General features: G+C 66.2%; 58 protein-coding genes and 3 pseudogenes (2 of these 61 running past the window's edge). 27 read left to right on the top strand and 34 right to left on the bottom strand.

Features of this window, described 5'->3' with window-relative positions; genetic code table 11:
* The 5 genes from MNOD_RS16445 to MNOD_RS50660 all read left to right on the top strand — a co-directional run.
* A protein-coding gene (locus tag MNOD_RS16445; protein ID WP_015930054.1) for a thiolase family protein crosses the window boundary here: on the top strand, positions 1-15 show its end. It extends 1,137 nt beyond the left edge of the window; only the last 15 of its 1,152 coding nucleotides appear in the window; its start codon lies beyond the left edge, outside the window; it ends in the stop codon at positions 13-15.
* A gap of 3 nt (positions 16-18) precedes the next feature.
* Positions 19-771 (top strand): SDR family oxidoreductase, encoded by a 753-nt coding sequence (locus MNOD_RS16440; protein ID WP_015930053.1) that lies wholly within the window; start codon positions 19-21, stop codon positions 769-771.
* 1 nt (position 772) lies between these two features.
* A complete protein-coding gene (locus MNOD_RS16435) occupies positions 773-1,573 on the top strand; it encodes an enoyl-CoA hydratase/isomerase family protein (protein ID WP_015930052.1) in 801 nt (266 codons plus the stop codon).
* Positions 1,570-2,790 (top strand): CaiB/BaiF CoA transferase family protein, encoded by a 1,221-nt coding sequence (locus tag MNOD_RS16430; protein WP_015930051.1) that lies wholly within the window; start codon positions 1,570-1,572, stop codon positions 2,788-2,790. The genes MNOD_RS16435 and MNOD_RS16430 overlap by 4 nt, the downstream gene beginning before the upstream one ends.
* Before the next feature lie 164 nt (positions 2,791-2,954).
* Positions 2,955-3,221, top strand: coding sequence for a hypothetical protein (locus MNOD_RS50660; protein ID WP_083786461.1), 267 nt, complete (start codon positions 2,955-2,957; stop codon positions 3,219-3,221).
* Here MNOD_RS50660 and MNOD_RS46690 read toward each other — a convergent pair.
* The 4 genes from MNOD_RS46690 to MNOD_RS16415 form a co-directional block, all read right to left on the bottom strand.
* A complete protein-coding gene (locus MNOD_RS46690; RefSeq protein ID WP_157091483.1) occupies positions 3,162-3,410 on the bottom strand; it encodes a hypothetical protein in 249 nt (82 codons plus the stop codon). The two genes, MNOD_RS50660 and MNOD_RS46690, sit on opposite strands and share 60 nt — an antisense overlap.
* 259 nt (positions 3,411-3,669) lie before the next feature.
* Entirely contained in the window at positions 3,670-4,197 is a 528-nt protein-coding gene (locus tag MNOD_RS16425; protein WP_015930049.1) for a DUF2231 domain-containing protein, read from the bottom strand.
* Between the two features lie 508 nt (positions 4,198-4,705).
* Positions 4,706-4,957 (bottom strand): hypothetical protein, encoded by a 252-nt coding sequence (locus tag MNOD_RS16420; protein WP_015930048.1) that lies wholly within the window; start codon positions 4,955-4,957, stop codon positions 4,706-4,708.
* Between the two features lie 54 nt (positions 4,958-5,011).
* Positions 5,012-5,266 (bottom strand): hypothetical protein, encoded by a 255-nt coding sequence (locus MNOD_RS16415; protein ID WP_015930047.1) that lies wholly within the window; start codon positions 5,264-5,266, stop codon positions 5,012-5,014.
* A 98-nt stretch (positions 5,267-5,364) separates the two neighbouring features.
* Here MNOD_RS16415 and MNOD_RS16410 point away from each other — a divergent pair, with 98 nt between their 5' ends.
* On the top strand, positions 5,365-5,631 hold the full coding sequence (locus tag MNOD_RS16410) for a hypothetical protein (RefSeq protein WP_015930046.1): 267 nt from the start codon (positions 5,365-5,367) through the stop codon (positions 5,629-5,631).
* Here MNOD_RS16410 and MNOD_RS16405 read toward each other — a convergent pair.
* The 6 genes from MNOD_RS16405 to MNOD_RS16385 form a co-directional block, all read right to left on the bottom strand.
* Entirely contained in the window at positions 5,622-6,197 is a 576-nt protein-coding gene (locus tag MNOD_RS16405) for a hypothetical protein (RefSeq protein WP_015930045.1), read from the bottom strand. The genes MNOD_RS16410 and MNOD_RS16405 overlap by 10 nt on opposite strands.
* 1 nt (position 6,198) lies before the next feature.
* A complete protein-coding gene (locus MNOD_RS16400; RefSeq protein WP_015930044.1) occupies positions 6,199-6,450 on the bottom strand; it encodes a hypothetical protein in 252 nt (83 codons plus the stop codon).
* Entirely contained in the window at positions 6,447-7,151 is a 705-nt protein-coding gene (locus MNOD_RS16395) for a hypothetical protein (RefSeq protein WP_015930043.1), read from the bottom strand. The genes MNOD_RS16400 and MNOD_RS16395 overlap by 4 nt, the downstream gene beginning before the upstream one ends.
* Entirely contained in the window at positions 7,151-7,384 is a 234-nt protein-coding gene (locus tag MNOD_RS16390) for a hypothetical protein (RefSeq protein WP_015930042.1), read from the bottom strand. The genes MNOD_RS16395 and MNOD_RS16390 overlap by 1 nt, the downstream gene beginning before the upstream one ends.
* 114 nt (positions 7,385-7,498) lie before the next feature.
* A complete protein-coding gene (locus MNOD_RS49985) occupies positions 7,499-7,621 on the bottom strand; it encodes a hypothetical protein (RefSeq protein WP_015930041.1) in 123 nt (40 codons plus the stop codon).
* A 444-nt stretch (positions 7,622-8,065) separates the two neighbouring features.
* Positions 8,066-8,296, bottom strand: coding sequence for a hypothetical protein (locus MNOD_RS16385; RefSeq protein WP_083786459.1), 231 nt, complete (start codon positions 8,294-8,296; stop codon positions 8,066-8,068).
* Positions 8,297-8,928: 632 nt separating this feature from the next.
* On the opposite strand from MNOD_RS16385, the gene MNOD_RS43435 reads away from it, so the two are divergent.
* The gene (locus MNOD_RS43435) at positions 8,929-9,417 is read left to right on the top strand and encodes a helix-turn-helix domain-containing protein (protein WP_015930039.1); all 489 of its coding nucleotides are present in this window, start codon (positions 8,929-8,931) and stop codon (positions 9,415-9,417) included.
* Complete coding sequence (locus MNOD_RS46685) at positions 9,414-9,827, top strand: DUF6941 family protein (protein ID WP_157091482.1); 414 nt, start codon at positions 9,414-9,416, stop codon at positions 9,825-9,827. The genes MNOD_RS43435 and MNOD_RS46685 overlap by 4 nt, the downstream gene beginning before the upstream one ends.
* A 137-nt stretch (positions 9,828-9,964) precedes the next feature.
* Here MNOD_RS46685 and MNOD_RS46680 read toward each other — a convergent pair whose 3' ends face one another.
* Complete coding sequence (locus tag MNOD_RS46680) at positions 9,965-10,882, bottom strand: hypothetical protein (RefSeq protein WP_015930038.1); 918 nt, start codon at positions 10,880-10,882, stop codon at positions 9,965-9,967.
* A gap of 1,364 nt (positions 10,883-12,246) precedes the next feature.
* Between MNOD_RS46680 and MNOD_RS16375 the strand changes: the two genes are divergently transcribed.
* Together MNOD_RS16375 and MNOD_RS16370 are read left to right on the top strand one after the other, a co-directional pair.
* Complete coding sequence (locus MNOD_RS16375) at positions 12,247-13,419, top strand: alpha/beta fold hydrolase (protein WP_015930037.1); 1,173 nt, start codon at positions 12,247-12,249, stop codon at positions 13,417-13,419.
* Between the two features lie 498 nt (positions 13,420-13,917).
* Positions 13,918-16,608: a UPF0182 family membrane protein gene (locus MNOD_RS16370; RefSeq protein ID WP_015930036.1), complete on the top strand. Its 2,691-nt coding sequence runs from the start codon at positions 13,918-13,920 to the stop codon at positions 16,606-16,608.
* A gap of 405 nt (positions 16,609-17,013) precedes the next feature.
* Here MNOD_RS16370 and MNOD_RS16365 read toward each other — a convergent pair whose 3' ends face one another.
* The 3 genes from MNOD_RS16365 to MNOD_RS16360 all read right to left on the bottom strand — a co-directional run bounded on the left by MNOD_RS16365 (position 17,014) and on the right by MNOD_RS16360 (position 18,131).
* The gene (locus MNOD_RS16365) at positions 17,014-17,382 is read right to left on the bottom strand and encodes a PRC-barrel domain-containing protein (protein WP_015930035.1); all 369 of its coding nucleotides are present in this window, start codon (positions 17,380-17,382) and stop codon (positions 17,014-17,016) included.
* A gap of 292 nt (positions 17,383-17,674) precedes the next feature.
* Complete coding sequence (locus MNOD_RS46675) at positions 17,675-17,839, bottom strand: hypothetical protein (RefSeq protein WP_157091481.1); 165 nt, start codon at positions 17,837-17,839, stop codon at positions 17,675-17,677.
* 52 nt (positions 17,840-17,891) lie between these two features.
* Entirely contained in the window at positions 17,892-18,131 is a 240-nt protein-coding gene (locus MNOD_RS16360; RefSeq protein ID WP_015930034.1) for a YegP family protein, read from the bottom strand.
* Positions 18,132-18,485: 354 nt separating this feature from the next.
* Here MNOD_RS16360 and MNOD_RS16355 point away from each other — a divergent pair, with 354 nt between their 5' ends.
* The 3 genes from MNOD_RS16355 (at position 18,486) to MNOD_RS49100 (ending at position 21,472) form a co-directional block, all read left to right on the top strand.
* Positions 18,486-19,865: an adenylate/guanylate cyclase domain-containing protein gene (locus tag MNOD_RS16355; protein ID WP_015930033.1), complete on the top strand. Its 1,380-nt coding sequence runs from the start codon at positions 18,486-18,488 to the stop codon at positions 19,863-19,865.
* A 467-nt stretch (positions 19,866-20,332) separates the two neighbouring features.
* Entirely contained in the window at positions 20,333-20,983 is a 651-nt protein-coding gene (locus MNOD_RS16350; RefSeq protein ID WP_015930032.1) for a ParA family protein, read from the top strand.
* Positions 20,984-20,995: 12 nt separating this feature from the next.
* Complete coding sequence (locus tag MNOD_RS49100) at positions 20,996-21,472, top strand: hypothetical protein (protein WP_015930031.1); 477 nt, start codon at positions 20,996-20,998, stop codon at positions 21,470-21,472.
* A gap of 203 nt (positions 21,473-21,675) precedes the next feature.
* On the opposite strand, the gene MNOD_RS46670 is transcribed toward MNOD_RS49100, so the two are convergent.
* On the bottom strand, positions 21,676-21,900 hold the full coding sequence (locus tag MNOD_RS46670; protein ID WP_015930030.1) for a hypothetical protein: 225 nt from the start codon (positions 21,898-21,900) through the stop codon (positions 21,676-21,678).
* Between the two features lie 497 nt (positions 21,901-22,397).
* A complete protein-coding gene (locus tag MNOD_RS16340) occupies positions 22,398-22,685 on the bottom strand; it encodes a hypothetical protein (protein ID WP_015930029.1) in 288 nt (95 codons plus the stop codon).
* Positions 22,686-23,106: 421 nt separating this feature from the next.
* On the opposite strand from MNOD_RS16340, the gene MNOD_RS43425 reads away from it, so the two are divergent.
* Positions 23,107-24,068 (top strand): IS630-like element ISMno11 family transposase gene (locus tag MNOD_RS43425; protein WP_076611772.1). Its coding sequence is split into 2 segments (ribosomal slippage): positions 23,107-23,446 and positions 23,446-24,068, totalling 963 coding nucleotides; the frame shifts between segments, so codons are not numbered across the junction.
* 12 nt (positions 24,069-24,080) lie between these two features.
* Here the strand turns inward: MNOD_RS43425 and MNOD_RS16325 are convergent.
* Positions 24,081-25,013, bottom strand: coding sequence for a LysR family transcriptional regulator (locus tag MNOD_RS16325; RefSeq protein WP_015930028.1), 933 nt, complete (start codon positions 25,011-25,013; stop codon positions 24,081-24,083).
* Positions 25,014-25,118: 105 nt separating this feature from the next.
* On the opposite strand from MNOD_RS16325, the gene MNOD_RS16320 reads away from it, so the two are divergent.
* Complete coding sequence (locus MNOD_RS16320) at positions 25,119-26,132, top strand: zinc-dependent alcohol dehydrogenase family protein (RefSeq protein ID WP_015930027.1); 1,014 nt, start codon at positions 25,119-25,121, stop codon at positions 26,130-26,132.
* 191 nt (positions 26,133-26,323) lie between these two features.
* Here the strand turns inward: MNOD_RS16320 and MNOD_RS16315 are convergent, their stop codons facing one another.
* Positions 26,324-27,115, bottom strand: a complete 792-nt coding sequence (locus MNOD_RS16315) for a CDP-diacylglycerol diphosphatase (protein WP_015930026.1) — start codon at positions 27,113-27,115, stop codon at positions 26,324-26,326.
* A 191-nt stretch (positions 27,116-27,306) separates the two neighbouring features.
* On the opposite strand from MNOD_RS16315, the gene MNOD_RS16310 reads away from it, so the two are divergent.
* Positions 27,307-27,531, top strand: coding sequence for a hypothetical protein (locus MNOD_RS16310; RefSeq protein ID WP_015930025.1), 225 nt, complete (start codon positions 27,307-27,309; stop codon positions 27,529-27,531).
* Between the two features lie 245 nt (positions 27,532-27,776).
* Positions 27,777-29,735: an adenylate/guanylate cyclase domain-containing protein gene (locus tag MNOD_RS16305; RefSeq protein ID WP_015930024.1), complete on the top strand. Its 1,959-nt coding sequence runs from the start codon at positions 27,777-27,779 to the stop codon at positions 29,733-29,735.
* A 563-nt stretch (positions 29,736-30,298) separates the two neighbouring features.
* On the opposite strand, the gene MNOD_RS49980 is transcribed toward MNOD_RS16305, so the two are convergent.
* Both MNOD_RS49980 and MNOD_RS16300 read right to left on the bottom strand, forming a co-directional pair.
* Positions 30,299-31,060 (bottom strand): collagen-like protein, encoded by a 762-nt coding sequence (locus MNOD_RS49980; RefSeq protein ID WP_083786453.1) that lies wholly within the window; start codon positions 31,058-31,060, stop codon positions 30,299-30,301.
* A gap of 110 nt (positions 31,061-31,170) precedes the next feature.
* Positions 31,171-31,458 (bottom strand): hypothetical protein, encoded by a 288-nt coding sequence (locus MNOD_RS16300; RefSeq protein WP_244424750.1) that lies wholly within the window; start codon positions 31,456-31,458, stop codon positions 31,171-31,173.
* A gap of 235 nt (positions 31,459-31,693) precedes the next feature.
* Here MNOD_RS16300 and MNOD_RS16295 point away from each other — a divergent pair, with 235 nt between their 5' ends.
* Complete coding sequence (locus MNOD_RS16295) at positions 31,694-32,095, top strand: hypothetical protein (protein ID WP_157091477.1); 402 nt, start codon at positions 31,694-31,696, stop codon at positions 32,093-32,095.
* A gap of 79 nt (positions 32,096-32,174) precedes the next feature.
* The gene (locus MNOD_RS16290) at positions 32,175-32,630 is read left to right on the top strand and encodes a cupin domain-containing protein (RefSeq protein ID WP_244424749.1); all 456 of its coding nucleotides are present in this window, start codon (positions 32,175-32,177) and stop codon (positions 32,628-32,630) included.
* Between the two features lie 163 nt (positions 32,631-32,793).
* Here MNOD_RS16290 and MNOD_RS45720 read toward each other — a convergent pair.
* The 4 genes and pseudogenes from MNOD_RS45720 to MNOD_RS16280 all read right to left on the bottom strand — a co-directional run.
* Positions 32,794-33,051 (bottom strand): annotated as a pseudogene (locus MNOD_RS45720) (transposase); the annotation flags it as partial.
* A 140-nt stretch (positions 33,052-33,191) separates the two neighbouring features.
* Positions 33,192-33,635, bottom strand: a complete 444-nt coding sequence (locus MNOD_RS16285; protein ID WP_015930019.1) for a CHRD domain-containing protein — start codon at positions 33,633-33,635, stop codon at positions 33,192-33,194.
* Positions 33,636-33,999: 364 nt separating this feature from the next.
* Positions 34,000-34,281, bottom strand: a complete 282-nt coding sequence (locus MNOD_RS48615; protein ID WP_015930018.1) for a hypothetical protein — start codon at positions 34,279-34,281, stop codon at positions 34,000-34,002.
* A 221-nt stretch (positions 34,282-34,502) separates the two neighbouring features.
* Positions 34,503-35,660, bottom strand: coding sequence for a GNAT family N-acetyltransferase (locus MNOD_RS16280; RefSeq protein ID WP_244424748.1), 1,158 nt, complete (start codon positions 35,658-35,660; stop codon positions 34,503-34,505).
* Between the two features lie 801 nt (positions 35,661-36,461).
* On the opposite strand from MNOD_RS16280, the gene MNOD_RS16275 reads away from it, so the two are divergent.
* Together MNOD_RS16275 and MNOD_RS16270 are read left to right on the top strand one after the other, a co-directional pair.
* A complete protein-coding gene (locus MNOD_RS16275; RefSeq protein ID WP_015930016.1) occupies positions 36,462-38,261 on the top strand; it encodes a Rieske (2Fe-2S) protein in 1,800 nt (599 codons plus the stop codon).
* A gap of 381 nt (positions 38,262-38,642) precedes the next feature.
* On the top strand, positions 38,643-39,533 hold the full coding sequence (locus tag MNOD_RS16270) for a beta-keto acid cleavage family enzyme (RefSeq protein WP_015930015.1): 891 nt from the start codon (positions 38,643-38,645) through the stop codon (positions 39,531-39,533).
* A 10-nt stretch (positions 39,534-39,543) separates the two neighbouring features.
* On the opposite strand, the gene MNOD_RS49090 is transcribed toward MNOD_RS16270, so the two are convergent.
* The 9 genes and pseudogenes from MNOD_RS49090 to MNOD_RS16230 all read right to left on the bottom strand — a co-directional run.
* Positions 39,544-40,032: an alpha/beta fold hydrolase gene (locus tag MNOD_RS49090; RefSeq protein ID WP_244424841.1), complete on the bottom strand. Its 489-nt coding sequence runs from the start codon at positions 40,030-40,032 to the stop codon at positions 39,544-39,546.
* Between the two features lie 68 nt (positions 40,033-40,100).
* Positions 40,101-40,271, bottom strand: a pseudogene (locus MNOD_RS49085) (alpha/beta fold hydrolase); the annotation flags it as partial.
* A 168-nt stretch (positions 40,272-40,439) separates the two neighbouring features.
* Positions 40,440-41,459, bottom strand: a complete 1,020-nt coding sequence (locus MNOD_RS16260; RefSeq protein ID WP_015930014.1) for a TRAP transporter substrate-binding protein — start codon at positions 41,457-41,459, stop codon at positions 40,440-40,442.
* Positions 41,460-41,506: 47 nt separating this feature from the next.
* Positions 41,507-42,295: an SDR family NAD(P)-dependent oxidoreductase gene (locus MNOD_RS16255; protein WP_015930013.1), complete on the bottom strand. Its 789-nt coding sequence runs from the start codon at positions 42,293-42,295 to the stop codon at positions 41,507-41,509.
* A 26-nt stretch (positions 42,296-42,321) separates the two neighbouring features.
* Positions 42,322-43,689 (bottom strand): four-carbon acid sugar kinase family protein, encoded by a 1,368-nt coding sequence (locus MNOD_RS16250; RefSeq protein ID WP_015930012.1) that lies wholly within the window; start codon positions 43,687-43,689, stop codon positions 42,322-42,324.
* Positions 43,686-44,963, bottom strand: coding sequence for a ribulose-bisphosphate carboxylase large subunit family protein (locus tag MNOD_RS16245; protein ID WP_043751344.1), 1,278 nt, complete (start codon positions 44,961-44,963; stop codon positions 43,686-43,688). Before MNOD_RS16245 ends, MNOD_RS16250 begins: the two co-directional genes overlap by 4 nt.
* Positions 44,964-44,968: 5 nt before the next feature.
* Positions 44,969-45,757 carry an SDR family NAD(P)-dependent oxidoreductase gene (locus tag MNOD_RS16240; protein WP_015930010.1) on the bottom strand — a complete coding sequence of 263 codons (789 nt, stop codon included), beginning with the start codon at positions 45,755-45,757 and terminating at the stop codon, positions 44,969-44,971.
* Positions 45,758-45,795: 38 nt separating this feature from the next.
* Positions 45,796-46,803 (bottom strand): TRAP transporter substrate-binding protein, encoded by a 1,008-nt coding sequence (locus tag MNOD_RS16235; protein WP_015930009.1) that lies wholly within the window; start codon positions 46,801-46,803, stop codon positions 45,796-45,798.
* A gap of 43 nt (positions 46,804-46,846) precedes the next feature.
* A pseudogene (locus MNOD_RS16230) lies at positions 46,847-47,056 on the bottom strand (ABC transporter permease); the annotation flags it as partial.
* Between the two features lie 459 nt (positions 47,057-47,515).
* Here MNOD_RS16230 and MNOD_RS16225 point away from each other — a divergent pair.
* A complete protein-coding gene (locus tag MNOD_RS16225; protein WP_015930008.1) occupies positions 47,516-48,400 on the top strand; it encodes a LysR substrate-binding domain-containing protein in 885 nt (294 codons plus the stop codon).
* Positions 48,401-48,485: 85 nt separating this feature from the next.
* Here the strand turns inward: MNOD_RS16225 and MNOD_RS16220 are convergent, their stop codons facing one another.
* Entirely contained in the window at positions 48,486-49,478 is a 993-nt protein-coding gene (locus MNOD_RS16220) for a LysR family transcriptional regulator (protein ID WP_015930007.1), read from the bottom strand.
* Positions 49,479-49,750: 272 nt separating this feature from the next.
* Here MNOD_RS16220 and MNOD_RS16215 point away from each other — a divergent pair, with 272 nt between their 5' ends.
* The 5 genes from MNOD_RS16215 to MNOD_RS16195 all read left to right on the top strand — a co-directional run.
* Complete coding sequence (locus MNOD_RS16215; RefSeq protein ID WP_015930006.1) at positions 49,751-51,385, top strand: flavin-containing monooxygenase; 1,635 nt, start codon at positions 49,751-49,753, stop codon at positions 51,383-51,385.
* A gap of 80 nt (positions 51,386-51,465) precedes the next feature.
* Positions 51,466-52,434 (top strand): alpha/beta hydrolase, encoded by a 969-nt coding sequence (locus MNOD_RS16210; RefSeq protein WP_015930005.1) that lies wholly within the window; start codon positions 51,466-51,468, stop codon positions 52,432-52,434.
* Between the two features lie 136 nt (positions 52,435-52,570).
* Complete coding sequence (locus MNOD_RS16205; RefSeq protein WP_015930004.1) at positions 52,571-53,839, top strand: ABC transporter substrate-binding protein; 1,269 nt, start codon at positions 52,571-52,573, stop codon at positions 53,837-53,839.
* A 69-nt stretch (positions 53,840-53,908) separates the two neighbouring features.
* The gene (locus MNOD_RS16200) at positions 53,909-54,811 is read left to right on the top strand and encodes a branched-chain amino acid ABC transporter permease (RefSeq protein ID WP_015930003.1); all 903 of its coding nucleotides are present in this window, start codon (positions 53,909-53,911) and stop codon (positions 54,809-54,811) included.
* Position 54,812: 1 nt separating this feature from the next.
* Positions 54,813-55,108 carry the 5' end (the start) of a branched-chain amino acid ABC transporter permease gene (locus tag MNOD_RS16195; RefSeq protein WP_015930002.1) on the top strand. It continues 739 nt past the right edge of the window, so the window shows 296 of its 1,035 coding nt (coding positions 1-296); it begins with the start codon at positions 54,813-54,815; its stop codon lies beyond the right edge, outside the window.

The following is a 55,108-nucleotide window of genomic DNA, read 5'->3' as shown; positions in this document are numbered from 1 at the left end:
ATCCTCGGAGTCTGAGCTATGGCAGAGAAGGACGTCGCGCTGATCACCGGCGCGGCCCGCGGCATCGGCTTCGGCATCGCCGAAAGTCTCGCGCGGGCGGGTTACGACATCGCGCTCCTCGACCTCGACCGGGCGGCAGTCGAGGGCGCCGCTCGGCAAATCGGCGACCTCGGCGGTGGACGGGTCGTGGCGACGACCGCTGACGTGACGAACCGGACTGAGGTCGAGGCGGCGGTTGCGGCCGTTCACGCCGCCTTCGGTCGGATCGACGTGCTCGTGAACAACGCCGGGATCGTCCGCGACCGCAGGCTCGTGAAGATGGACGAGAGCGACTGGGACGCGGTCATCGCCGTGAACCTGAAGTCGCAATTCCTCATGTGCAAGGCCGTGGTTCCGGGGATGATCGAGCGGGCCTACGGCCGCATCGTCAACATCTCGTCCCGGGCTTGGCTCGGCGGCTTCGGCCAAGCGAACTACTCGGCCGCGAAGGGCGGTGTCGTCAGCCTGACGCGCAGCCTCGCGATCGAGCTCGCCCGAAACGGCATCACGGTGAACGCCATCGCGCCCGGCATCGTCGAGACGCCGCTCTTCCAGAATTTCGAACCCGAGGTGCAGGAGCGCCTCAAGAAGAGCGTGCCGATGCAGCGGATCGGCACGCCGAAGGACATCGCGCAGGCGGCCGTGTTCTTCGCAGGCCGGGCGAGCAGCTACATCACCGGCCAGCTCATCTACGTCTGCGGCGGCCGCAGCCTGTCGAGCCCGAGTGTCTGACATGGCGATCCGGATCTCACGAGAGGGTGCGGTCGCCACGGTCACGATCGACCGGCCGGAGGCCCTGAATGCCCTCGACGTCGCAGCCCAGGCCGAGCTTCGGGAGGCCCTTCTGGCAGCTCGGGACGACGAGGACGTGCGCGTCATCGTGCTGACCGGCGCCGGCGAGCGGGCCTTCTGTGCCGGTGCGGACCTCAAGCGCACGCCGCCGAGCGCGAACTCCTACGCCCAGGCCTGGACCGCCTCCGATCCCATCGCGACGGAGCGGGGCGCCTACGTGCGCTTCATGAACCTGGAGCGGCTGCGGATTTGGAAGCCGCTCATCGCGGCAGTGAACGGGCATTGCCTCGGCGGGGGCATGGAGCTCGCGCTGCAATGCGACCTCAGGGTGGCCTCCGACACAGCGAGCTTCGCCCTGCCGGAAGTCAAGGTCGGCAGCGTCGCCGGCGTCTGCGGTCCGCTCCTGCTGCGCACGATCCCTGCGGCGCATGCCATGAAGATGCTGCTGACCGGTGCCCGCATCGATGCTGCCGAAGCCCTCCGGATCGGCCTCGTCAGTGACGTCTGGCCGGCGGCAGAACTCGGCCGGCGGGCCGCGGAGCTCGCCGGGACGATCGCCGAGAACGCGCCGCTCTCCCTCATGGCCACGAAGCGGATGACTCGCGAATGCGAAGTCCTGCCGCGCGCCGCTCTGATGGATCTGACCGAGATGGTCTTCGGCATCATGAAGGACACCGAGGACCGTGCGGAGGGCCGCCGCGCCTTTGCAGAGAAACGCAAACCGAGGTTTTCTGGACGATGACTACGACCCCGACTGCTGCCCAGGCCGCGGCTCCTGCCGCCCATCCACTTGAGCGGACGCTCGATGGCCTTCGCGTCATCGATTTCTCGCAGGTCGCCGCCGGGCCCCTATCGACGATGATTCTCGCGGATCTGGGCGCGGATGTCATCAAGATCGAGCCGCCAACCGGCGATATCGGCCGGACGCTCGGGCCGCCCTTCATCGAAGGCGAGAGCACGGTCTTCCTCTCGCTCAACCGGAATAAGCGCAGCGTCACGCTCGATCTGAAGTGCGAGGAGGGGCGGGCGCGCGCCCGCGCCCTGATCGCGACGGCCGACATCCTCGTCGAGAGCTTCCGGCCCGGTGTTGCGGACCGGCTCGGTATCGGCTTCCAGGCGGCGCGGGCCATCAACCCGCGGTTGATCTACTGCTCGATCTCGGCCTACGGCCAGCATGGTTCCTGGTCCCACAAGCCCGGCGTCGATGGCGTCGTCCAGGCCGTATCTGGCCTCATGAGCGTGATCGGCCATGAGGGCGAGCCGCCTTCCAAGGTCCAGGCCCCCATCATCGACATGGTGACGGGCTACCATGCCGCCCTGGCGATCCTCGCCGCCGTCAACCAGCGCGCTGCCGGCTCGGTCCCCGGCCATCTCGATGTCAACATGTTCACGAGCGCGGTGATGCTCCAGCAGGTGACGCTGTCCAGCTATCTAACCACCGGGGAGCTGCCGGTGCGGTGCGGAAGCGGCGCGCCTTACGCCACGCCGAACGAGGCATACCAGACCGCGGACGGCTATGTTCTGGTCGCTGCCTATCAGCCGGAGCGCTGGCGCCGACTCTGCGTCGCCCTCGACCGCCCCGATCTCGCTGATGACCCACGCTTCGGCACGCTGTCCGAGCGCATGGCCAATCGCGACGCGCTGACGGCGGAGCTGACCGGCGCGTTTCGCCACCGACCCACGGGCGAATGGGTCGCGAGGCTCGAAGGAGCCGACATCATCTGCGCCGCCGTCTCGGATTACGACGACGTGGCAAGCCTGCCACTGCTGGCCGAGAGCGGAGTGCTGACGACGGTCCACCACCCCGCGGCAGGCCATATCGTCATGCCAGGCTTCGCGATAGGCGGCCGCTCCATGGCCGCGCGCCGGCCGCCCCCGCGGCTGGGCGAGCACAATTCGCTCCTGAACGAGGGGCCACTGCCAAAACTCCCGGCGCTGGCGGACACCTGCAGGGGGTAGGGTGTGGGCCGGGATCCATCCCAGCCACGCTCACCCGTCGTCGACCGGAGGGCCGGCCCATATCCACCGGCACTGGCCGAGATAGCGAGCAGGAATTCGATATCGGCCGCCGTCACGCCATCCTGAACCCATGAAGAGCCTTCCGACCGCAAGCGTTTTCATCACTGACACATATCCGTGACCCCGGCGTCGAACGGGCGATCCTCGGCCCGGCCCTGGCCGAGAAACCCCATGCCGACGCTCTGGTAGCGCTGGTTTGGCGCCAGCGCGTCGATGACGTTTTCCTCGATCGATATCCGAAGCTCCGCGGCGTGATCTGGTACGGTGCCGGATACGACAACATCGATCTGGACGCCGTTCGGGCGGCATTGTCACATCTTGCAAGTAAAGCGCGTTTTGACGCCGTCCGCGGCGATCTCGGCGTCCGCTAAGTCGTTGAAAGTGCGGAGGGTGCCCTGTCCCGCCAGCCCGCCACTGGTAAGTAAAAAGCGTTCCCGTGACAACGCCAAGTTTCCAAGTACCTCCACAGCCAGTGATGCCTGGGCGAGCAGGCGGCGGGCGCCCGTGCGCAGCTCTCCTCGGGCTGACGCAGGCGGCACGATGTTGGTAGGTGTTGTCACGGCGTATCGCTCTCGCTGAGAGGCTCTGGCAGGCTCGACACCCGCCTCGATACGCCACCTTCACGCCTCCCGCGTCACCCAATCTCCCGCATAGCTCCGCCAGTGCTTGGACCAGCGTATCGCACAGGCCAAGGTGACGGGGCATTTCACTGCCATTCAGGCCCGCGACAAGCTGCGCAGTCTCTACCCATCAGTTGGAGCCTGACAAAGCACTAGAGAGCAAAACAGCCAACCCGGACGGCGTCATGAGACCGCGGTGTTACCCTAAGGTGCTGCGGTCGGCACGATGCGGTTCCGGCGTATGGAACTGCTCGACTTCGGGGCTGTCGTCCGGGATCGCGCCGATTCCGTAGCGGTAGGCGAGTTCGCCGCCAAGCCAGCCATTGAAGAAGAGCAGGGCGGTCGAGAGGAACGATAAAGTGAGGCCCCAGCCCTGGGCGCCTTCGGCTGCATCCGTCCAACGCAGCCAGACGTTAACGATCGCGAGCACCACGACGATGAGGTTACCGATCATGTGGGTCCACGCGATCCAAAGGTCGCGCACTTTGTCGATCGTGAAGAAGTCGAGGAATCCCGGAAGCGCAGCGACGAGCGCGGTGAGGATGCCGGCAATCAATAGCCAATAGGAGGCCTGGGCCCAGAACGGGTTCTTGGTGCCCCAGAAGGCCAGGTCGGTCGCGAACGCCCCGATAAGGAAGGCGATCGGAAAAACCACAAGCATGTGATGAAGAGGATGCCCGGCAATGGCCGCCGTGCTCTCAACCCCGTGCCGGTGGAACCGCCCCATAGAAAGCTCCTGAAGCGAACGTATTGGAAACGCGATTGGCCAAAGCTCTGTTCCGTGTCTCGCCAGCTGATCGAGCCCTGATCGCACTCTAAGAGGATGCTATGAACTTGGCAGCCCACGAGCACTTTGCCGATCGATACTAAAGAGCGTGGTGGAGCTTTTGCGGGACTGGCTGAGGCTGCGTTCAGCGGCCAGGGCTCGCCAGAGCCTATGCCCTGCAACGCGGCCCGAGTCACCGGCCGGATATCATCCAGTACCTCCAAAGTCGATTTAAGGCTGCGGGTCCATAGCAGAATCTAGTTTTCGGGCGTTCTCATCGGGCCATCGCACGTCCCGCCCGACCACCCCTTATAGTGCGCCGGCAGCGGGCTGGCCCGCCCCGTCCGTTCACTCGGCCGGCGGCAGTGCGAGCCGGATCGCCTCCTCACCTGAGAAGCTTCGCGGCGGCGGTCTGCGTGAGGCCGAGCGCCGCGAGCGCCATGTGGTACTCACGGGCGGTCACAGGGACTCACTTCCGGTCCTTAAGTAAGGGCATCCCCAAGTCCGCGGACGAGTGCATCTTCCGAACGAAGTAGTCGGGCTCGCCGGTCACGAAGAGGCCGAGCTCGTCGATGTTCTCGATGAGCACCTTGTAGGCGCCGCGGCTGACCGAGCGGTACGGTAGCTTGTGCATGTTGCTGGTCAGGGCCTCGCGCAACTCCCGGGCGGCCTTGATGGCCTCGACGTGCTCGGGTGGGATGCGGATACCGTTGCGGGACATGGGCGCCTCCGATGTAAGTGTCAGCCAGGTACTCTCGTGGGCAGGGCAGGGCCCTCAACCGCCCGCGACCATCTCGACGAAGTCCTCCGGCACCTCGCCGAAGCGGCCGAGGATCACGACGCTCTCCAACTCGCCGGTCTCGTTGTCGGCCCGGATCTGGAGAGCTGCGGCGCCCGGCTTGCGGGTCGCAATCGCCTCGGCCCGCTTGAGCGCGCCGCTCCCGGTTGGCGCCACATCGCGAGTGCCCGGCACGAGGCGCTTCCGCTTAAGCTCGAAGGTCTGGATCAGGTAGGTGGTCGCCGTCGCCATGGCTCGCCTCCGCGCTGCTCCATCTGGGCAGCTTGCATGTTCTGATTTTGTTCTATCATCGGCGCCCGCGCTAGTCTCGCGTGGATGGAGGGGAGCCGATGGCCAATGCGGATGCCACCCTGCAGACCGTCTGGGCGTGCGACCACAAAGGGGAGGTGCGGACCTGGGCGCTGCCCTACGACGGCCGGTACGAGGTTGCGGGGGACCAGATCGACGTGACCTACGATCCGGTTGGCGGCGCGCAGACCTGGACGGCGGCGGTGATGCGAGGGAGCCGCGTCGTCTACCGCCTCACGGCCGCGGAGGTGCGGGCGCTTGTCGGCTGCTACGAGCTGCGGGACTGTCGGGGCAAGCGCTATCTGTGACGGTCCTGCTGCAGCATCCACCGCAGCCGCCCGACCGTCCCGACCGAGATGCCGAGGTCATCCGCGATATCCGCCCGTGGCCGGTCCGCCAGGATCACCGCCGCCACGTCCGGCGCCCGCCACCAGCCGGCCGGGCGCAGCGATGGACCGAAGAGGGCAGCCCGCGCCTGCGAGGCGCCGCCGACCGAGCAGCCGTGACGCGCCGCGAAGGCCTCGATCGTGAGGTCCGCCAGATCCTCGGCCCGCGCCTCCCACCATGCGGCCTGGTCGGCGATGTAGTGATGCCCGAGCAGCCGCCGGATGCGCTTGATCGTGGAGGCGCCGATCGGCAGGCCCAGCACCGCGCCGCTGCGAGCGCCGCCGGCGGCGCGCCACCACTCCATGTGCCGGGCGAGCTCGGTCGTCACCACGACGCGCGGACCGCCGGCGCCTTGACCGCGCGGCATCCCGTGCGGCCAGCCAAGGCAGACCGGGAAGCCGTGCGGGGTCGGCCGCTCCTCGCGCACGTCCCAGAGGTCGCCCCAGATATCGGCAATGCAGCGCAGAATGGCGGCGACGCGGGCCATGTCAGGGGGGAGGTCCTTCGCTGGTTGCCCGATGTGCTGCGGCTGCCTTCAGCCGCTCGACGAGATACTGAAGGCGCACAATCCTCTCCTCGCACAGCTGCACGAGGTCGTCCGTGACGCTGGGCGGCAGGTCCGCCGACTCTGCCGCCCAGCGACGCATGGTGCGGTCGCTGACCTTCAGATCGTGAGAGAGGTCGGTCTGCCAGCGAGGCCCATACAGCGCCTCTCCCGTGTCTTTGAGCAGGTGGTTCACGTCTGATCCTGTCCGCCAAACCGCTCGCGCCAGCGCTCCAGGCTGATGAACTTGTGGCCGCGCGAGAACGTCCATACCGCCTGATGGCCGTCGGCGGTGGCGTCAGCAATTCCCAAGGGTTCCGGGGTAGCCCAGGCAGGCACGGGAGCGCAGCGGTGCCCGTCCGCGTCGAGAGAGGGATCCTCGGTGCGGGTCTCTCTCCCTGCAATCCAGCCCCGGCCCGGCCGGAACAGGTAGCTCACGAAGCCTTGCGCCGCGGCGGCCTCCACCATCCATCCCGTCGTGCCGTCGTTGATCTCCAGCGGATGATATCCAAACGCATTGGAGAGGCCACCGAAGCCGCCGAACGTGCGTGTCAGGCCCCACTTATCCTCGCGCGGGTCGCTGTTCGGCGGGAGCGGCCGACGCTCGGTGCGGACGAGGTCGGGCGCCCCAAACCGCCACGCCGCCGCGATGACCTCGCGCTCGCCTGGACGCGGGATACCGATGAGGGTGTCGGCGGGCTTGGAATAGCCGCGCATGGTTACACCCGGTGCGGGCGCGCGGTGAGGCTCCAAGCCGCCCCCGCGTAGCTTCCAGCCCAATCCAAGGCAAGCGGTGTCCGATCCGAGCGGGAGGCTGACGTGCACGGCGTCGAGCCAGTGACCGATGACCGCCGCGCTCGCGGCGGCCTCATCGATGCGGGCGACCAGGTCGACCATCACGCCGCCTTCGCGAGCTTGCGCGAGGCGACGACGCGACGAGCGTATTCGGCGCGCAGAGTGCCGTGCCCATTCCAAGAGCGACCGGTCTGGCTGATGCTGTTGCGCGTCAGGCGATAATGGACGACGAAAGTACGCCCGCGAGCGTAGGTGACACGGACCTCGACCTGCTCGCCCTCGGCGAGGGTGGCGGCGATGGCGGTCAGCATGCAGTGGGCGTTCATGGCGGGCATGGCGGGTCTCCTACCCGGTTCCGGCGGGGCCAACCCCCATCCGATGTCCGCAATTTAGGACACGCTTGGCTGCGGGTCAAGCGGGTCAATGCGCGGATCGCGAGAAAATCTCTCCTACGTCACCAGCGCCGCCACCATTAGCGCCGCCGTCCCCCGCCACGGCTCCAGGCGCGCATCGAGGGCGAGCACGCAGGCCGCGCCATGCTCATCGTAGGCGCGGCGCGGGTTGCGGCACATCGCGTGAGCCTCACATTTGAAATCGCCAATGATGTTGTAGTTAGAGATTTTTTCAGCTATCAATCGCGCGGATAACCTACGGGCAAGGCAAGACCATATGAGTGATTTAAATGATTACAGGCCCCCTTGCGCGGAAGAAGCGCTCTCTACATTGAAGCGCATCGGCAGGCTCGTTGCAGATACTAAGCAATCTTGGTTAAAAGTCGCTGTGTTCATAGAGCAAGATGGGCTACTTATAACTAGCCTAGATAAAAGATATCAGGACAAAATAGACAAAATATCGTTTCAAGAGCTGCGATGCATTCCAGATTATATGCTTGTTAAGCGTGTATCTGACTATATTACGAGCCATGGAGCCGATATTTTGCGTTCCACAAACAGATAAGCCTTCCTCTTCTCATGCGGGAGGGGGGATCAAAGTATATCTGCCCTTTGCAGGAATTCTTAGTCCAGTAGGATCGCAGTTCTGACCGCCACGCACCGCTGCGCTTCGGGCGCATTCTCCCGTGCGAGCACGTCGCGGACATACGGGTGGGCCAGCACGACCGCGGCGACGTCGAGGGCGACGCCCTCCGCGATCAGCCGCATGCCGGGCGTGGGGTCGTTCAGGTAGTCGCGGACGGCCGCGTCGAGCTGCTCGTCCGTGATGTGCTTGAGCTTGTACAGCTCGCCGATGGTGGGGGGTGTCGGGCATGGAGGGGTGGGGGCCTAGCGTTTGAGCCGACTGCAAGAGTGTGGTCTTCCACCCCTTACGATCACACGCGATGCGCCACGCCGTGGCGCTCGCAATTCCCGGGGGGGTCCCAGTTGACTTCGAGGTCAACCGAAGCCCATATAGACGGGCTTAGGGAGGAGAAGCGCCTTTACCTATACAACCCGCACCGTCGCCCGCACGAGGCGTACAAGCGTAGGCTTTGGATGACACCAGAGGTCCGCGACTGGGTGCTGTACCGAGAGGATATAGACCAAAGAGACCGAGACTATCGATCGGACGTTAGGATGTTCCTAAAGAGATTTGTGATAGGAGAAGACTTCGACGACGATGTAAAGCTCAAACCTCTCAAGCCGCCCTTTGAGGGACTGTATGCATTCAGAGTCGTCTTTAATCCGCATCACAGGATATTGGGTGGGTTTCTGCGGCCCGGAGAGTTTGTGGCAATCGCACAAAAAGCGCGCAGTCTTCTTGAACAAGAAGGTCGAGGTTGGATGCCTACACGGACGAGGGCTAAATCGGAGTGGGACACCCTCTTCCCCAATCATTCGCGTCTGATCACCGCTCGCTCAAGCCTACTGACGGACTTCGTTCTATGACACAGTTTAAGCCGACCGAAATTAGCAAAGAACATGAGGACGACCTCAGAGCAGAGGCGCGTACGGCGATGTTTTTTGCGCTTCGATCGGCTTTTAAGGCGCGGGCCGAGGAATATAACTTGAAAGCGAAGGACCTTGCCGAAGCTTTGGGCAAGGACAAGGGATACGTTTCGCGAGTCCTGAACGGCACCAGCGGCTCTATTGATTTCGAGACGCTGTTTGTCTTTTTGGAGGCGCTCGGGTATCACCTTCCTCTCGATCCGATATCGTATGAAGAGCTAAAAGGCAGGAAGGTTAATTTTGACGCCAGACCAACAGGTGTTAAATTTAGCCTTGATACCAACCAAGCAGTTTCGACCAGTTCGGCGAAAATGTTGTCGAAAACTGATTGGCATGTAGATTATGATGCGATCAGCGGCACTAATGAGCAATCTATTCAACTGTCTGGCGGCGTCAAATTCAAGTTTCTAGAGGATGCACGATGAGCACCACAGGCCCATTTGTGCGCGCGGCTCTATTGGCCGATGACGTTAGAACCGAAGTTACTGGCAAGCACATCATTATAGGAACTTATGGTTCCGATATAGGTGTGCCTCAGTTTCCGGCCGGGTTGCGTTTTAGGCTGATCCTAGTCATAGAATTTGGCGATCATAAGAAATATGAACTTAAAGTCAGACTGTTAGGGCCATCTGGGGACGAATTTGCAAAATTTGATGCCGAATTGGAAGTGGAAAAGCCTCGAACGACTCAGGTGATACCGACAATTGGATTTGCTATTCCGTTTTCTTCAGAAGGATCCTTTAGGGTCGAGTGCTTTGAAGAGGGCGAATGGAAATCTGTCGGAATTTGGAACGTTGCAAAAGCTGATATTCCAGTGCCACAATTGGGCGCCTGAGGAGCATTTTACGGATAGCCGCTACCGTCACTACTACCGCCCGAACTCCCACACCGGAATCCCCCGATACCGCCCCGGCTTGTGCCGCGGGATCGTCCAGAGTGCTTCTTCAGGCGGTCGGCCTATGTTATCGATGGCTAACACTGCTCGCTTGTTAGATAGCGTCGCGATATGTTTTCATGAGAGTTATTCTTTTTTCTAAAATAATCGTGAAATTTCAATGCATATTCTGGTAAAAATATTTGCTCTGAAGCTCCAGACTCGTTGTCGTACTTTTCTGCTACTATGAAGTCCAAATCACTTCTATCCTCATTTAGCAACGAATCTTTAAAAGATTTTACATGTATATCGAGCAAAGATCTAGCTCCATGAATCATAGGATCTAACAAATGCCTTGCTTTAGAGTGAATATTAGCTATACCTTCGATATATTCTCGGACAAAGGGGTTTATTGGAACATGCTCTCCGAGCTGCTCTAGTTCTTTAAGTACAGAGCGCTTGAATTTTGGATCACGAGCTAGAGCAGGGACAAATATGGTCGGGTTAATATAATGCTTCCATACAGCTGGATTGCGATCTCCGTGCCAATTCATACCAATCGATACGTTATGGATTGGATATCCATGATGTTGGCTATAATTACGAAGCGCTTCAAGCACACGGTATCCGAGCATCGAGTCGTACTGTATTGATTTCTCTTCATTGAATGATCGAGTTTCATCAGAAATTTTACCGAATATTGTATCAAGATGTTGGGGAACTTGATCGATATAAGAGCGTGCGGAAGACATAAAATTCATCAAACGCCTACTGGTTATTCCTGAAAACTTCCAGTAAATAAACTCCTCCCCTTTAAATATCATATTACGTTGCAATATTGTGATTAGCTCATGCTCGTATTCATAGTAATTTTCAATAACTGAGTCATATAATTCTTCGATATCGGTTGCAGCCGAAAACATTTTCGTAGCAGATACTATGCTGTCAAACTCGGTTTTGCCGATTTCGACCTCACTTTCAGTTCCTAATGCTAAATCACGAAGAACATACTTCATTGATCCTATCTACCTTCTCGGTAGCCTTCGCGACGGTTCCGCCAAGCTCTACATATCAGAACCCTCTCGCCCGACGGAGTCGCACTGGATCGGCTTCAAGATCGGATTCCGGCACTGACTGTGTCTGCCCACTCATAATCAGACCGGTTCCCGGTGAGCTTTGATTATAAGCGAGTTGAGCCGCTGAGATGGCCCTGGAGGGCGCAGGGAGGCTCATAGGCGGGCGCGGCGCCGCACGACGGTATTATCATCGGCCGGCGAGCTGGCGCCCCGGGGCTTCATGGGCCCGCTGTGCCCGCACGTTGGCTGCGGAAGGCCTGTCCGTAGTCGACGCCGAACCGGTACATAACCTCCGACAGTTCGCGAGCGTCTCGACCTACTCATCAGGCCGGAAGCCCGGGCATGGCGGCCGGCCCGGCGACAGGCTGGCGAGCCCGCGGCTCCATTCGAGGACGGCGGGGGAGGGGGCATCGAGGGCGGGTGAGTCGGCCATGGCGGGACGCTACCCGCGGGCGAGGCGGCGCACGAGAGCCGCCAAGCCTCACTCTCCTCCGATCCTCACGGCCCGATCCCGGGCGCATGTGTCCATGACGCAACGCGAACCAGTTGGTGGGGCTGATGGTGGGGCGGGGAGGCAATCGCGCCAAAAAGTCATTATTTATCAGTGCAGTTTCAATCCCTCTCTCTCCGCCAGCTGTTTTCAACATTTCCCCTTTGCTTACAGATAGATAGCCGGGACCCTCAACGAAACGCCCGCAGGGCACGATTGCGTCCAACGCAACGTCCAACACGGCCGGGTGTGTCTGAGGGCGTGCGGATCCTCCGCGAGGAGAGCCGCCGCCAGACCGAGATCCTGGACCGGATCGAGCGCGAGCAGGCCGTGCAGGACGCGCCAGCCGAGAGCACTGAGCCCTGTCTCAGGTCTTTGATCGCGTCGTCGCAGACGAACGGGCGGGCGACTTCTCCAGGCTCATGGCAGCGTGGCCTCGCGCCGAGGAGCCCTGTTCTGCGCTCGGCATTCACGGGTCGTTAACTGCTGAGCCGTTCAACTGGTCCGTATAAATCTGGCTCGGCACTCTCGCATTGCAGCCATTGGTGCAATGGTTGTCGGTTCGGCTGCCACGGTCGGAGCGTGAGTTCGTGTTCGCCCTGTAGAGAGGGAGCCGTCCGACCGGGGGAGCTTGCTAGCCGATTTGAACAACCTAGCGTCACGGTGACACCGAAGAAGCTTCGCACGCAGGAGGGCGCGGAGGGTCCTTGAGGGCGCTGGACATGCCCCGCCAGCCATAGGTGCCGTTCAGCTGTTGCGCCTCCGCCGCAACGGTCTGCCCTCAGCAGGGCAGCAGCTCGGAGAATCATCTGTCGTGCTCTCAACTGCCAAGTGGCGCGCCTCCAAGCGGGCTTCCCGCCGCGTCTCCTCCGGCGTTACCGAGGCGGTCGCCAAGCTGTTGAAATCGGGCGCCAAGCTCACCGGGGCCGCAGCCCGCCAGAGCCATAAGGCTGCGCGGCAGGCCGGGCGGGCTATGACGCTCACGAGAGCGCGGGGTGACGAGGCAACAAGGCCTGCAGGGCAATTCGTCGAGGTGGACGGGCTGCAGGTTCACTACATCGCACGCGGCAAGGGCCGTCCTGTGGTCCTGATCCACGGCAACGGCACCATGGCGGAGGATTTCGTCATCTCCGGCCTCGTCGATCGCTTAGCCAAACGCTACCGAGTGATCGCCATCGACCGGCCCGGCTTCGGCCACACCGAGCGGCCGCGCCACCGCATCTGGACGGCATCGGCCCAAGCACGGCTCGTGCATCGCGTGCTGGAGCGCCTCGGCGTCGAGCGCCCCATCATCGTGGGGCATTCCTGGGGCACCCTCGTGTCGCTGGCCCTCGCGGTCCAGGCGCCGGATGCAGTGCGGGGCCTCGTTCTCCTGTCCGGCTATTACTATGCGGTCCGGCGGGCTGACGTTGCGCTGATCACACCCCTGGCCGTCCCGGGCATCGGGGACGCGGCCCGCTCACTGATGCCGCCCGCGCTCGTTCACCTGCTTGCCCCGCAGGTGTTCCAGCGCGTTTTCAGGCCGCAGGCCGTCCCGGCCTGCTTCCAGGCCCGCTTCCCCGTCGGCCTTTCGATTCACCCGACCCAGGCCCGCGCGAGCGCGGAGGACACGGCGAGCATGAACGCGGCGGCGGCCCTGCTCCGACCGCATTACCGTGGGTTGCGGGTGCCGCTGGCGATCCTCAGCGGAGACGCAGACGCGATCGTAGACCCTGCCGGGCAATCCTGCCGCCTTCACGAAGAGGTGGCAGGGAGCATGCTGACTCTATTGCCGGGTCTTGGTCACATGATCCACTACAGCGCCAAGGCTCAGATCGCGCGGGCGGTGGACACCATCCTGGCAGCAGATGGCAAAAGACTGCAATGGAAGGTAAAGGGCTGTTCGGGCTTGAAGCAAACTCGGGCGCAGGTCGGCTCCGCCTGCGACCAGCCGGTCAGGTCAGGTCCAGCCTCACAGATCTGGGCGGTCCTACGAGGCACGCGTTAGCAGGTTTGCGGGCGACCTGCACCAGCCGCCCCACGCAGCCGACAACCACGACATCCGGATGGCATCGAGCCCGCCCGGCCCCGCCGCGGCGGGCTTCTTCGTTCCCGCGTCGCGCGCGTCAGCCCCGGCGGCTCCAACGCCGGTGCCCCGGTTGCGCGGTGCGACCCGCCGACGAGGGGTAAGCGATCAGGCACGCTGGGCCTCAGCTCAGACCAGCACGTCCACTGGCGCAGCCTGGCCACGACCGCCGCAGGCTCGTGCTTGTTGGTTCCCATCAGGTCCGCCCTCCGTTGGCTCAAAACCATGCTTCAGGGCGGACCACTCCCGTGGGGGCAACGTCATCAAGGATCGAGAGCGGGCCATAGCCAAAGAAACCGCAAAGTTGTAATATCTTTCGAGATGGGCTGTCTTTTGGGTTGAGCGAAGATAACGCTCCCGCTGTGCAAGCCTTTCGTGGCTGTGGGACGAGAGCGCACCTGACAGAGGCGCATGACGACCATGGTACGCATCGTGGCGACCGCCATCTCCGCCATCTTCTGTTTGCTGGTCCTGAGCATTGCGGCCGATGTTATAATCGATTGGGCGTGGTTTTCCGATCTTGGCTACCTGAGTGTATTCCAGATGGCCCTGGCCACAAAGGCAGCCGTGTTCCTGGGCGTGTTCTCGATGAGCATCGCTGCCCTTTGGGTGAATGAATGGCTAGCATTCCGGCTCGGAATGCGGGCACAGTCTGGAGCGCTGGTCCTCGGCAGCGATGTCGCTCGACTTCGGATATCCAGCGGAGCAGACCCTGGCCCGCCATACCTCCGTTTGATCCTGGCTGCGGCGGCCTCTTTTGCGAGCCTTCTCGTCGCCTTGTACCAAGCGAGCCAGTGGGATCTCTTCCTGCGGTTCCTGTACCAGGTGCCATATGGAGATGCCGATCCTGTGTTCGGAGCAGATCTTGGCTTCTTTCTCTTTTCGCTGCCGGCCTATGTCACACTTAAGGATTGGGCGCTCACTCTTATCATTCTCAGCGCAGCCACTGCACTTGCCGTCTATGCGGCACTCGGAAGCGTCCAACTGGGCCCGCGCACCGTCGTTTCCCGGGCGGCCATTGCCCACGGTTCGGCGCTGCTGGGCGCGCTTCTGACGGTAAAGGCTGGGTCCTACGCTCTGGACCGTTACCTTCTGCTCTATTCCAATAACGACATTCTCGTGGGGGCGGGCTATACCGATGTTAACGTTACATTGCCCTTGATTTCGGTTCTTGTCGCCCTCGCGCTGATCGGAGCCATGTTGTCCTTCGCGAATGTGCGGATCTGCAGCCGCAGGCTCCCCGTCGCGGCCGTCGTACTGGTCTTCGGGGGCTCCCTTGTCTTTGGCGAAGTGGTTCCCACCGTGTTCCAAAGCCTGGTGGTGAAACCCAATGAACTGGACCTCGAACGACCGTACATCCAGAGAAGCATCAACCTGACGCGCGCAGCATATGGGCTTCAGAACGTTGCCGTACGGCCGTTTGCAGCCGAGCAGGGTCTCACCCCGATGCTTCTGGAGGCCAATCAGCCCACCATCGATAATATCCGGCTGTGGGACGGTGGGCCATTGATCGACACCTACCGGCAGCTTCAAGAGATCAGAACCTACTACAGGTTTCATACCGCCGATGTGGACCGCTACTGGCTGAGCGGGATTTACCGACAGGTGACATTGGCAGCTCGCGAGATCGATACGTCCCGATTACCCTCCAGCGCGCAGACTTGGGTCAACCGCCATATCTTGTTCACCCATGGAAGCGGCGTCGTAATGAGCCCCGTCAACCGCAAGAGTGCCGAAGGTCTGCCGCTTTTCTACCTCAGGGATATTCCGCCAGTCGCGGACGGCGGGCCACCGATCAGCGAGCCACGCATCTATTTTGGAGAAGTGAATTCGCCCTATGTGATTGTCAATAGCAGTGTTCCCGAGTTCGATTATCCTAAAGGCAATGCAAACGTCTTCGCCAGGTATGGTGGAGCCCGGGGCATACCCATCGGCAGCACTGCGTGGCGGATGCTGTTCGCCTGGTACTTCAAGGACCCAAGCGTTGTGCTCACCGACTATATCACGCAGGAGAGCCGCCTTCTGTTCCGCCGCGCTGTCAAGGAGCGCGTGCACACCATTGCGCCGTTCCTTCGCCTGGACGGCAATCCATATCCAGTCATCACGGATGGGCGCATAGTCTGGATCCAAGATGCTTATACGACGAGCAACTATTTCCCGTATGCCCAGACGGTCTCCAGGGGCGAGCTCGACTACATCCGCAACGCGGCGAAGGTTGTCATTGACGGATATGACGGATCGATCAAGTTCTACTTGGCTGCTCCCTCGGATCCAATTGCTAGAACGTATGGCCGTATTTTCCCGGAACTGTTCACGCCGCTGTCACGCATGCCGGCTGACCTGCAGCGACATCTAAGATATCCGCAGGATCTGTTCATCGCTCAGGTTCAGGTTTACCGCACGTACCACATGGGCACTCCGGAGGTGTTCTATAATCGGGAGGACGTTTGGGAGTTGCCGCGTCAGCTGGACGGCAACGGGGGAACAATGGCTCCTTACTACATGATTATTCGCTTGCCCGGCGAGGCGGAGGCAGAGTTCATTCTCATGGCTCCGATGGTCCCGATTCGGCGGGACAATATGATCGCCTGGATCGCTGCCCGCTGCGACCCGGCCCATTATGGCGAATTGATCGTGTACGAGTTTCCGAAGGACAAACTGGTGTTCGGGCCGTTTCAGATCGAGGCGCGAATCAACCAGAACACGGCCATTTCGCAACAGATCACACTTTGGAATCAGCGTGGGTCACGGGTCATCCGGGGCAACGTGCATGTGATTCCGATTGAGAATTCACTCCTCTACGTGTCTCCTCTCTACCTGCGCGCGGAGGAGGGACAAATACCTGAGCTCAAGCGGGTGATCGCGGCCTATGGCGAGCAGGTCGTGATGGAGGAGACGCTTGCGGATGCATTGGCAGTCCTGTTCCGGCAGCGGGCTGGCGCTCCATCACCGGAAGCGACGGCGGCACAATTGGCTGGTGGCGGCATTCGGGAGCTCCTTCGTGGCCACTACGTGCGAGCTGTAGAGCATTTGAAACGCGGGGATTGGGCTAACTTCGGCAAGGAGTTCGATGCGATGCGATCTCTTCTTGACCATGCCGACAAGCAATAGGGCCGCATCAGGCAAAAGGGGTTATTGCAGAGGTGCTGGAGGGCCTGCTGGCGGGCGGCACCAACAAGACGATCGGCCGCGGCGCATCGCCCGAGGATCGCGACGTTCTCCAGCTCGCCGGTCTCATTGTCGGCCAGGATCCTGATCGCCGCTGCGCCTCGGGTGCATTCTCGCGTGCGAGCGCCTCGCGGGCACGGGGGAGGCCAGCGTCGCAGTGGAGATGACCAAGATCACGGCCGGTGCCGAGCGCGTTGCCGCGGTCGGCACCGGCCCAGGCAGCAATACGCGGCGATCGTCACGAGGATCCCGATGCCCGCGCCGTTCCCGTAGACAGCTTGGTCGCCCGGGCGCGAATCACCTCGGGCGTGAGTCTCACGTCATCAGAGGACCGAGCGCGGGGCGATCTTACAAGGGGTATCCTCCATAGAAGTCGACGAGTTGCTTCCTCTCGTGCCCAGACAGGAGAGACTCGTCGCCACGGGAGAATTCGGGTGCTTTGCGCAGCTGCTCCTCCGTGATGTTCGTTTTGTAGCCGCCGAGCGTCGGCTCGTAATGCAGCAGTTCCCACGGGATCGTATGGGTCTCGGAACCCAAGCCCAGGAAACCACCGAACGTGGTGACGGCATAAACGACATGGCCGCTGATCTTTTCGATCACGAGACGCTTGATGGTTCCGATCCGCTTCCCATCCACGGCGTAGACAGCGGTGCCCTCGATATGATCACTCTCGATGAGCGGGTGGCTCGGAGCCGATGACGTATCCATCTCTGCCATAGCTCGTCTCCTCCAGTTTTCGGTTCAACGGCACCCAGGATTGGCGGGTTCCCAGGGGATCCAAGCCTTCGGCTTTCGCTAAGCGGACAATCCGATCGACTTCGGGGTCAGGGTGAAACCTGCCCCTTGTGCGAACAAACGGAGCGGAGTGCGAACCCGGAACGGCAAGGCCGTGGCGACCGCGACGAGGCTCCGGTCTCGTTCGGGATCACGGCATCGAGGGCCGCCAAGCAGAACAGCCCGATCATGAGCGGCAGAACGACGCGGCCCGCCTCCTCGTTCCGATGCACCGTCAGCGCGCCGTGCCGGACATCCTCCCGAATGAGGTCCGGTGCCGGACGGCCGGCGGTTTCGCGCAGCACACCGTCATCACCGCCGGCGGCATCACGACGTGCAGGTGGAAGCGGTGGGAGCCGGTGCGCTGACGCCGCGCGACCGAGGCGAGGGCAGCGCTCATGCCCTCGTGCTGCCCCGCGATGCCGGAGCGGAGCTGACCCCCCGCTGCGGGATCAGTGCGGAGTGAAGATCGGGCGACGGGGGACCAGCCGCGGTGCACGCTTCGGCGGCGAAACGGGCGCCACCATCCGGCGTGAGGCAGCCTCGATCAAGTGCGCGTGCAAGCAGGCCGCGTCGGCAGCCTCCGGCTTGGTATCGTAGATCTCGTCAGACAACATCAACGTTTCACCCTTGCGACCGATCAGCCGCCATCGCCATTGGCCGGGCTCATCCTGCTCGACGAGGAATTGCATTGCCGCCTCCACTGCCGTTCCGTTTGGGCGAAGTATGCGCGCTGAGGTGGAGGAGGTCGCGCTGCCCGGTGGCTTGCCGCACGCGACTGCGCTGTTCTGTCCGCGGTTCTGGCGAGTCATCCCCGTGATTCACACCTGATAGCCGGCGCACCGCATGCTCGGCTGCCGATCCGGCTTGACCGTCCCGGGTGGTGCGCGAATCGCCCAGGCGATCAGGCGGGCCCGCGGCTCCATGCGAAGACGGTGGAGGAGGGCGAAGCAACGGTGCTCATGCACCGGCTAGCCGCAGGGGGGCGGCCATGCTCTAATCCGGCAATGGCCCGCCCTGCCGAGCCGAGGAGCCAGGAGGCCGTCATGCGGCCAGATCTGCGCGCGGATGATACGCCGCAAGAGGCAGAGCCTTTTATCAGCATCCCTAGTCGCCCCCTGGAAGGCAATCTCGTCGCTGCACTGATGAGCCGCCATGAGGTTGCGGCGGAGCGACTGATCGGGTGGCTGCGCGTGGCGATCGGTATTTGCATCTTTGTGACGGTGATCGCCGCCGATCACGTACTGCGCCACTTGGTGGACGTGTCTCTCGATTCGTTCGAGCGCAATGCCTGGATTGCCTCACTTGGATTCCTGCTTATTGGCGCGGCCAGCATCGTTCTCGCCGAACCGCAGCGCTGGCATCATGGTTTCGCCTACCTGTTCATGGTGCTGGATGTCGGGCTCGTGCTCGTCATCGCATTTCTGGCCATTGGCGAGCGCGAGTTGCCCGGCAACGCCCTGCCCTCCGCTCCTATCGTCTGGGCGGTGCCTCTGGTTCTGGCGGTCGGCGCCTTGCGCTACGACGTCAGGGTTCAGCTTTCTGCCATCGCTCTCCTGGCGCTCGGCCTCATTGCGATCGCCATCGGGCTCGATCATCGCCTGGTCCTGGATACCGCCGGCACCGGGGTCCCGGCTTGGCGCCGGCTATTTTCGATGCCGATCAATGTGATGCGGCTCGAGCTGATCCTCCTGGCCGGAGCAGCCACGGCCTTCGGAATCATCCGCTCGCGACGGCTCCTGTCCTCCGCAGTCAAGGACGCCGTCGGACGAGCCAGCCTCTCGCGCTTTCTTCCGGCCGAAATCGCGCCCCGGGTGGCGGCGGGCGACGCCGATCTCCGCCGCGGGCGCCGTCAGAGGGCCGTCATCGTCTTTGTCGATATCCGCGACTCGACGGGCATGGCCGAAGGCATGGATCCGGAGCGCCTGTCGCAATTTTTCACCGCCTTCAGGACTCGGATCCTGGGCTGCGTGCGCACGCATCGCGGATTCGTCGACAAATTCATCGGCGACGGAGCGCTGATCCTGTTCGGGGTGCCGGATGAGGGCGGTGACGACGCAGCTCGCGCTCTTGCCTTCGCGCATGACCTCGTCCGGATCGTCGAGGCTTGGAACGCCACACGCGAACTGCCTCATACCGTGCGGATCGGGATCGGGATCCATGTCGGCGAGGTGTTCTGCGGCATCGTCGGCGACGAGGAGCGGATGGAGTTCACGGTGTTGGGCGATGCGGTGAACGTCGCCTCGCGTCTCGAGCAAGCAACGAAGCGATATGGCGAGATGATCCTAGCCTCTGGGGCTGCCGTCGAAGGCTCATCGGATCATGCCTCGTGGCGGGAGATCGGCCACGAACCTCTCGCCGGACGCAAGGAACCCATCGTGATCTTTGCCCCTGCGGCTTCCATCACAACGAGCGGGGATGGGTGAATCCATCTCGGCGGCGTTGTCACGGGAGTGGCTTTCACGTGCCAGGAGCCGACCAGCGGGGCAGGCGCCCTTCGCACTTTCAACGACCAAGTGAGCGTCGAAATGGCCGCAGGCCGCCCCAGCCGACGGTAGAAACCTCAGCTTCATGTTGCACTGCGGCATTCGCCTTGCCAATGCGCATGAATGGCTCGATGGCTCTTCTAGGAATCCTGCCCGCATATTGCATTTGGCGATAGCTTTAACTCGTCGTTAAGCATCGGCATCTATAATGAATACTGAAGGCAATGGGCGGCAAAGCCATAGCGAGCGCCCTGTCCATTGCTGCCGGAGGCTAAGCGGCGTCTCGCTCTCGCTTTGCTCTTCCTGCCAGTTCGGAGGTGGTCGCACAGAGCCGCTTGTGCAGCATGCTCGCGATAGCGCCACAGCCTTGAATCCATGAAGACTCAGCGCTCCTGAGGAGAACGGCTGTGCATGTGATCCTGATCGCAGCTCAGAAGGGCGGGGCTGGCAAGAGCACACTCGCCGTGCACTTGAGCGCCCTCGCTGATCGTGACGGCAAGACGCTCCTCGTCGATACCGACCCGCAGGGTTCGCTGTCCATGTGGCACGGACGGCGCACAGCCGAAACACCCTGCCTCACCCGTGCCAGTGCTCAGGCTGTGCCGGAGGTTCTCAGCACGGCCCGGCGAGAGGGCGTCGCCTGGGCTGTGATTGACAGCCCGCCTCACAATACCTCCCTGATCTCGACTCTCATGAGCCGAGCAACTCTGACCCTGATCCCCGTGCGGCCCGGCCCATTCGATCTTGATGCGGTAGGCGCGACACTCGCGATGGCCCGCAGCCTCAAGGCACCCATGGCCTGCATCATCAACGCCGCTCCACCAACCACGCGCGGCGAGCGGCAGACGAGCGCCGTCGCGGAAACCCGGGCCGTCCTGGCCAGCATGGGGGCGCCTGTTCTGCCTGGACAGGTGTCCCAGCGTGCAAGCCTGTCGCACGCCCTCATCACCGGCCAGTCCGTCGACGAGTACGACCCGCATGGGCGCGCAACAGCGGAGATTGCTGCGATGTGGTCAACGGTGTCTGAACTCGCCCGCTCTCTTCCCCGTCATGCTTGAGGCTCCATCCCTATGGCAAAGCCGATGCGCCCATCGTTGATGAGCCTCTCACCACAGGAGGGCTCAAAGCAGCAGCCGATCGTGGGAGTCTCCGCAACAGACCTCCACCAGGGTCACGTGATCGACGCGAATGCCGGCAGCCTTGTTGCAGAGCCTCAGGAGCCCTTGCCCGAGCCGGACGCTGCGCAGCTTCATCTGAACCGAGCCGGCTGGTCGGAGATGAGCCGGCTGGCGCAGGATCTCGGGACGCCGCTCCGTGATCTGATGGCCGAGGCGTTCAACGATGTGCTGCTGAAGCATCAGAGACCGCCGGTTGTGGAGGCCAGAGCGCCGGGTCAGGAGGTCGCGTCCGATCTCACCCTGATGGTCCACGCTTCGCTTCGGCCTCTGGTCTGGCCTATCCTGATGGGAGCCTGGTACTGGCATCAGGCCGTGACCTTGCCCCTGGCGGCAATGTGGGGCAGCGAGGGCTGCCAGCGCCTCCGGTGAGGCGATGTCGCGGCGACGTCCCCGGACGCGGTGTGCTGGCGAGCGCGTGCGCCCTCGGCCGGTGGATCGGTGGATGGCCGCGGCGGAAGCCCGTCACGCTGGCGCGGGACACGCGCCGCCGCGAAGCGGCTTGGCCTTGAGGTGAGCGAGCCGGTCCGGCCCCTTCACCGAGACAGCATCGGCACGGACGGGGCCGGTCACGATCAGAGCGGCCTGACCTCTCCGGGACTGAGCTTCAGACGAGACGCGAGATTGTCGGAGAGGTGACCGCACAGCTCAACAGTGGACCCATCTGCAACCGTGGAGATGACGACTTCCAGGGCTTGAGGGCCACCCTCCGCGAGCACTGCGTAGACCCGCAGCTCGGCACCGTCACCCGAACCGACCGCTACGGTGAAGGCTGTCAGCTTTGGTGTGTGATTCTTCATGCTGCCCTCGCCAGCAGGTTCGCGGTTCGTACTGCATGGCGCCGCGCGTCCTCGCTCATGGCCGAGTCGGTCGCGATCCGATTTGCCCACGCGTGTCCTGCGACGGCCGCGCCGACGTTGATCCCATCCGTGAGCGGTCCGCAACCTCTCCCGTACCGAGCCCGCCCCCGCCGCGGTGGGGTTCTTAACGCGCAGCAGACTGTTTCGTTGCCGGGGACATTGTGCTCTCCTGCGCTCTCTTCTTCGAGGTCGCTCCACGCCCGGCTGCCCCCGCAGCCGGGCCTTTTTCGCCTCAGGCCTCCTTGTCCGGCCACGGTACGTCCCGCCCGACCACCTGGTAGTGCGCCCGCGGCGGCCCGGATCCGCTCATGCCCCAGCCGCTCTCAGCGTGGATCCGCGCGTCATGCGCCAGGATGTCCCGGCGGACCTCCGGCGAGACCTTCCCCGCCCGTGATCCGTTCGGGCGAGATCGGATCATAAAACAGGAGAGGGCGGGTTCAGGCTCTTGTCCGTTCTCGCCCCAGAGGGGTCAGCATCGGCAATAGCGCCAGCCGGAGGGCTTCCATCTGCTCCTCTGTCTCGGCGCGAGCCCGGCTCTCATCCGGCGCCAGGAGGGCCCGCAGGCGGGCGACCTCGCCGGCCAGGCGCTCGTTCTCGGCATTGAGCAGCGCCACCTTTTCCTCGGCGATCCGGGCGCGCGCCAGCGCCTCGTTCCGCTCTTGCTCCCGAGCCTGTACCCGGTCGCGCCACAGGCGCGTCGCAACAGTTTCGGGTTCACCACTCATGGTCGCCTCCCGCCGGGATGAGATCGCCGCAGTCAGAATAGCATGGCTTGGATCGGGAACCTGAGCTTGTACTGCTCGCCGGCGGCCGGGGTGTCGGGCATGCCGGCATGTAGGGCCGTGCGGACTTCTCGGGCCGCTTGGATGCCGGCTTCGGCTCCGATCCGGGCACCTGGTTCTGCATCTGTCGGGCCGCTTCAGCTTGGCGCCGCTGCTGCTCGGCCTGTGCGGCACGCTGAGAGCCATGCCCGACCCCGTTGGGTCGGGCATGGCTCTCAAGCCTTTGATGTGACACGCTCGCTGACGCCGAACCGGCCTCCACTTCGGCGGGGAGCGCTCTAGAGCGGGGTCCGAGCGGGTTGAAACCGTGGTGATGGCAACGCGTTGGCCGGTCCCCGGGGGGGCGGCTCAACGGAGGTGGCCCATGCCCTCAGCTTTGTCTGTCGACCTGCGCCAGCGCGTCGTCTCGGCCGTTGCAGAAGGCGCCTCCTGCCATCAGGCCGCCGCGCGCTTCGGGGTCAGCGTGGCCAGCGTCAGCCGCTGGTCCAGGCAGCAGGAGGGCCAGGGAGATGTCACGCCCAAGCCCATGGGCGGCGACCAGCGCTCGCAGCGCATCGAGGCTCATGCCGAGCTCATCCTGCAGACCTACCAAGCCCACCCGCAGAGCTTCCTGCATGAGCTCTGCGAGACGCTCCAGGAGCAAGGCGTTCCGGTCAGCCGCAGTAGCCTGTCGCGCTTCTTCGCCCGGCACCGCATCACGCGGAAAAAAGGGCGACGTACGCAGCTGAGCAGGAGCGGGAGGATGTAAAGGCGGCTCGTGAGGCGTGGTTTGCCGGCCAGCTTGAGCTGGATCCGGAGCGACTGGTGTTCCTGGATGAGACCGCCGCCACCACCAGCATGGTCCGCCGCTACGGCTGGGCCCCGCGCGGCGAGCGTTGCCGCCTCGCGGCACCCGCAGGGCACTGGAAAACCACCACTGTGATTGCCGGGCTGCGCACGAGCGGGCCTGACGCGATCGCTCTGCTGGACGGCCCTGTGACGGGCGAACGCTTCCGCGCCTACGTGACCGACACCCTGGTCCCCACCCTGAGACCCGGCGACACCGTGATCCTGGACAATCTGGGCGCTCACAAGGTGGCCGGCGTGCGCGAGGCGATCGCGGCAACCGGGGCCCGGCTGCTTTATCTTCCTCCGTACTCACCTGAGTTCAACCCGATTGAGCAGGCCTTCGCCAAGCTGAAAGCGCTGTTGCGCAGGGCGGCGGCCCGCAGTGTCAGTGAACTCTGGGCGGCGATCCACCAAGCCTTCAAATGCTTCTCGCCGGCTGAGTGCCGCAACTACTTCACAGCTGCTGGATACGAGGATGATGCTTACGCTTCAACCTGATCGGGAGCGGCTCTAGACCCGGCAATCCGACGGCAGCGTCGTTGCCTGGGGCAGGCTGGCTGCGAGCGCATCAATGGCAAGCCGGACCCGCACCGGCAGATGGGAGGTCTGCGGCCAGAGGGCATGGCTGTCGAAGACGTGTGACGGCAGGTGGTCGAGGACCGTTGCGAGCCGGCCCGCCCTGACATCGGCTCCGATCAGCCAGCAGGGCAGCCACGCGAGACCGAGCCCGTCCACCGCTGCGTCGAGGATCGCACCGAGATCGTCGAACCGCATCCGGCTCGGCGGTGTGACCTCGGCCGGTGCGGCACCCGGCTGAGGAAAGAGCCAGGAGCGGACCCGTCCGGGACGGCCGTAGAGAACGGCCCGATGGCGGGCGAGGTCGGTCAGCGCGTGGGGAATGCCGTGAGCTGCGAGATAGGCCGGCGAGGCGCAGACCCGCATGTGCTGGCGCGCGATGCGGCGCGCCATGAGCCCGGGCCAGTCCCTCAGGGGGCCGTTGCGGACAACGAGGTCGAACCCGTCCTCCACGACGTCCACCAGCCGGTCGTTGAAGTTGAGATCGAGCTCGAGCCGCGGATGAGCCTCCACGAGCTGGACCAGCACCGGCGCGATGCAGCGACGCCCGAACAGGACGGGGACCGAGACGCGCAGGCGCCCGGCCACGTCCCGGCGGCCCGACTCCAGCATCGCCCGGGCCGCCTGCAGATCGCCCAGGGCGCGCCGGCAGGACTCGAAGAACGCCTGGCCATCCTCGGTGAGGGCGAGCGACCGGGTCGTGCGATGGAAGAGCCGGGTGCCGAGCCGCCCTTCGAGCCGCGTGACCGCCTTGCCGACCGCCGAGCGCGACAGGTTCAGCTTCGCCGCCGCGCTGGCGAAGCTCCCCGCCTCCACGGCCGCGACGAAGGCGGGCAGATCCACCAGCAGGTCACCGTGATGCATCATTGTCGCCCGCGAGGAACCGATCCGGCGCCGAACTATCGTCACCGACGCGTGTCGCGCAACGCTACGACCGTGCCGTCTCGAAGCATCCGGAGAGGGAGACTCGGCATGAAGCGTTGGGAGATGACGGCGGTGGGCCGCGAGCAGCTGCGGCTGGTGGATGTTCCCGTACCGGAGCCGCGCGCCGGCGAGGTGCTCGTGAGGGTCGCGGCGGTATCGCTGAATTATCGCGACAAGCTGGTGATCGAGAACGGCATGGGGCTGGCGCTCGACCATCCGTTCACGCCAGCCTCCGACCTGGCCGGAACCGTGATGGCGCTCGGCGAGGGCGTCAGCCGGTTCAAGATGGGGGACCGCGTGATCTCGACCTTCAGCCCGGACTGGGTCGAGGGCCGTCCGCCCGGCAGTGCCCGAACGCCGCCGTTCCGCACGCTCGGCGGCGCCTATCCCGGCGTCCTCGCCGAGTACGTCTCGTTCCCGGAAGGCTGGTTCGTCGCCGCACCGCAGAGCCTCGACCTGGCCGCAGCGAGCACGCTTCCCTGCGCTGGTCTCACGGCTTGGTTCGCCCTCGTCGAGCGCGGGCGCCTGAAGGCTGGCGAGACCGTGCTGGTCCAGGGCACGGGCGGCGTCGCCCTGTTCGGGTTGCAGATCGCGAAGCTCCACGGCGCCGAGGTGTTCGTCACCTCCGGCAAGACGGACAAGCTGGACCGCGTGCGGGCGCTCGGCGCCGACCAGGCGATCGACCGGACGGCCGGGGATTGGGTGGAGGCCGTCTATCGGCTGACCGGGGATCGCGGCATCGACCACATCCTGGAGATCGTCGGGGGGGCGCATCTCGCCCGCTCGCTGGAGGCCGTCGCCGTCCATGGCCGCATCTCGGTGATCGGCGTTCTCGAGGGTTACGAGGTGTCCGGCCCGGCGCCCCATCTCCTGCGCAAGTCGCCGGTGGTCCAAGGCGTCAGCGTCGGACACCGCCGGGCGCTGGAGGACCTCGTCGCGGCCGTCGACGCGACGGGCCTGAAGCCGGTCATCGGCCAGCGCTACACCCTGGAGGAGTTGCCGAAGGCGCTCGACCATCTCGATCGCGGTCCCTTCGGCAAGCTCGTGATCGAGATCGGCTGAGCGCTTCCGGCACCCGAGCAGCTCGGCCGGGACGGCTTCAGACGCCTGCCTGAGGCCGTCGCCCCTCCTGGCGCTCAGCTATTCGGCGGCGATGGCGTAGCCGTCCGGCATCTCTGGTATCCGGTCCCTTCCGCGCCAGCCGTCGCCGCGAGCGTGATGTTGCCCCACGAGAGCGAGTCAACATCAAGGGCTCATTTCGCGGCTGCCTTTGCGAGGGCTGTGCATGCATGATCGAGCAGCTTCTCCGCATGCGCCTCCGGATCACGGTAAGCGAGGAGGACAAAGTCTCTCGTGCCGCTCTCCCCGGATACACTGATCATCGCAAGGCTCGTGTCGCGCAATTCGGTCCGGCGCCCGGGCAAATGCCCCAACGCGGCAAACGGGTTGAGGTCGCGCATCTGATCCGCCCCGACCCGCAGGGCAAAGAAGCGGCTGCCCTGCAGCGCGATCGGCATTGCGGCCCAGGTGCTGCCGATGGTGCTTGCATAGTGCTGCAGAGCGGCCTGCACACTCGGCTGTACGCAATCGAGGTGGATGTGCAACTGGTCCTGGCTGCGTCCACCGATCGAGTTGACCGCCAAGCCGACATCATACGCAGTCAGGCGCCCGCCCAGCGCCTCGGTCACGTAGTGACGGGCCGCGAGGGCAGCCTGCCAGTACGCTGTCCCAGGTCGCTGCTGCAGCTGCGGATCCTCCAGCCCGACCACCCGCTCGGTTGGCATGACGACGACGTGTGTTGCCTGACCCGGCGCGCGCAGCACGGCCGTGCCAGGGCGATCCTTGTCGCCGAGATCCACGGCCAAGCAGGGGAGCGCGCGTCCTGTCATCCTCTTGGTCAGGATGCAAGTCTGCAGAGTGACCCAGAGCAGATTCCTGGTGGGCTCGGTCGCTGCCGCCGCAGGAGCGAGGATCAGGCACAGCAGCAGATAGCAGCGTATGGAATGCCATCGCTGCGTCACCTGGGGTCCGTCGTGTCTGTCCAACAGCAGCTCCTCCGATGGCAGGATCGACCGGGTGTCAATCGCTGCGCCTGCCGACGAACTCGTCCGGATGCGCAATGGTGCCATGTAATTACCCACGGGGTGTGCTTGGCCGCGCGCTGACGCGCGCCGGGCGCCCGTGCCTTGGAGCCATGCCTCTTGCCGGGCGCCGATTTCGCTGATTCCCTCGTGGGATGGGCCGCCGCGAGCTTGAACGCTTGAGCAAGGAGGAGATGATCGAGCTGGTGCTGCGGCTGCAGCGCCCGGACAAGACCTCGCGCACCTCCTCCAAGCCGCCCTCCACCGATCGCAAGCTCGAGGGTGCCGGACCGCTGGAGGTCGTGCAGCATGTCGGAGCGCGTCACGACCTCCGCCAGGCGTGCGCGAGCTTGCGCGACCTCCGCGCTCAGGACGGATAGCTGGGTTTCCAGCGCCGCATCTGGCATTGGCCCGGCCGGGCCCGAACCCCGACGCGACCGCGCCGCGCGTAAGTCGCCCTCCCAAACCAATGTTCTGCATGAGGGTGTCTGACCGGCAGGCGGAAATCTGAACTCGGTCGCGCAGCTGCTGATGTCCCGGTGGCCCGCTCTGCTGCCCAACTTGGACATGTTAAACTTGGACATGTTATAAGTGCAGGAAGATTAAATGGCGGAGGCGGTTGCCGATGGCCGTTCAGAGCGGAGGCGTGAACAGAGCAACCGCAGAACGCCATCTGGCGGCCATCATGGTCGCCGACATCGTGGGCTATAGCCGGCTGATGGGGGCCGACGAGGCCGGCACCCTCCGTCGCCTGAAGGCCCTGCGCCGGGAGGTCATCGACCCCAGCATCGCGGCGGCTCGCGGGCGGATCGTCAAGGCGATGGGCGACGGGCTCCTTGCCGCGTTCCCGAGCCCCCTGCGCGCCGTCGCATGCGCGGTCCGGATCCAACGCGCCATGCTGATCCGCGAGGCTGGCCGTGCGCCGGATCAGCAGTTCCGGCTGCGCGTCGGCATCAACCTCGGCGATGTCGTGGAAGAACCGGACGGGGATGTGTACGGCGACGGCGTCAACGTGGCCGCTCGCCTTGAGCCCCTGGCCGAGCCGGGCGGCTTGTGCATCTCCCGTCCGGTCCACGATCAGGTTCGGGACAAGCTGCCGTATCGGTTCGAGGATCTCGGCAAGCGGGAGTTGAAGAACATCGCACGGCCCATCGGCGTCTTTGCGCTGTCGGCCTCCGCGATCGGCTCGCTCTGCATCAGCGATGAGGCTGCAGAGGAGCCGTTTCCCTCTCGCTCGCATCCGCGCAAGCCTGCTGCGCTGGCAGCCTGTGCCGCCGTGCTGCTCCTGGCAGGCGGAATCGGCTGGTGGTCCTGGTCGGCCTTGCGGGCGCCCGCACCGGGCCAGCCGGGCGCGATCCCGGCGGCCAGCAGCGCAAACGCCCCGCCGCTCTCCCTCGTTGTCCTGCCCTTCGCCAATCTCAACCATGATCCGGAGCAGGAATATTTCGCAGACGGGATCACGGAAGACCTGACGACGGATCTCTCGCACCTGGACGGCAGCTTCGTCATCGCCCGGAACACCGCCTTCACGTACAAGGGCAAGCCGACCGATGTGCGGCAGGTCGGCCGCGACCTGGGCGTGCGCTACGTCCTGGAAGGCAGCGTACGGCGGGTCGAGGAGCGGGTTCTGCTGAATGCCAAACTGATCTCTGCCGATACGGGGGCGCAGATCTGGGCCGACCGACTGGAGGGGGACCGGAGCAAGCTCGGCGAGCTGCAGGCAGAGTTCGTGGCGCGCCTTGCCCGCTCGCTCGACGTGCAGCTGACCCAGGCTGAGAGCCTGCGCTCCCTGCGCGAACGGCCGAACGATCCGGATGCGGGCGACCTCGCCATGCGGGGCTGGGCGGCTCTCAATCGCCCTCGCAATCCGGCGCATCTCCGTGAGGCGCTCAGGCTGTTCGACGAAGCCCTTCAGCATGATCCGCGCCTCGTCTCGGCCCTGGTCGGCAAAGCGCGATCCCTGACCTATCTGGCTTGGCTCCGCTGGAGCGAGACGCCAGAGAAGGACTTGGCTGCAGCGGAGGCCGCCATCGCGCAGGTCCTCTCGGACATGCCTGATCACGCGATGGCACATTTCGTCAGAGGCGACATTCTGAAAGCAAGGAAAAAACCTGATCTGGCCATTCCCGAGTTGGAGACGGCGATCGCGAACGACCGAAACCTGGCTCTCGCCTATGAGGCGCTTGGGCACGCCAAAATCCTGCTCGGACGATCGACCGACGCGCTCGTCCCCATCGAGAAAGCTCTTCTCCTGAGCCCGCACGACCCGGCGTTGAACCTTTGGCTCTTTCACATGTGCCACGCATATACGCACATGGCCCGCTACAGCGAAGCGATCCCGTGGTGCCTCAAGTCCAACGCGGTGGCTCCACTCTGGCTGTCCTATGTCGATCTGGCTGCGGGTTATGCCTGGACCGGGCAGGCAGCAGAAGCCCATAATGCGGTTGCCGAGCTTCTCAAGCTGATGCCGAACTACACTGTCGAAAAATGGGCGAATGCCGGATTTTCCGACAATCCACAATTCCTTGCCGAGTACCAGAGGATCGTCGAAGGGCTGAGAATGGCTGGCCTGCCGGAGAGATGACCGCGCCTGTGCGAGCGCGCGACCGTTCTGAGCAGCCGGAGCAATGCCGAGGTTCCTGAGGCCGGACGTCGGGACCGGCGGAGCCTCATCCCAACGGGCCTTGCCAACGGGCCTTGAAAATGACCGTTGTTGGTTCCGGTCTCCAATTCTCGCCAAGCCTCCTCGTCGAGCCTCCGGCTTGGCGAAAATCCGAGAGCGGAACCACCGGTCATTGGAAATGCCCGTTGGTATTAAACGAAAGTTAATGCCCTGCCGCAGCCAATGTGCTGACAGTGCGGGGCTTCATTCATCTTGAAGCCCCAACGACTGAGCCCGCCAGCCCTGCTGTGCGGGCTCATTTCTGTCGGTCGCATCAGGCTGCGCCCTGACGCATTGTCGCGCCGGATGGTCGGCCTGAAGGAAAGGCGCTCGGGTCGCGCCGCCGGCGCGCCGATGAGGCTGTGCCGGCCGTGGGGCTCGCGACCATGCGAGCGGGAGCGCTCCCCGCCGAAGTGGACACCGGTTCGGCGCAAGGGAGCGCGTCACATCAAGGCTTGAGAGCCGCCGACCGGTCGGGCACGGCTCTAGTGTTTGGCGCAGATCGCGCGGGCCTTCAGCGGCGTTGGCGTCGTGCCCAACGCGAAGCAGTAGATGCTGCTCTCATCCATGGCCGGCCTTTCGCCACCACTGCATGTACCATTCACGGCAAACTCGTCCCGAGCACAGGTTGCGACGCATCGCCCGCCGGCGCTGCACTCCTCCACCTGCACGCGGAGGATCGACGCGGCGGCCGCAATCTTCCCTTCGGGGCCCGGGGGGCCGGCAGGACCGGGAGGGCCGCTCTCACCCCGCTCTCCCTTCGGCCCAGGGGGACCGGCCGGCCCAATGCTTCCGGGCTCGCCCTTCTCGCCCCTGACACCTTGCGGTCCTTCCGGCCCTTGCGGCCCTGCAACCCCTTGCGGTCCCCTCGGCCCGATCACGGCCTTTTCCGAATGGGCAGCTGCTGGAAGAACCTGGGCCGATTTGCCTGCGATGCCCTCTCGTCCCTCGGGGCCTCGCTGTCCGCAGAAGCCGACGACGGCCTGACGGCTTTCGGTGTCCGCTTTCACGGTCACCAAGCAATTTGCAGGATGATAGACGAGCCGGAATGTGAAGCGTCCGTCTTTCTCGGCGGTTGATTGATAGCTGTCATCGAGTATCAGCTTTGTTTGGCGAGCAGGGGTTAATCTGCCGACGACGCGGAGCTCCCCATTGGTAATCATCGATTGCTCGATGACGATCTCTGCAGACGCGCCCGAGGCCAGCAGTGATGCAAAGGCCGCCGACAAAACCAGGTGCCGAGTCATGCCATGCCATCCGTATCGTTGGCTGTTACAGCTGGGAATCGTGTCGAAGAACGGCTTGCCGACCGAGAAAGGCCCGGTTCCTTCTCCGCAAGGCGCGGAGGGACCGGATCCTATTGCCAAGGTTTCGGTGCTGGCCCTGCCATCGGGACGAGGCACGAGACGAGGCAGATGAGAGCTTCGTCGAAGGTGGCCTGCAGTTCGCCGACGGAGTGAAACCTGCCGCCCTGCCATTGCTCAGTCGCGAACCATGCGCAGTATCGGCCGTCCGGCTCCACCATGTGCCAGCGCCGAACTCTGCCGATCAGCGCTTCATCGCGGTAGACCCGCTTCTCGCGCGTGGCGGCATCGCCTTCGTAATGCCAGCAATCATCGGTGCGTAGCGGCATCGTGCGCTCCATTTTTTGATCGACACTATTGCCGGCCGCGGAACCATCCGCCGCTGATCTTCCGGGGTATTCCGACCGTCCTATGGGCTGGCGATGATGGCTCGGCGCTGTTGGGCCGATCCCGCCCGTGATCTCCGTTGGTGATGCCCTTTGGCCGGCATTGTACCGCCCGCGGTTTGTGAGACACCGATTTGAAGGCTACGCGGCCAGAGCCGCGGATGGCTGAGATTCGGTGAAACCGGCATCGGTGGCTTCGGCGACCACGGGTTCCTCGCTGCCGCACATGGCGGGCTTCTCGGCGGGCTTCCCGGCAGGAGATGTCGTGGGCATGATCCGCCGCGGGTCCAGCCTCAGCCAGGCGTGGGACCGGATGGAGATCGCCCTGCGCGAGACGATCCGCTTCTGCCCTGCCGATCACTGCCTCGATTTCCGAGGCTCCCACGGCTCCGGTGCCGTGATGGGCATGGCGCCGGATGCGGTCCGGCGCCCGTCGCCGTTCCGGTTCGGGGCCGCCGTGGAGCGCTGGAACCGGGCCGGCGGCGGGGACGGCGAGACCGGGCCGAAGCTCACCGGCCGCAGAGCGGACGAGATCACGGCGTCGCTCGACGAGCTCCCGGGTATGGGAGAGCGACAGCAGCATCGTGTTTAATCGAAACAGCGATTGCGCTAGTATTCCGACGCCCGGCAGTATCCGCGAAGGGAGGTTCGTTATGAAACGGACAATTCCGATGGCAGCCTTGGCGCTTGCAACGGTTGGATTCTTCTCGCCCGTGGTCGCCGCAGATGATCACAAGATGATCACGCCGAAGGACATCAAGTGGTCACCGGCGCCACCCATCTTACCAAAGGGCGCGGAATCCTCTGTCCTCCATGGCGATCCCACGCGTCAGGGGTTCTTCGTCATGCGTATCAAACTCCCGGCCGGATACCAAGTGCCGCCCCATACACACCCGGTGAACGAGGTGGTCACTGTCATCTCGGGCAACTTCAAGCTGGGGATGGGGTCGGAGGCAGATAAGAGCAAGGCACAGGACATGCCCGCCGGTAGTTTCTTCGAGTTTGCGCCGGGCAGGCCCCACTTCGCCTACACGGACGAAGAGACGGTGTTGCAAATCACGACCGATGGGCCCTGGGGTCTCACTTACGTGAACCCGAAGGACGACCCTCGCCAGAAAACACAATGAGAGTGGAAGAGCGGCAGCGGCATGCATTGGGCCGAGCCGGATGCTGCTGACGCGGCAGCGGGTGCGACAGAGGCCCGCCAGCCTGATCGACCTCCGGTCGTAGACATCCCCGGCGACCGAACTCGTCGCGCCGGCGAGCCGGGCGCGCGGCCTTGAGCGAGCGCTGGCTGGCGTCGATGCTTTGACTGTCGAGCATGGCCGCCGTGGGCGAGGCGTCCCGGCCGACGCGGTTGCAGTCGGCCATGACGAGGCGGTGGTTGATCCGGGCAGTCAGCCTCTCATCCCGCCGGCGGCTGAAGGAGCCGCAGGTGGTTGAGCGCGGCCGTAGGTCCTCGGGGGTCAGGCGCCATGCGATGCCGCCGCGCAGGACGGAGAAGATTGCCTTCAGGACCTCGCGCATCGTCCAGCCCGGCGGGCGGCCATGGGAGGTCGTCACGACGAGCCAAAGCGGGATCGATGCTGTGGCCGGTCTGCTGCGCGTGGACGAGCCCGCATCTCGGCCGCCGCCGCGACGCGCTCCAAGTGCTCGAATTGCAATGTGCTCGAATTGCAATCCGGGATTCAGGGCGCCCTTTCGACCTGCCCGCGGATCTCACCTTGCGGGTGTTCGCGTGTGTGGATGTTGAGGTAGAGCTTGCCTGCCGTCAGATCCGCCGCCTTCGCGTCGTCCAGAGGCGTCGAGCCTTCGAACGGGCTCGTGGTCGCCGTCACCGGGATGAGCACGCCCGCGTTCTGGCCCGGCTCGGCCGGGCCGTGAAAGTGCGCGGCCGTGACAGGACCGGTGAGCCCGCTGTAGTTGCCTTTCCAGGTGAGCATCCTGGTCGCCGGATCATAGGTGGCCGTGATCTCGCCCGTGCCCTTGGTCTGGTTGGGTGGCACCTCGCTCGTCCCGTTCAGGGTGGCCCTGAAGGTCTGCTTCTCGCCCGCAGCATCCGCGGCACCCGCAATACCAAGCGCGAGGGACAGAACCAGCGCGGCGACGCCGCAGGGGATGACACGGGTCATGCTCGCCTCCTCAATCTAGGCCGGTTTCGGACAGGTGCCCTGCGGTTTTCCGGCAAGAACCTGCGACATGTCGAAACCCTAAGCAGGCGAAGGGTTGGCACGCCAACGCAAGCCTGCTGAGGGCTCCAGTTTATCAGAATGCTCCAACGAGCGCGCCGGCCGGATCAACTCCGTATTTCGGCGAGACGGCGATGGGGAAGATGACGCGGAACGGTGGGCCGTGCGGGCTTGTGAGAGGGGGCCGGAGCGGGGGATTGAGCAGGCTTGGCCTTAGGAGTGCGCACCGGCCTCGCGGTGTCCGGAGCGCGCGGAGGCGACCTGGATCCATCCTCTGCGCCCTCCCGATTGGGTCGGCGGGAGCGCGTCACCGCAGGAGCGGATCTGGCTGAAAATCTTTTCTCAGTTTGAGAACCTGCTCGTCCGTCAGGGCATACGCAGCCGTCGCATCAGCAAGGGATCCTGCGAACAGGAGGCGATTCCGTGCAACTTTCAGGATGTTCTCGCCGCAGAGGACGCCATGCGGAACGGGAACGACGAGCCGGCCAGTCACATCGTGGCCAGAAACGCAGAAAGATACGTCCCAATAGAGAGGTGCGCCCGGTCGCCGGCACTGCATGTTGGCTACGCCCACGAAGACTGGCGGCATCTCAGACCTTCTGCGCGCAGCGCAGAAGCTGCAAGCAAAGGTCCGGATGCGCAGTCGAGCTGCGCCGCGCATCCAAGTTGCTGGGTTCGGCTAATCATCGGATGCTCGGCTCGTCAAGTTCAACTTGAGATAATTCTTGACGTTGCCAGCATGACTGGTCGTGTTCTTTTCGCGGTTGGTCGGCGGCGATTCGATCGCCTGGGCCGGCCTCGCGCATGAAATCAAGGAGAGCGCCGCAACCTGCGCAGCCGCTCTACGCACGTTTTCGCGCGCGGCCGGATGTGCTTGATGTATGTGACGACGCCCCGGCCCCAGATCCGCAGCGGGATTGCGTAGTCGCTGACCGGCATCGCGTCGTTCGCCCATTCGCGCTTGTGGGGATACGACGGTGCGAGAAAGTCGAGCACCTCGATGCCGATCTCGGCGGCATGCTCGACCATGTGCCAGAACAGCAGACGGCCGGGCCCGTGCTCGGCAAAGCGGCTGTCGTAGCTCTGGACCAGCGACGCGTAGATGCCGTTCCTGACGATGCCGGCCTCCACGGCAGCCGTCTCACCGCCGACGGTGATGCGGGCGGCGAAGAAGTCCGGGTCCGTGGCGAGCGTCTCGAGGAAGAATTGGTTCGCAGGATGAGCATAGCCTGCGCTGATCCGGTTCGTGCGGCTGAGCCATGCCTGCTTGAGCCGCAATGCCTCGCGCATGGCCGCAACGCGCCCCGCCGGGTCGCCGATGATCTCGAAGACGACGGCGCCATGCTCGGCGAGGTCGCGTCGATGACGCCGGAGCGTGTTGAGCGTTCGCCCGGACCGGCGTCGGACCGGGCCGCCCCGCGCATCTGGCCGGAAATCGCAGAAGGGCGCTTCCTCCCGTCGCGTGACGAAGTGGCCGCACCGGGCGGCCAGCACAGGCGCGACGGCCGCATCGGCGCGCACCCCCCTGAGCAGGACGGCATCGATGCCGGCGAGGGACGTCAGAGCATTCCAGGCCGCTTCAATCCATGGCTCGCGATTTGCGCACCGCTCGACCAACGCGTCGCTGTATTGCGTGGCCGGATCGCCCAGAGTTTGTAGGACGACATAAGGACCGAGGCGACGCCGAACCAACGGCCAAAGCAGCACGAGACGGCCGCTGCTCCAGATGCTCAAGACGTGTAAATCTACACGGCAGCCGGCATGACGATTGGCTTCAATCCATGACCGGCACCACGCATGGCTTTGGAAGAGAGTTCCATCGGCACGTGCTTCGAGATCGGTCCATGGCTCCTCCAAATACGCAAGATCGTGGGTGATCTCGGCGCGCCAGTTCCCCGGGATAATGGCCGCTGACGGGAAAGAAAATTCGGATATGGAGAGAGCATCGTGCATGTCGAGGCGAGCCAAATCGAATTTACTCTGAGAATGCCCATGTTTCTGAACTGTAATAAACAGCCAGAAGGTGGAAAATTGGGGGTATTTGGGGTGAAATTTCCTAGTCCTTTTGAGGCAGGCGAGGGCGCTGGGGGACCGTGTTGAGAACGACGTGGAGGTCCTCACGCCTGGTGACGGTGCTCGTCGATGAAGGCGATCATGTCCGAGACCGGTGGTCGCGCGAGAGCGCTCCCCGCCGAAGTGGAGGCCGGTTCGGCGCAAGGGAGAGCGTGACTGCAAGACTTGGGAGACGTGGCCGTCTCAACCGAAACAAGCACGGCTCTAGGACAAGGGGCCCCGTGCTCATGGGGATCCACCCGTCGAGCACGCTCCGGAAGACCTGCCGGCATGCCCTCGGGATGTCGGCCGGATCAGCGTGCCGCACGTCGATATGGGCGACGCCCTCGCGTCGGTACAGGAAGTCGTGCCGCGCGACGTGCGTCTCAACCGTGACCCGGGAAGCACGAGGAGCAGGCGGTTGAACAGATCCTTGAGGCCGGGCCTCTCTTCCGGGCTCCAGGGACCCTTGAGGGTACTGCAGTCATCGGCGCGACCGATCATGACCGGTGCTGCACCCCGCACCGAGCGGGGCCCGATCCGGCTCGTGAGCTGAGAGACGCTGCTGTGCAGGCCCTCGCTGCCCGCGACGCCTCTCCTGCACGCTCTCGGGTGAATCGGAGTCGCGCGGGTTTTCGGGGTGGCACGCGCTCTCGAGTGTCAGGGAAACCGCCTGCGCCGCCGAATTGCGCTATACTGAGGTCGAGGACGACGCCGATGGATGTGCCGTCATCGGACTTTGTGCATGCGGGCAGCCTCGCCGAGCTGAAGGCCAAGGGGCGGCTCGTGGTGCATGGCCGGCATTCGCCGATCCTGGTGATCTACGACGGCGGACGCGTGTTCGCGCTCGACAATCGCTGCCCGCATATGGGCTTCCCTCTCGACCGGGGCAGCGTCGCGGACGGCATCCTGACCTGTCATTGGCATCATGCCGACTTCGATCTCGCGAGCGGCTGCACGTTCGACCTGTGGGCCGATGACGTGCCGACCTGTCCGGTCGAGCTGCGCGACGGCGAGGTCTGGATCAGGCCCTCCTTCGGCCACGGGGATCCGGCGCAACACTGGCGTCGCCGGCTCGACGACGGCTTGCGCCACAACCTCGGGCTGGTCATCGCCAAGGCCGTCCGGGGGCAACTCGTCGCCGAGGTGCCCCCGCGCGAGATCCTGCGGCAGGCCGCGCTGTTTGCGGTGGGCAACCGCGATGGCTGGGGGGTGGGCGCGACCATCCTCGTCGCCCTCGGCAACCTGCTGCCGCTCCTGCCGGAGGAAGAGACCTACCTGGCCTTGTTCCACGGGGCCCGACGGGTCGCCGCGGATTGCGACGGTGAGGCGCCGCGCCGCGAGAGCGTGCCGCTCGCGAGCCGACCCGACCTCGCCACCCTGCAGCGGTGGCTGCGGCACTGGAGCGGCGTGCGCCACCGCGAGGCCGCCGAACGCACCCTGCTCACCGCCATTGCCAGCGACGCTCCGCCGGCGGCGCTCGCGAGCCTGCTGTTCGCGGCGGCGACCGATCGCGCCTTCGCGGGCAGCGGACACGCGCTCGACTTCGTCAACAAGGCCTGCGAGTGCCTGGATCTGATCGGCTGGGAGCACGCGTCGGCCGTGCTGCCGAGCGTGGTCGGCCAGATGGTGGCGGCGCGAGGAGCAGACGAATCGACCACTTGGCGCCATCCGGTCGACCTCGTCACCCTGTGCGAGAAAACCGCTGCGGACCTGCCCGACCTGTTCACCCGTGCCCGCCGCTCCGAGCCCTGGTCCGATCATGCGGAGCTCTCCGCCGCCCTGCTAGGTGACGATGCGAGGGCCATTCTCGAGGCACTCGAGGCGGCGATCCTCGCAGGCGCGTCACCGGCCGATCTCGGCCGTTCCCTGGCCTATGCGGCAGCCCTCCGCGTGGCGCATTTCGGCACCTCGAACGAGCATGCCGACTGGGAGACGGTCCTGCACGTCTTCACCTACGCCAACGCCATTCACCAGGCGCTGAAGCGACTGGGGGCCGACGCTGCCGCGCAGGACGGCGGGATCGTGGCGGCGCGCGGGGTGCTTCACGGGGCCATGGCCGTCTACCTCGCCCGCTACCTCAACGTGCCGCCAGCGCGGCTGCCCGGAGAGGACGGCGACCGGCTGGACGAGTTGCCCGACACCATCGGGGAGATCCGCGCGGCATTGCTGGAGACGTTCGACCACCATCGGCAGGTCGACAGGGTAGGCCGGTTGGTCGCGCGCCACCTCACGCTCGGCCACCCGCCGGAGGCGCTGATCGCGACCCTCGCGCAAGGGCTGCTGCGTGAGGACGCGGGCTTCCATGCCTACCAGATGCTGGAGGCGGGTGTGCGGCAGTTCGGGGAATGGGGCAACACCGATCCGGGCCGGCACATCCTGGTTGCCGTGGCGCGTTACCTTGCGGCTCATTCGCCGACTGAGCGCGCAGCGTTTCAGACCGCCGACATCGCGCAGCGGCTGCTGCGGGGCGGCGAACTCCATCAGTGCGTCGGTAATGACTGCTCGTCCGCCTGAAGCGGATCCATTCGGGCGGCGTGAGATCTGATCGGCTGCGCCGCACGAGGAGCGATGCGCGACGCTGTGACGAGCGCGGGCCCAAGCGTCATGCCGGGCAGGGCTGCTCGCTCTCAAGCCGAGCCGGCGGACGATGGCCTCCGCAACCGCGGACGCATAATCCAGACGGGATGCTGCCACCCGGTCACGCTCAGTCTATCTTGTCTCGGTGCGCAGCTGAAACGCATGCAGGTGCTGGTGACCGTTGGTTCCGGTTTCGGTCGCACAGCCTCTGGCTTGGCATCGACCCTTCGAGAGGGGGTGGCGGCCTGATGCGGCAGCATCTCGGGCCGTCGGGATCGGATCCTGTGGCATTCGTCGCTGCGGAACGGGAGGAGCGCCATGCAGGTCTGGATCGAGGCCGCGCTGAACGGGCCCTGGACACGGGCACGTCAGCCGCGCATGCCGCTCGCGGTGGACGAGATCGTGGCGGATGGCATCGCCTGCGCGCGGGCGGGGGCCGCGATCATTCACGTGCACGCCTATGATCCTGCCACGGGACGTCAGATCGACGACCCTGACACCTATGCGGCGATCATCGAGGGAATCCGCGGCGTGGAGGACGTGATCGTCTATCCCACCATCCCGTTCGTCCAATCCGCGGATGCCTTCCGGCCCGGCGCCGTGGAGATGCGCTTCGCTGCCATCGAGAGCCTCGGCCGGCGCGGCCTCCTCGAATGGGCGGTGGTCGATCCGGGCTCCATCAACCTCGCGACCTTCGACGAGGCGGCGCGGGCCGAGCCGGGCTCGGTCTACCTCAATCCGGGCGAGCACGTGCTGCGGGGGCTGACGCTCGCGGCGCAGCACGGCTTCGTGCCGAGCTACGCCGTCTACGAGCCGGGCTTCCTGAGGCTCGGCGCCGCTCTGGCGCGCGCCGTGCCGGGATGCCCGCCTCCGCTCTACCGCTTCATGTTCTCGGACCGCTTCACCTTCGGGTTCCCGCCGGCTGCTTACGCCCTCGATGCCTATCTCGAGCTTCTGGAGCGCACGACGGCCGGCAGCCCGTGGATGGTGGCGGGGCTCGGGGTCGATGTCAGACCGCTCGTCCCCCATGCGGTCGCGCGGGGCGGGCACGTGCGGGTCGGGCTCGAGGACGCCCCTTTCGGCACCGAGATCGGAAACCCCGCCCTGGTCGAGGAGATGGTTCAACTCGTCGAAGCTGCGGGCGGCCGGCCCGCGACGGCGGCGGAGATCCGGCGGGCCTGTCCGGCGCCCGGCCCCGTCCGGGCGTGAGGCCGCCCCGTCAGCCGGCCTCCTTGCCGAAGAAGCGGAGGAGTTCGTCGCACAGCACCTCCGGCTGCTCCTCCGGGATCCAGTGCCCGCAATCCTTCACGACGCCGCCCCGCACGTCCTCGGCGACGCGCCGCAGGGACTCGATGCATTCCATCCCGCGCCCGAAGCTCTTCTCGCCGCCGAGCGCCAGCACCGGCATCCGGAGCTTGCCGTTGCGGGCGAGGACCGCCCGGTTGTCCTCGGCATCCACCGGCAGGGCACGGTAGAAGGCGAGCATGGCCCGGAAGGCCCCGAAGGTCGTGTAGGTGCGCAGGTACTCGCGCTGGTCCTCCGCCGGGATGCAGGTCGGCCGGTGGCCGTAATTGTCGAACAGCCAGCGCACGACCAGATCCTCGCGCCCGGCACAGAGCGCCTCCGGCAGGTCGAGGGTGCGGAAGAAGGCGTGATGCCAGCGCCGTTCCCCCTGCGAGAAATCGGCGCCGTCGCCCGGGATGACCACGTCGAGGATGGCGAGGGGCGCACCGCCTCCGGGTGCTGGGCGGCGAGCGAGAAGGCCACCGGCCCGCCCCAGTCGTGGCCGACGAGACAGAAGCGCTCGATTCCGAGACGGCCGCGCACGAGCTGCCAGACGTCGTCCGCGAGCGTCTTCTTGTCGTAGCCGGTCGCCGGCCGGGAGGAATCCCCGAGGCCCCGCAGGTCCGGCGCGATCACCCGGTAGCGTTCGGCGAGGCGCGGCATCACGTGGCGCCACTCGTAGGAGGTCTGCGGGATGCCGTGCACGAGGACGATCGCGTCGCCCTCGCCGGCATCGAGGTAATGCAGGGTCGCGCCGTCGAGATCGGCGAAACGGCTCGCGATGGCGGGCATATCCGGCGTCCTTCTCGTTCGTTGCCGATCACGGCGCGCTCAGGCGAGCTCGCCGGTCGAGTCCTCCAGGATCGCCCAGGCTTCCGGGCCGAACTTCGCCTTCCAGTCCTTGTAGAAGCCGGACTTCGTCAGCGTCTCCCGGAAGGGGGCGGGATCGACCTCGTTGAAGATCAGTCCCTTGGCGGCGAGGTCTGTCTTCAGGCTGTCGTTCTGCCGCGCCACCTCCTGGCGTTCGGCGAGCGCCGCCGCATTGACGACGCGCGCGAACGTCTCCTGCAGGTCGGGCGGGAGCTGGCCCCACGCGCGGCGGTTCATCAGGAACCACCAGCCGTCCCACATGTGGTTGGTGAGCGAGCAGTACTTCTGCACCTCGTAGAGCTTCGCCGCCGAGATGATCGCCGGCGGGTTCTCCTGCCCATCCACGATCTTGGTCTGCAGGGCGGAATACACCTCGGCGAAGTTGATGCCGGTCGGCGAGGCGCCGAGCGACTTGAACAGGGAGGTCCAGAGCGCGCTGACCGGGACGCGGATCTTCATGCCCTTGAGGTCGGCGGGCGTGACCACCGGCCGCGTGCTGGTCGTGATCTGCCGGAAGCCGTTGTCCCAGATCTTCTCCATGACGACGAGGCCGGCCTTGCCGATCTGGCCCCGCAGGTGCTCGCCGAGCCGGCCGTCGAGGGCCCTCCACAGGGTCGGATAATCCTTGAAGGCGAAGCCCACCCCGGAGATCGCCGCCGCGGGAATGAGCGTCGAGAGCACGTTGACGCCGGACAGCGTGAAGCATTCGAGCGCGCCGGAGCGCAGCTGCGAGAACATGTCGGAGTCGCCCCCGAGCTGGTTGTTGGGAAAGAGCTGCAGCTCGACCCTGCCGCCGGTGGCCTCCTGGAGCGCGGCGGCGGCCTTGCGGGCATGGACGTTGAGCGGGTGCGTCTCCGGGACGTTCGTGCCCCACTTGAAGGTGAACTCGGCGGCGCGCGCGTAGCGTAAGGGGAGCGCCGCCCCGATGACCGCCGTGGCGCCCAAGGTCGCGAAGCGCCGCCGCGACAGGATGATCGTCATGGTTTCCTCCTGCGGATCGTGTTCTGGTTATGGTGTTGGACGGCCGCTCAGGCGGCTGGGGGCGCGGCGCGCTTGAACATCAGGCCCGCAGCCCGGAAGCCGCCGTCGACGTTGAGCGTGTGGCCGTGGACGTAGCGGCTCTCGTCGGAGCAGAGGAACACCGCCGCGTCCGCGATCTCCTCGGGCGTGCCGTAGCGGGTCATGGGGATCAGGTAGTTGTAGGCGGCGCGCGTGGCCTCGTCGTGCGCGAACTTCGCCATCTCGGTTTCGATCGCGCCCGGGGCGATGTTGTTGACGTTGATGTTGTGCTCGGCGAGTTCGACGGCCATCACCTTGGTGAGGAGTTCGAGCCCCGCCTTGGCCGCTCCGTAGGCGGCCCGCCCGTTGCCGCCCCGCTGTCCGGAGAGCGAGGCGATGTTGACGATCTTGCCGCCGCCGACCCGCACCATCTCCCGCGCGCAGGCCTGCGCGACCAGGAAGGCGCCCGTGAGATTGATGCCGATGATGCGGTTCCAGTCGGCGAGGCTCGTCTCCAGGAAGGGCGTGTTGCCCCCGACCCCGGCATTGTTGACGAGGATGTCGAGGCGCCCGTGGCGGCGGAGGATCGCCTCCATCATGCCGGCGATGGAGGTGGGGTCGGCGACGTCGACCGCGACCGCCATGGCGCGCCCGCCCTCCCGGAGGAGGCCGGACGCGGCCTCCTCGGCGCTTGCTTCGTTCACGTCGGCGATCACCACCGACGCCCCCTCGCGCGCGAAGGCCCGGGCTATCGCGAGCCCGATGCCGCGCGCGCTGCCCGTGACGAGGGCCACCTTGCCGGCAAGTCTTTGGTTCATCGTGCTGTCCGTCCCGTTTCAGAGCCTCAGGCGCCGCGCTTGACCGCCTGGAAGAAGTCGGGGCGGCCGACCTGGCCGCCCTTGAGTGCCACCTCCAGCCCCTCGGGCGCGCCGTCCGCGCCGTGGGCCCGGCAGAGCGGCGAGCCCGGTGCCATGGGGGCAAGCGCCGTGAGCGCGTCGATGCCGAGCATGGCGGCGGCCCGGCCGGAGGTGTCGCCGCCCGCGATCACCGCGCGGGTGAGCCGCGCCTCCCGCACGACCCGGTGCAGGATCGCGCCGAGCCCGGCGCCGATGCGGTCGTTGACGGCCTCGGGCGTCTCGCCCGCGTTGCGCACGGCCCTGCGCAGGGCCGCCACGGCGGGGTCGTCGGGTCCGAAGGCCGTGAAGACGAGCGGGTCGCGGCCCTGCCCGAGTTCGGCGAGCGCCTGCTCGGCCGCGCGCCCGGTCTCGCGCTCCCATTCGGCCGCATCGACCGCGCGCGTCGCGTCGAGCCGGATGCCCGCAAAGCCGTGATCGAGCGCGAAGGCGATCTGGGCCGCAGTGCCGGGCGAAACCGAGCCCGACACGCAGGCGATCCGCGCGACCGCGGGCGGGCGGGCCGGGGTGGGTGCCGCGGGGAGGAGCCCGGCCGCGCGCCAATAGGCGACGAGGGCCGCCTCGAACCCTTGCGAGCCGATCCCGAAGACGGGGGCGCCGCCCCGCTCCCAGATCAGCCGCCCGGCCTCGACCAGGGTCTCGCGGTCGAGCATGTCGAGGGAAACGATGCGGGCACCCGCCTCGCGCTCGCGGGCGAGCCGCGCCTCCGCCTCGCCCCGCTTCATCGCCACGAAGTCGACGAGGCCGATCGGCAGGGCGGTCTGGCGGGCGAGGTGGCGCCGGAGATCCGCCTCGTTCATCGGCGTGATGGGATGGCGCGCCATGGTCGGATGGCGGTCGAGGCGGTGCCCGATCTCGCCCGCCATGGCGAAGAGGTTGCCGAAGCTCTGGTAGCGGCCCATCCCGGGATCGGCGACGACCATCGGGATCCAGGTGGGATTGAGGACGGCGGCGCCGATCTCCGCCGCGCGCCCGATCGAGCCCACATGCGGCGCCGAATCGAAGGTCGAGCAGACGTTGTAGTGGCAGACCGGCGCCCCGAGCGCGGCGAGGAGCCGGAACACGGGCGGCAGGTGGCGGTCCATCCAGTCCGGCGGCTGCGAGCGCGCCATGCCGGCGATGCCGACCGCCCGGGCGGAGGCGAAGGCGCCGAGCCGCTCGGGCGAGGGGGGCTGGAGGAACAGCACGGTCTCGAGCCCGGCGAAGGCCAGCACCTCCATGGCGGCCGAGGAACCGGTGAGGTCGTCGCCGTAGAAGCCGACGAGGGGCCCGTCCCGCAGGGGGCGCGGGGCGGTCACGCGGCCGCTCCGAGCGCGCTCTGGAGGTTGGGGCGCTCGCGCGCATAGGCGTCGAGCGGGATGCCGGCGACGGCCGCCTCCCAGGCCTCCCGCAGGGCCGCGACGCCCGCCGCCGGCCCGCCCGGATGGGCCATGATGCCCCCGCCCGCGGTGACGATCAGGTCGGTGGAGCCGAGCGCCTGATAGGTACCGGGCGCCTGCCGCACCGACTGGCCGGAGGAGAAGACCGGCATGGCAAGGCACGGCTTGTCGGGAAAGAGCGGCGTGAGGCAGGTGCGCGCCGAGGCGACCACGCTCGCATCGTCCTCCGCGAACTTGTTGGCGAGCCCGTTGACATGCATGTGGTCGGCGCCGGCGAGCCGCCAGATCTTCTGCCATGCGACGTAGGACCAGCCGAGCAGCGGGTGGCGCGAGAGATAGCCCCAGCCGTTGCGGTGGGCGTGGATCGGCAGCGCGCTGAAGCGGCCGAGCTCGATCATCCCGACGAGCCCGACCGAGTTCAGGCTCGCCATCAGGCAGGTCGCGCCCTCCGCGACCAGGAGGTCGTGCCGGCGGCGCATCTGGTCGAGGTCGCCGGTGAGGTTGAAGGCGACCATCACCTTCTTGCCGGTGCGGTCCGCATGCGCGTTGACGACGCGCATCACGGCGCGCACCCGCGCATCGAAGGGGCAGTGCGGCCCGTCCGCCTGCAGCTCGTCATCCTTGATGAAGTCGATCCCGCCCGCGCACAGGGTGGCGACGAGGGCGGCGGTCTCCGCGGGGCCGAAGCCGACGCTCGGCTTGACGATCGTCCCGATCAGGGGCCTCCCCTCGACGCCGGCGAGCCGCCGCGTGCCGGCGATCCCGAAGCGCGGGCCCGGATAGGCCTGCGCGAAGGCGGCAGGCAGGCGGATGTCGAGGAGGCGAAGCCCGGTGACGGGCTTCAGCTCGAACAGGTTGCCCGCCACCGTCGCGAGGAGGTTGGGGAGCGACGGCCCCAGATTGTCGAGGGGCCAGGACAGGGTGACGCGAGCCCGCCGCGGCCGGGCGGACGGCGCGGTGCCGGCGGAGGGCAGCGAGGGCGCGTCCACCGCATCGTCGAGGAGGTCGAGGCGCTCGATGCGGGCCGCCGAGCGCTCCTTCAGCTCCGGCGTCTCGCCCGGGACCGGCACGAAGGTGCCGCTCGACTGCTCGCCCGCCATGATCTCGGCCGCCCGGCGCGGGTCGATCACGGTCTCGAGCAGGTAGTCGGCCTCGATGCGCAGCGGGGCGGGAAGGGTCTGGTGCAGGTCCATGGCGGTCACGCGGCCCGGCACGAGAGGCCGCCGTCGACGGGCAGGCTCACGCCGGTGATGTAGGCGGCGTCGTCGGAGGCGAGGAACAGGGCCGCCTTGGCGATGTCCCAGGCGGTGCCCATCCGGCCGGTGGGGCAGGCGGCATCGCGGGCCCTCACCATCTCCTCGGCATCGGCATATTGGCCGGAGATCTGCTGGAAGATCAGCGGCGTGTTCATCAGCCCGGGCATGATCGCGTTCACCCGGATACCGTCGCGCGCATATTGCAGCGCGAGGCCCATGGTGAAGTTGTTCACCGCCGCCTTGGCCGCGTAGTAGGCGGCGTAGGGGTAGCCGGTGTAGCGCACCGCCGCGATTGAGGAGACGTTGACGATCGCGCCCGCGCGCCGTGCGAGCATGTGCGGCAGCACGTGCTTGCAGGTGAGAAAGCAGCTCGTGACGTTGAGATCGATCGTCCGGTGCCAGGCGGCCTCGTCGAGCTCGATCGGACCGCCCATCGTCGCGTAGCCGACATTGTTGTGCAGGATGTCGATGCGGCCGTGCCGGTCGATGGCTTCGTCGACGACCGCCTTGACGCCCGCGGAATCGGTCACGTCGCAGGCGGCGGCCGCGCCTCGGCCGCCCTCGCGGGCGATGATCCCCGCCGTCTCCTCGGCGGCCTCCCGGTTGATGTCGACGCAGACGACCTCGGCCCCGTTGCGGGCGAACAGCGTCGCCGTCGCCTTGCCGTTGCCCCAGCCGGGGCCGACCGAGCCGGCCCCGAAGACGATCGCAACCTTATCCTGCAGGCGCATGAGGGATGTCCGAATGATGTCGCGGGAAGGAGGCAAGCTCAGCCGAGCTTGCCGGTGGTCGATTCGAGCAGCGCCCAGGCCTCGTCGCCGTAGCGCTTCTGCCAGTCCTGGTAGAAGCCGGAGGAGACCAGCCGCTGCCGGAAGTCGGCGTTGTTGACCTCGAAGAACTGGAGGCCGAGCGACTGCAGCTTGGACTGCAGCGTCGCATTCATCTGCTCGACATCCTTGCGCTGGACCAGAGCTTCCTGGTCGATGTTGCGCTGAACGATGTCGCGCAGGTTCGGCGGCATGCGGTCCCAGAAGCGGCGATTGGCCAGCACCCAGAACCCGTCCCACATGTGGTTGGTGAGCGAGCAGTACTTCTGCACCTCGTACATCTTGTCGACGAGGAGACCGATCAGGGGCTGCTCCAGCCCGTCCGCGATCCTGGTCTGCATCGCCGAGTAGGTCTCGGCCCAGGGAATCGAGACGGGAGCGGCCCCGAACGACTTGAACATCGAGGTCCAGAGCGGGGACGGGGGCACGCGGATCCTGAAGCCGTTGAGGTCGTCCGGCGTGCGGATCGGCTTCGTGGATGAGGTCGTCTGGCGAAAGCCGTGATTGTACGACCTCTCCATGCAGACGAGGTTCGCCTTCTCGAAGGCCTTCCGGATGTGCTGGCCGAGGGGGCCGTCGAGCGCCTCCCAGACCTTGTCGTAGCTCGGAAAGGCGAAGCCGATGCCGCTGATCGAGGCGACCGGCACCAGCGTCGACATCAGCACCCCGGTCTGGGCGAAGAGTTCGAGCGCGCCGGAGCGCAGCTGACTCAGCATGTCGGCATCCGAGCCGAGCTGGTTCTTGGGGAACAGCTCGATCGTCACCTTGCCGTCCGTTTCCTGGGCGACGCGGTCGCGGACCCGGCCCATGGCGAGGTTGAGCGGATGATCGCCCGAGACGATGTTGCCGAACTTGAGCCGGAAGTCCGGCTCGGCCGCCCGGGCGACGAAAGGGGCGGCAAGGCCGGCTGCCCCGGCCAGGATCATCGTGCGGCGCGTCAGGCGTGACATGATATTGGCCTCCCGGGCGGTCTTGGGTGGCGGGGCGGCGAGATCAGAGGAAGCCGGTCGAGATCCAGGGGACCGTGATCGCGAGGCCGATCACGAGGGCGGCGATGGAACCGACGATCGGCCGCATGCCGGCATCCGGATGGATCCGGCCGATGGCGCGGGCGGCACTGTCGCCGACCCCGAAGGGCGGGCCGAACAGCACGATCGCCGGGATGCCTTCGAGGAGCGAGTCCGGCACGATGCTCTCGACCGCGACCGGAGGAGCCGCCGGCCCTGCGACCGGGAGCCCGATGCCGCGGTCGAGAGCGGCAAGCCAGCTGCGGCGCGCGTCGGTGCGGCCACGGACAAGCTCGGCTCACGCGCCGAAGCCATCGCGGACATCGCGTTCCTCCCTGTTCGGTTCGTCCGGGCCGTCGAGGGACCGGATCCGAGGTCAGGGCGCAGCCGCCCGCCGCGTCGCGGGGGCCGCAACGGAACGCCTCCGCGCCCGCGAAGCCGCGTCACCGAGGATGGGAGCGGGAATGGGGGCGGAGGCTTCCCGAGCCGCCGCACTCTCGAGCCCTCGCCGGTTTCCTACCCTGACCGTTCTGGTTCCGGGTCAGATTACACGACGGGCCGCGCCCGGAAACTCGACATCGACGCAGCGATACGTGATTAAAACTCACAGCACCGCGCCCGCGCGCTCCGCGCCGATCGTCGGGGAGGCTTCGCCATGCCGCTGTCCCGCCTGCCGCTGAACGCCCTGCGGGCCTTCGAGGTCACCGCTCGCCTCGGCAGCATGAGCGCGGCCGCGACTGAGCTCGGCGTCACGCATGGCGCCGTGAGCCGTCATATCAAGGCGCTCGAAGTGCAGTTCGGCCTGCCTCTGCTGGAGCGACTCCCGCGCGCCGTGGCGCTGACCCAGGAGGGCGCGCAGCTCGCAGCCAGCCTCGGCGAGGCTTTCGACCAGATCCACCTTGCGGTCTCGCGCGTTCAGCCCGGGCCGCTGACCCTGTCGTGCTCAGCCACCATCATGATGTACTGGCTGATCCCGCGGCTCGAAACCTTCAAGCAGAATAATCCGAATATCGAGCTGCGCCTCAACATCAGCTTCGGCGAGGTCGACTTCATCCGCGACGAAATCAGCGTGGCGATCCGCAACAGCATGTACCGCCCGCCGGCGACGGCCCGGGCGAAACGACTGATCATCGAGGAGATCGGCCCGGTCTGCCATCCGGACTACGCGTCCCGCCTCGGCCTGGAGAGTCCCGATGACTTGGCACGGGCCCGGATCCTGGCGACGGCTACGCGGCCGAATGCCTGGATCGAGTGGGCGGAGGCGATCGGCCGCCGCAATCTCGGCGTCGTCCCGCACGAGAGCTACGGCCATTTCTATCTCGTCATCCAGGCCGCGGCCTGTGGGCTGGGGCTCGCGCTGGCCCCTCGTCTCCTCGTCGAGAGCGAGATCCGAGCCGGACATCTCGTGGCGCCGTTCGGCTTCACGCCCGGCCCGCATCGCCTGGAGCTGTGGATCGCCGAGCATCTGCAGTCCCGGACGGACCTGAAATGCTTGGTCGGCTGGCTCGAGAACGAGATGAAGCGCTCGGCTTGCCAATAAGCCAGCGGCGTTTCGATCGTCGCGGCAGCATTCGATCCGGCCGGGCGCCGCGGATCACGCGCGGACACCGTCCGCCCCAGGCCGGTCAGCGGGCGCCGGCATGTCCGGGAGAGCCGGGATGGGTCACGCGTTGTCCTTCCCGCGCCGCCGGAGCGACGCGCTCGGCATCCGTTCGCCGCCAAGCCGGCGGACCCTGCGAGAACGAGGCGTCCAGGAACTCCAGGAAGACCCGGATCCGCTGGCTGAGGTACCGCCGGCTGCTGTAGAGCGCGTAGATCGGGTCCTCGGCCCCGCTGTGGTGCTCCGGAAGAAGCTCGACGAGGCGGCCCGATCGCAGGTCCCCGACGATATGGAACTCGGCCAGCCGCACGATGCCGGCGCCCGCCCGCGCCATGGCGAGCAGCATCTGGCCCTGGTTCGCGGCAACGCTGCCGGCCGGCTTGAGCCGCCGCAGCGTCCCGGGCCCGTCGCGGACGCTCCAGATGCTCCAGGGCGCGGTCGTGGGAAAGTTCAGGCACTCGTGCGCGGCAAGGTCCGCGAGGCTCGTCGGGATGCCGCGCGCCGCCAGATAGGCCGGCGCCGCACAGATGATCCAGCGCGTGCTGGAGAAGCGGCGCGCGACGAGCGAGGAATCGGCGAGTTCGCCGACATGGATCGCCACGTCGACGCCTCCGTCGAGCAGGTTGCCCGGCTCCATGCTGAGCACGAAGTCGAGCCGCAGGGCCGGGTGCAGGCGGCGGAAGGCCGGCACCAGCGGCGCGAGCTGATGCGTCGCGAAGGTCGGCATCGAGCGGATGCGCAGCGTGCCTTTCGCCGCCCGTCCGCCGAACACGGAGGCTTCCGCCTCCTCGATCGCCTCGATCGCCCGCAGGGCCGAGGTGTAGAAGGCCTCCCCCTCGGCGGTGAGCGTGACGGTGCGCGAGGCGCGGTGAAACAGCGTCACGCCGAGCCGGTTCTCCAGGCGCCCGATGAGCTTGCTCACCGCCGAGGGCGTCATCGTCAGGCTGCGCCCGGCCGCGGAGAACCCGCCATCCTCCACGGCCCGCACGAAGACGAGCATCTCTCCGAAGCGATCCACGACCCGACCTATGAATTCCGTTCACATGTGCTTCGCAGTGTCGGATATGGAAGCGGCCCGGGCAACGGGTTAGCCTTCGTCATCGCGGGGCGCCAAGGTTTCGCTAGGAACCAAGTCCGCGAACCAAGTCGACGGCCCCTTGAATGGCGTGATCCGACGCTCTGCCGAGCGGTCGCAGCCAGATCCGATCAGACGAGAGGGCCTCAGAGGCGAACAAAGCGGACCGAGATCCATCACGGATCGATCGAGTCCGGACAGGGAGGCGTGACGCCATGGGGAATCCGCGCGCGGAGACCATCGAGGCCGAACCCGTTCGGCGGTACGACGCGATCATCGTCGGCGCCGGCTTCTCGGGCCTGTATCAGCTCCACCTGCTGCGCGACCGGCTCGGGATGTCGGTGCGGGTGCTCGAGGCGGCCGACGACATCGGCGGCACTTGGTATTGGAACCGCTATCCGGGGGCGCGCTGCGATTCGGAGAGCTACTACTATTCCTATTCGTTCTCGCGCGAGCTGGAGGAGGAATGGGAGTGGACCGAACGCTACCCCGAGCACGGCGAGATCCGGCGCTATCTCGGCCACGTGGCCGAGCGCTTCCAGCTTCGCCGCGACATCCAGCTGCGCACCCGCGTCACCGGGGCGGCCTTCGATGATGCGGCGAACCGCTGGACGATCGCCACGCAGAACGGTGAGCGGTTCGAGGCGCAGTTCCTGATCACCGCCGTCGGCTGCCTCTCGACCGCCAACGTCCCGGCCATCCCGGGCCTCGAGGACTTCGCGGGCGAGTGGTACCACACCGGCCGCTGGCCGCACGAGGGCGTCGATTTCGCGGGCAAGCGGGTCGGGCTGATCGGCACCGGCTCGACGGGCATCCAGGCGGCCCCGGTGATCGCCGAGCAGGCGGCGCATCTCACGGTTTTCCAGCGCACCGCCAATTACAGCGTGCCGGCCCGCAACGGCCCGATGGACGCGGAATTCCGGGCCTGGGTCAGGGCGAATTCCGAGGCGCTCCGCCGCAAGGCCCGCGAGTCGACCAACGGCCATCCCTTCGACGTCTCGGAGCGCTCCGCCCTCGACGTCTCGCCGCAGGAGCGCGAGGCCATCTACGAGGCGGCCTGGGAGCGGGGCGGCCTGCGCTTTCGCGCGGCGTTCCGGGACATCCTTCTCGACAAGGACGCCAACGAGACGGCCTCCGAGTTCATCCGCGCCAAGATCCGCAGCATCGTCAAGGACCCGGAGGTGGCCGCGAAGCTGACCCCCACCGACCATCTCTTCGCCACCAAGCGCCCGCCGATCGACACCAACTACTTCGAGACGTTCAACCGCGACAACGTCCTGCTGGTCGATCTCAAGGCGGCGCCGATCGAGGCGATCACGCCCGAGGGCGTGCGCACCCGCGACGCGACCTATCCGCTCGACATCATCGTCTTCGCCACGGGCTTCGACGCGCTCACCGGCCCACTCCTCGCTCTCGACATCCGGGGCAGCGGCGGACGGCCGCTGAAGGAGGTCTGGGAAGCGGGCCCGCGCAGCTATCTGGGCCTGCAGACGCCGGGCTTCCCGAACCTGTTCACCATCACGGGCCCGGGCAGCCCCTCGGTGCTGACCAACATGCCGGTCGCCATCGAGCAGCACGCGGAATGGATCGCACAATGCATCGCGCATCTGCGCGATGCGGGGCTGAAGCGGATCGAGGCGATGCCCGAGGCGACCGACGCCTGGGTCGCGCATGTCAACGAGGCGGCGCAGGCCACGCTGCTGCCGATGGCGAGCAGCTCCTGGTATCTCGGCGCCAACGTGCCCGGCAAGCCGCGGGTCTTCATGCCCTATGCGGGCGGCATGGCCCGCTACCGCACCATCTGCGAGCAGGTCGCGAGCCAGGGCTACGAGGGATTCGCGCTGCGCTGAAGACGCGGAGCCTGCGCGCGGGTCCGCTCCCGGACCGTGATCGACAGACGGGACCTGGAACGGTGAGGGGAGGGGGAGTGATGGCGGCGATGCATCCGGACGTCGTGGCCCTTGTGCGGGCGATCCGGGAGGCGGGCCGCCCGCCCTTCGAGGCGCTGGCGCCGGAGGAGGCTCGCGCGGCCTACAGCGCCGGGCGCGCGGCACTCCAGCCGCCACCCGACCCGGTGGCGGAGCTGCGCGATCTCGCGGCGCCCGGCGAGGCCGGTCCGGTCCAGCTGCGGCTCTACCGCGGCATCGGCACGGAATCCGACGCAGCGCTGCCCTGCCTGCTCTACCTGCACGGGGGCGGCTGGGTGCTCGGCGACCTTGACTCCCACGACGGGATCTGCCGCAGGCTCGCCAATGCGGCGCGGGCCTGCGTGATCGCGGTCGATTACCGTCGCGCCCCGGAGCACCCCTTTCCGGCCGCGATCCGCGACGCCGCCGCCGCCTTGGCCCACGTGGCCGCCGAGGCCGAGGTCCTGCGCATCGATCCCGCCCGCCTCGCCGTCGGCGGCGACAGCGCGGGCGGCAACCTCGCGGCCGTCCTCGCCCTGATGGGCCGCGACGGCAGCTTGCCGCGCAGCGTCTTCCAGATGCTGCTCTATCCGGTGATCGACCTCGCCATGGCCGGGGAGAGCTACGCACGCGTCACCGATGGCGTGCCGATCACCGCCGCGACCATGCGCTACTTCATCGACCACTACGCGCCCGATGCCGCCGACCGGATGGACTGGCGCGCCTCGCCGATTCGGGCGCCGAGGTTCGCCGGTGCGCCGCCCGCCCTGGTGCTCACCTGCGCCCACGATCCGCTCTGCGATGAGGGCCTCGCCTATGCCAAGCGCCTCGACCGCGAGGGCGTACCGGTCACGGCCCTGCATCTCGGCGACCAGATGCACGGGATCCTGACCATGGGCCGCGCCATCGGTGCCACCGCGCCCGTCCTCGATTTCGTCGGCGCCATGCTGCGCGAGGCGTGGCGGAGCGCGGCGGGTGAGCCGGTTCCGTGACCGTCCGCCCGGGTCTACGTTGACTCGAACCAGGACGTGCCGGAGGATCGATAGGCCGAACAATAAGAAATACCAGCATAACAACCACAAACCTCAGGCGGCACGATTGGGGTCAAAAGACTAGGGACGGAACCAGATGGGCACGAAGAACGACGCCGGACGCGGCATCGCGCGGCGGCAGGTATTGGGCGGCCTCGCGGCCGGAGCCGCGATCACCGGGTTCCCGCACATCGCGGGCGCGCAGGCGAAGGCGATCCGCGTTGGCATGCCGACGATCCTGTCGGGCCGCGTCGCCATCCTCGGGACGTCGAGCCGGGCGGCGGTGCAGCTCGCCTTCCGGCAGATCAACGATGCCGGCGGCATCAACGGGCGCACCCTCGAGCTGATCGAGCGCGATTCCAAGGGTCGGCCGGACGAGGCCGCCAAGGTGACCCGCGACCTCATCAACAACGACGGCTGCGAGATCATCATCGACGGCGAGGCGTCCTCGGGCGCCTTCGCGGTGCACGAGGTGATCCGCGACCTGCCGGTCCTGTGCCTGCACACCTGCTCGGAAACCTCCTCGCTCACCGCCGATCCGAAGCTGCACGTGAAGACCGCGTTCCGCAGCGCCCGCCAGGGCATCCACGACGCGGTGGCGGGCGGCACCTACGCGGCCCGCATCGCCAAGGAAAAGGGGCTGAAGCGCTGGATGACGTGCTCGCCCGACTACGCCTATGGCCGCGACAACACTGCCGAGTTCCTCGAATTCGCGAAGCACTTCGAGCCCTCGATCGAGGCGGTGGACCAAGTCTGGCCGAAGCTGTTCGCCCCCGACTACACGGAGAGCATCACCAAGATCCTGCAGGTGAAGCCGCAGGCGATCTATTCGGCGCTGTGGGGCGGCGACCTCGTGGCCTTCGTGGAGCAGGGCAACCTCTACCGGCTGTTCGGCAACATCGGGTTCTTCTCGGGCGGCCTGGGCGACCCGCCGGTCCTGACCGCGATCAAGCAGCTGCCCCCGGGCCTCAACACCGCCTACCGTTACAACCGCAACTACCCGATGAAGCCGGCGAACACCGCCTTCGCGGACGGTTTCGCCAAGATCGCTGGCCACGATCCCACCAACTGGGCCTGGCAGTGCTCCCTCGCCTGCAGCTTCATCGCCGAGGCGCTGAAGCGCACGGGCGGGCGCACCGAAGGGACGGCGCTCGCGGCCGAGCTGAAGGGGATGAAGCTTGCCTCGCCCTTCGCGGTGGACGACGCGATCACCATGCGCGACAGCGACCACACCATTATCGGCTACCCCGTCGCCTGGGGCCGGACCGTGCCGAAGGCGCCCTTCGTCGAGGATTTCTCGCCCGTCGACTGGGCCAGGATCGTCGAGCTCGAGACGCAGTGGAAGAAGGGCAAGGGCTACGCCTGAGCCGCGCGTCGATGCGGCGGGGCCGGCAGCCCCGCCGCCCCGATCTCTGACACCCCCGGGAGATCCGCCTTGAACCTCGAGGCCCTCGCTGCCTGCCTCTCCTCGGCCGCCTGCGCCGTCACCCAGGTCTCGACCGGCCTGATCGTCGGCATGCTGCTGTTCCTCGTCACCTCGGGCCTGTCGCTGATCTTCGGGGTGCTCGGGATCATCAACTTCACGCACGGCGCCTTCTACATGCTGGGCGCCTACTTCGCCTTCACGGCCTATGCGCTCAGCGGCAGCTTCGCGGCCGCGATGGTGGCGGGGGCCGTGGGCGTCGGGCTGTTCGGGGTGCTGTTCGAGCGCCTGATCATGAGCCGCGTCTACGGGCGGGACATCCTGATGCAGCTCCTCGTCTGCTACGCCATGATCCTGATCCTCGACGACGGGGTGAAGCTCCTGTACGGCGGCGAGTACCGCCTGATGGGAATGCCCGACGCCTTTGCGCTGCCGCCCGTCGAGGTCGCGGGCGGCTTCGTGCCGGGCTATTACCTGTTCATGGTCGCCGTGGCCTTCGCGGCGGGCCTCGTCCTCTGGCTCGGCATCAACCGCACGCGCCTCGGCAAGATCGTACGCGCGCTCGCGATCAACCCGCAGATGGTCGGTGCGCTCGGGATCAACACCACGCTGCTCTACGCGGGCGTCTTCGGGCTCGGCAGCCTGCTCGCGGGGATGGCCGGGGCGCTTGCGGCGCCGATCCGCACCCTGACGCCCGGGATGGGCCTGTCGATCCTGATCGAGAGCTTCATCGTCACGGTGATCGGGGGCATGGGCTCGATCGCCGGCGCCTTCATCGCGGCGCTGCTGATCGGCTTCACCCGTGCCTTCGGGGCGATCGGCTTCCCGCTCTTCGTGGACGGGATGATGTTCGCCATGATGGCGCTGGTGCTCATCGTCAAGCCGAGCGGCCTGCTCGGCCGGGAGGCCGCCTGACATGCGCGCCGGTCTGATCCGCGACCTCGCCGTCGCCCTCGTCTCGCTCGGGGTGCTGCTCGCCCTGCCGGCGCTGTTTCCGCAGCCGGCCCTGCGCGACTTCCTGATCTACTTCTTCGCTTACGGCCTGCTGGCGATGTCTCTCAACCTGCTCGTCGGGCTGACCGGTCTCGTGTCGTTCGGGCACGCTGCCTACTTCGCCTCCGGCGCCTACGCGTTCGGCCTGCTGATGCAGTCGGGCCGGGTCTCGGTCCCGCTGGCGGCGCTCGCGGCGATCGGCGGCACGGCGCTTCTCGC

The sequence above is a fragment of the Methylobacterium nodulans ORS 2060 genome (genome assembly GCF_000022085.1).
GTDB lineage: Bacteria > Pseudomonadota > Alphaproteobacteria > Rhizobiales > Beijerinckiaceae > Methylobacterium > Methylobacterium nodulans.
Note: the sequence above shows the minus strand (reverse complement) of the source record. Positions and strands in the feature narration are given on the sequence as shown.

Excerpts from the sequence above, each read along its gene's own strand:
- MNOD_RS16440 (WP_015930053.1), top strand. The coding sequence starts at position 19 with ATGGCAGAGAAGGACGTCGCGCTGATCACCGGCGCGGCCCGCGGCATC.
- MNOD_RS16435 (WP_015930052.1), top strand. The coding sequence starts at position 773 with ATGGCGATCCGGATCTCACGAGAGGGTGCGGTCGCCACGGTCACGATC.
- MNOD_RS16430 (WP_015930051.1), top strand. The coding sequence starts at position 1,570 with ATGACTACGACCCCGACTGCTGCCCAGGCCGCGGCTCCTGCCGCCCAT.
- MNOD_RS16425 (WP_015930049.1), bottom strand. The coding sequence starts at position 4,197 with ATGGGGCGGTTCCACCGGCACGGGGTTGAGAGCACGGCGGCCATTGCC.
- MNOD_RS16420 (WP_015930048.1), bottom strand. The coding sequence starts at position 4,957 with ATGTCCCGCAACGGTATCCGCATCCCACCCGAGCACGTCGAGGCCATC.
- MNOD_RS16415 (WP_015930047.1), bottom strand. The coding sequence starts at position 5,266 with ATGGCGACGGCGACCACCTACCTGATCCAGACCTTCGAGCTTAAGCGG.
- MNOD_RS16410 (WP_015930046.1), top strand. The coding sequence starts at position 5,365 with ATGGCCAATGCGGATGCCACCCTGCAGACCGTCTGGGCGTGCGACCAC.
- MNOD_RS16405 (WP_015930045.1), bottom strand. The coding sequence starts at position 6,197 with ATGGCCCGCGTCGCCGCCATTCTGCGCTGCATTGCCGATATCTGGGGC.
- MNOD_RS16395 (WP_015930043.1), bottom strand. The coding sequence starts at position 7,151 with ATGGTCGACCTGGTCGCCCGCATCGATGAGGCCGCCGCGAGCGCGGCG.
- MNOD_RS16390 (WP_015930042.1), bottom strand. The coding sequence starts at position 7,384 with ATGCCCGCCATGAACGCCCACTGCATGCTGACCGCCATCGCCGCCACC.
- MNOD_RS49985 (WP_015930041.1), bottom strand. The coding sequence starts at position 7,621 with ATGTGCCGCAACCCGCGCCGCGCCTACGATGAGCATGGCGCGGCCTGC.
- MNOD_RS43435 (WP_015930039.1), top strand. The coding sequence starts at position 8,929 with ATGACACAGTTTAAGCCGACCGAAATTAGCAAAGAACATGAGGACGAC.
- MNOD_RS46685 (WP_157091482.1), top strand. The coding sequence starts at position 9,414 with ATGAGCACCACAGGCCCATTTGTGCGCGCGGCTCTATTGGCCGATGAC.
- MNOD_RS46680 (WP_015930038.1), bottom strand. The coding sequence starts at position 10,882 with ATGAAGTATGTTCTTCGTGATTTAGCATTAGGAACTGAAAGTGAGGTC.
- MNOD_RS16370 (WP_015930036.1), top strand. The coding sequence starts at position 13,918 with ATGGTACGCATCGTGGCGACCGCCATCTCCGCCATCTTCTGTTTGCTG.
- MNOD_RS16365 (WP_015930035.1), bottom strand. The coding sequence starts at position 17,382 with ATGGCAGAGATGGATACGTCATCGGCTCCGAGCCACCCGCTCATCGAG.
- MNOD_RS46675 (WP_157091481.1), bottom strand. The coding sequence starts at position 17,839 with ATGAGCGCTGCCCTCGCCTCGGTCGCGCGGCGTCAGCGCACCGGCTCC.
- MNOD_RS16360 (WP_015930034.1), bottom strand. The coding sequence starts at position 18,131 with ATGCAATTCCTCGTCGAGCAGGATGAGCCCGGCCAATGGCGATGGCGG.
- MNOD_RS16355 (WP_015930033.1), top strand. The coding sequence starts at position 18,486 with ATGCGGCCAGATCTGCGCGCGGATGATACGCCGCAAGAGGCAGAGCCT.
- MNOD_RS49100 (WP_015930031.1), top strand. The coding sequence starts at position 20,996 with ATGGCAAAGCCGATGCGCCCATCGTTGATGAGCCTCTCACCACAGGAG.
- MNOD_RS46670 (WP_015930030.1), bottom strand. The coding sequence starts at position 21,900 with ATGAAGAATCACACACCAAAGCTGACAGCCTTCACCGTAGCGGTCGGT.
- MNOD_RS16340 (WP_015930029.1), bottom strand. The coding sequence starts at position 22,685 with ATGAGTGGTGAACCCGAAACTGTTGCGACGCGCCTGTGGCGCGACCGG.
- MNOD_RS16325 (WP_015930028.1), bottom strand. The coding sequence starts at position 25,013 with ATGATGCATCACGGTGACCTGCTGGTGGATCTGCCCGCCTTCGTCGCG.
- MNOD_RS16320 (WP_015930027.1), top strand. The coding sequence starts at position 25,119 with ATGAAGCGTTGGGAGATGACGGCGGTGGGCCGCGAGCAGCTGCGGCTG.
- MNOD_RS16310 (WP_015930025.1), top strand. The coding sequence starts at position 27,307 with ATGGGCCGCCGCGAGCTTGAACGCTTGAGCAAGGAGGAGATGATCGAG.
- MNOD_RS16305 (WP_015930024.1), top strand. The coding sequence starts at position 27,777 with ATGGCCGTTCAGAGCGGAGGCGTGAACAGAGCAACCGCAGAACGCCAT.
- MNOD_RS49980 (WP_083786453.1), bottom strand. The coding sequence starts at position 31,060 with ATGACTCGGCACCTGGTTTTGTCGGCGGCCTTTGCATCACTGCTGGCC.
- MNOD_RS16300 (WP_244424750.1), bottom strand. The coding sequence starts at position 31,458 with ATGGAGCGCACGATGCCGCTACGCACCGATGATTGCTGGCATTACGAA.
- MNOD_RS16290 (WP_244424749.1), top strand. The coding sequence starts at position 32,175 with ATGGCAGCCTTGGCGCTTGCAACGGTTGGATTCTTCTCGCCCGTGGTC.
- MNOD_RS16285 (WP_015930019.1), bottom strand. The coding sequence starts at position 33,635 with ATGACCCGTGTCATCCCCTGCGGCGTCGCCGCGCTGGTTCTGTCCCTC.
- MNOD_RS48615 (WP_015930018.1), bottom strand. The coding sequence starts at position 34,281 with ATGCCGCCAGTCTTCGTGGGCGTAGCCAACATGCAGTGCCGGCGACCG.
- MNOD_RS16275 (WP_015930016.1), top strand. The coding sequence starts at position 36,462 with ATGGATGTGCCGTCATCGGACTTTGTGCATGCGGGCAGCCTCGCCGAG.
- MNOD_RS16270 (WP_015930015.1), top strand. The coding sequence starts at position 38,643 with ATGCAGGTCTGGATCGAGGCCGCGCTGAACGGGCCCTGGACACGGGCA.
- MNOD_RS16260 (WP_015930014.1), bottom strand. The coding sequence starts at position 41,459 with ATGACGATCATCCTGTCGCGGCGGCGCTTCGCGACCTTGGGCGCCACG.
- MNOD_RS16255 (WP_015930013.1), bottom strand. The coding sequence starts at position 42,295 with ATGAACCAAAGACTTGCCGGCAAGGTGGCCCTCGTCACGGGCAGCGCG.
- MNOD_RS16245 (WP_043751344.1), bottom strand. The coding sequence starts at position 44,963 with ATGGACCTGCACCAGACCCTTCCCGCCCCGCTGCGCATCGAGGCCGAC.
- MNOD_RS16240 (WP_015930010.1), bottom strand. The coding sequence starts at position 45,757 with ATGCGCCTGCAGGATAAGGTTGCGATCGTCTTCGGGGCCGGCTCGGTC.
- MNOD_RS16235 (WP_015930009.1), bottom strand. The coding sequence starts at position 46,803 with ATGTCACGCCTGACGCGCCGCACGATGATCCTGGCCGGGGCAGCCGGC.
- MNOD_RS16225 (WP_015930008.1), top strand. The coding sequence starts at position 47,516 with ATGCCGCTGTCCCGCCTGCCGCTGAACGCCCTGCGGGCCTTCGAGGTC.
- MNOD_RS16215 (WP_015930006.1), top strand. The coding sequence starts at position 49,751 with ATGGGGAATCCGCGCGCGGAGACCATCGAGGCCGAACCCGTTCGGCGG.
- MNOD_RS16210 (WP_015930005.1), top strand. The coding sequence starts at position 51,466 with ATGGCGGCGATGCATCCGGACGTCGTGGCCCTTGTGCGGGCGATCCGG.
- MNOD_RS16205 (WP_015930004.1), top strand. The coding sequence starts at position 52,571 with ATGGGCACGAAGAACGACGCCGGACGCGGCATCGCGCGGCGGCAGGTA.